This window comes from Burkholderia sp. b14 (assembly GCF_900156195.1).
Taxonomy (GTDB): Bacteria; Pseudomonadota; Gammaproteobacteria; order Burkholderiales; family Burkholderiaceae; genus Mycetohabitans.
Genome location: NZ_FTPJ01000003.1, coordinates 57,672 through 115,062, shown reverse-complemented (window position 1 = coordinate 115,062; position 57,391 = coordinate 57,672). Strand labels below are relative to the sequence as shown.

Below are 57,391 nucleotides of genomic sequence, written 5' to 3'. Positions count from 1 at the left end.
CGAGGCGGCGATCAGCGACTGGGCGCTGCCCTTGCGCTCACGCGGCTTCCTCAAAGGCGTCGCGCTGCAAAACTATATCAACACCACGCTGAACAACCGGCCGATCGAAAAGATGGCCCGTTCACTGGGCATCGTGGCAACCGACCTGAAAAGCGGCCAGCCGATCCTGTTTCAGCGGGGCAATACCGGCATCGCGGTACGTGCTTCGTGCAGCGTGCCGTCGATATTTGAGCCGGTGCGCATCGGCGATCGCGAATATGTTGACGGTGGCCTGGTGAGCCCGGTGCCAGCCGCGTTCGCCCGCAAAATGGGGGCCGATTTCGTGATCGCCATCGACATCTCGCAGCGCCCGGAAAGCGGTCTGACACGCAGTTCGTTCGACGTGCTGATGCAGACCTTCGCGATCATGGGGCAGTCGATCAAAACCTACGAACTCGACAAATATGCCGATATCGTGGTCCATCCCAACCTCGCCGCGATGAGCGGCAGCGATTTCGGCCAGCGGAACGCGGCGATCCTCGCCGGAGAAGAGGCCGTTAATCGGATTTTCCCGCAATTGCAGCAAAGGCTCGCGCTGGCCCGCTCACAGTAAACGCACAGACAGGGGCGATCCGGTCAGCGCGCGGCCGGAAGCGTTCAGTCCGATGTCGATGTGCTGACGCGTTGCCGCAACGCGTCAGCCTTCGCCGGATACGCGGCGTCAAGCCGACGCGCGCCGGTAAACCGCTTTTCCCAGTACCCGCTATCCAGTTCATCGACGCGGATCGTACTGCCGGTCGACGGCGAATGCACGAACTTGTTGTCGCCGATATAGATGCCCACGTGCGAGAACGTGCGACGCATCGTATTGAAGAACACCAAGTCGCCCGGCTTCAATTCGCTCATCTTGACCTTTTCGCCGACGCGGCTCATTTCCTCTGCGCGACGCGGCAGCGTCAGGCCGAGCGTGTCTTGGAACACGTAACGGACGAAGCCGCTGCAGTCCAGACCCGAACTGGGCGAGTTGCCCCCCCACCGATAACGCACCCCGATCATGTTGAGCGCGCCGACGACCACATCGCCAGCCTTAGTGGCCATGCCGGAAAGAAACGCATGGGTATTGGACGAAAAGGTCTGGCTCGCGCTTTGCTGGGAAGCCTGGGCACCGCTCTGCGTCGCGCCGTCTTGTGCCGCCAGTGGCCGGGAACCCCGCCCCAGGTTGGCACTTTTTTGCCAACTTCCTGTTTCGTCGGCGTACGCCCCATTTACTCCAGCCATCAACGCGCCGAGGAACACGCTAGCAACAATTCGAACGCAAGCTTGTTTCAGATTGATATGCTGCATCGGATCGGTAGTATTTTCTGGGAAAACTTGAGAAATCAGGGGGATGCGGAAAAGTTTGGACGATACTAACCAGTGTTTATTACGCTGTCAAAGAAAATAGACAATTCCAATTATTTTCATAAGGTTATTCGTTCCCGCTCGTCCGACTTCGCATCAAATTTGGCAGCTTTCAATAACTGACGCGTGTAAGGATGGGTCGGCGCATGCAGCAGCACCTCGGTGGGTGCGACTTCGACGACCGTACCACCCTGGATGACGACAACCCGATGTGCGATCGCCGCGATGACCTCCAGGTCGTGCGAGATGAACACATAGCCGAGGTTGTACTTTTGTTGCAACCGCGATAGCAAATGCAGCACTTGCTGCTGAATCGACACGTCAAGGGCACTGGTCGGCTCGTCTAGCACCAGAACCTGCGGCTCGACAATGAGGGCACGTGCAATAGCGATCCGCTGACGCTGACCGCCGGAGAATTCGTGCGGATAGCGTAACAATGCGGTGCGATCGATGCCGACCTCACGCAATGTGGTAATTACTTTCGCGCGCCGTGCAGCCTCGTCCAGGCCCGGTACATGCAACACGAGCCCTTCGCCGACGATTTGCTCGACTGTTTGGTGTGGCGAAAGCGAACTGAACGGATCTTGAAAGACGACCTGGATCTGCGCGCGCAACGCTCGGCGCTGGCGTCCACGGAACGAGTCTAGAGGCCGACCGCGAAACTCGATCGTGCCAGTATCGGTGTGCTGCAGGCCGAGCAACGCCATCGCCAACGTCGATTTTCCGGAACCGGATTCGCCCACCACGCCCAACGTCTCGCCCTGGCGCACGGCGACGCTGGCGCCCTCTAGCGCCACGAAGCGGCGCGGCGCGAACCACTCGGCGAGGGTGCGAGGCCGCTTCGGGAACGACACGCGAATGTCGCGCGCCTCCAGCAGCACCGGCGCAATCGGCAACACCGGCAAGATGTTGCGCACTGGCCGACTCGCCAGCAACCGTTGCGTGTACGGATGCTGCGGCGCGGAGAAAATTTGCTCGACAGTGCCCGTCTCCACGAGTCTACCCTGCTCCATTACCGCAACGCGCTGCGCGAAGCGCCGCACCAGGTTCAGGTCATGGGTGATCAGTAGCACCGCCATGCCGTGTGGATGGATATCGCGCGCCTGTTGTAACTCGAGCAGTAACTCCACGATCTGGCCCCGAATGGTTACATCCAGTGCCGTGGTCGGTTCGTCCGCGAGCAGCAACTGCGGCCGGCACGCGAGCGCCATCGCGATCATTGCCCGCTGCCGCTGGCCGCCGGAGAGCTGATGCGGGTAGTCGTCCACCCGCCGAGGCGCGTCGTCGATGCCGGTACGGGCAAGCAACGCGATCGCTCGGCGCCGCGCCTGGCGCTCATCCACGCCGTCATGCCATCGGATCGATTCGATGATTTGCTTGCCGATCGTATACAACGGATTGAGCGCGCTCATCGGCTCCTGAAAAATCATCGCGATCTGGACACCGCGCACACTGCGCATGCGCCTTTCGCTCAACGTAAGCAGATCTTCGCCAGCGAAACGGATCGCGCCGTCCAGTTGCGCGTCGCGCAGCAGACGCAGCACGGACAGCGCGGTCACGGTCTTGCCCGATCCGGATTCGCCGACCAACGCGACCCGCTCCCCCCGGCCAATGGCCAGACTGAGGTCATGAACGGCGATCGACTCGCCGAAACGCACCTGCAAGTGCTCGATCGACAGCAGCGGCTGCGACTGAACCGACGGAACGGCCACCTCACCTGTCGGCGGGAATGCTTGCGTCATTGTCATCGTAGGGTTCATTTCATCAGGCGGCTACCCGAGCAGCACGACGGCGCGGCACCGGCGGACACCACGTCACTGCCCGCCTGCCACGCCCAGCGCATCGGCCAGCCGGGCATCGAGCGCGTTGCGCAACGCATCGCCCATGAACGTGAGCAGCGTCAGCGTCAGCACCAGGACACCGAACGTCGACATGGATATCCACCATGCGTCCAAGTTCGCCTTGCCTTGCGCCAGCAACTCACCGAGGCTGGGCGTGGGTGGCGGCACGCCAAGGCCGAGGAAGTCCAGGCTCGTCAACGCCAAGATCGACGCGCTCATGCGGAACGGCAGAAACGTGATGACCGGCGTCATGCTGTTGGGCATCACGTGTCGGCGGATGATTTGCCAGTGCGACAGCCCCATCGCGCGCGCCGCCTTCACATAGTCGAGCGTGCGATTGCGCAGACACTCTGCGCGCACGTAGGCGGCCAGCCCCATCCATCCGAACAGCGACAGCAGTACCAGCAGCAGCGTGAGGCTGGGTTCGAAAATCGACGCGAAGATGATCAGTAAATACAGCTCCGGCAATGAACCCCAAATTTCCGTCAGCCGCTGCCCCGCCAAATCGATGCATCCGCCGAAGTACCCCTGCAGCGCTCCGATTACGATGCCCAGCAGTGTGCTGATCGCCGTCAGCGCCAGCCCGAACGATACCGACACAGCAAAACCGTACAGCAGGCGTGCGAACACATCGCGCCCCTGGCCGTCGGTCCCGAGCCAGTTCTCGCGCGACGGCGGCGCGGGATTAGGCACTGGCGAAAAATAATTCAGCGTATCGTACGAGTAGGGGTTCGGTGGATAGATCGCGAAATTGCCGGGTTGCTCGAAACGCGCTCGGATATACGGGTCGAGATAATCGGTCGGGGTCGGAAACTGCCCGCCAAATGTGGTTTCTGGATACGTCTGAAACAACGGAAAATACAGTGCATGCTGATAGCGCACGATGAACGGCCGGTCGTTCGACACGAAGAAGCCACACAGGCTGAACGCATACAGTGCGACGAATACCACCAGGCTCCAATAGCCGATACGGTTGCGCTTGAAGCGGCGCCACAGTCGCTGGTACGGCGACGGCGACGCGAGCGCCGGCACGACGCCGCGCGCCATCGCATCCGGGCCGGCCGCATGGCCGGGCTTTACACGCCATCTCACGTCAACGCTCCAAATTGTCAAATTGGATCCTTGGATCGACCAGCACGTAGCACACGTCGGAAATCAGCTGCGTGATAAGCCCGATCAGCGTAAAGAGATACAGCGTGCCGAGCACCACTGGGTAGTCGCGCCGCAGCACCGATTCATAGGACAGCAACCCCAGCCCATCGAGCGAGAACAGCGTCTCGATCAACAAGCTGCCGGTAAAGAATGCGCCGATGAATGCCGCGGGAAAGCCGACGACGAGCGGCAGCATCGCGTTGCGCAGCACGTGCGTGAACAGCACGCGGCGCTCGGGCAGGCCCTTGGCGCGCGCCGTCAGCACGTACTGGCGATGGATCTGGTCAAGAAAAGCATTCTTGGTCAACATCGTGACCACCGCGAAACTGCCGACCACCGACGCGGCCACCGGCAGCGCGATATGCCACAGGTAGTCGGCGATCTTACTCAGCATGCTGAGTTGTGACCAGTTATCCGATGTCAGTCCGCGCAACGGAAACAGTTGCAAGAACGTGCCCCCGCCGAACAGCACCAGCAGCAGCACACCAAGCACGAAGCCAGGAATCGCGTAGCCGACCAACACGACGATGCTGGTCCAAACATCAAAGCGCGATCCGTTACGCACTGCCTTCGCAATACCCAGCGGCACCGATATCAGATAGGTCAACAAAAACGTCCATAACCCGATGCTGATCGACACCGGCAGCTTGGAAACCACCAGCGACCAGACGCTCTGATGCCGGAAGTAGCTGTCACCGAGATCGAATCGCGCATAACGCGACAGCATCAACACGTAGCGCTCCAGAGGCGGCTTGTCGAAACCATACAGTTTCTTCAATTGCGCGATCTGTTGCGCGTCCACGCCGGCGTGCGCCCTCATGCCGAACGGCGCGCCGCCCTGCTCCTGCCCCTTGCGCAACTCGCGCACGGTCTGCTCGACCGGGCCGCCGGGCACGAACTGGATCACGACAAAAGTCAGCGTCAATACGCCGAACAGCGTCGGGATCATCAACAACAGGCGCTTCAGGATGTAGCTCCACATGCCGGTTCAGTGTGCGTCATTCGAGGATGGGCGCTCCTGCGGCGCCTGCCACCATAGCGAGCGTACCCACTCTTCGGCGGTATAGTAAGGTGGCTCGATCCGGGGATACGCCAGCGTGCAACGATAGGCGATCCGGTGCACCGGACTGTACCACTGCGGCACCACGTAATAGCCGTGCAACAGCACGCGGTCCAGCGCGCGACTCGCCGCCAACAGCTCGTCCATCGTGCGCGCGGCCAGCAGCGCGTGCAGGATAGCATCAACCGCAGGCGATTTCAGGCCGAACAAGTTGTCCGAGCCCGGCTCATCAGCCGCATGGCTGCCAAAACGCGCCAGTTGCTCCGAGCCCGGCACTGCGACATCCGGATACCGCAACGCGGTCATGTCAAAATCGAATGCGTCCAGCCGCTTCTGCAACACCGCATAATCCAGCTGCCGGTACGCGACCCGGATGCCAAGCTTTTGCAGGTTGCGGATATACGGCGCCGCGACCTGCGCCATGCCGCCGCCCGAATCGTCGATGATCTCGAACTCGAACGGCGTGCCGTCGCGTGCGCGCAATGCACCGTCGCGGTACGTCCAACCCGCCTGGGCGAGTAGTTCACGCGCCTGAAGCAGATTGGCCCGTAGCGAATGGGGAGGCGGCGCGGTGACCGGCTGCGCCGGCAAAGGCCCAAACACGGCCGGATCGAGTTGCGCGCGCAACGGCGCGAGGATGGCAAGCTCAGCCGCATCCGGCATGGCACGCGCAGCCAGCGCGCCATTGGCAAAATAACTGTTTAACCGGGTGTACTGTCCATAAAACAGTTGCCGGTTCAGCCATTCGAAATCGAGCGCCAAATTGAGCGCGTGTCGCACCCGTACATCGCGGAACAGCGCGCGCCGCGTGTTGACCACGAAACCCTGCATGCCCGCACTATTGTGGTGGCGGAACTCGCGCTTGACTAGCGCACCGCTGCGGAACCGCTTGCCGACATAGCCGCGCACCCATTGGCGGGCAATGTACTCGACGTTCACGTCGAATTCTCCAGCCTTGAAGGCTTCGAGCTTGGCGACGCTATCCGCATAGAGCTTGTATGTGATCCGCTCGAAGTTGTACATGCCGCGCCGCACCGGCAGCCCGGCTGCCCAATAGTGCGGGTCCCGCTTTAACGTGATGGTGCGGCCATTGTCGTAGCGCTCAATCCGATACGGGCCGCTGGCGATCGGCGTCTCGAACGCCAGTTGGTCGAATGGGATACGCGAGCCATCCACGCGCAGCCCCCACTTACGGGAGAACACGGGCACACTGCCGGCCAGCAGCGGCAATTCCCGATTCGGACGCTTGAACTCGAACCGGACCGTCGCGGCATCGATCACCACCGCACGCGTGATATCGCTGAACACCGCAGCAAACTGCGGGGCAGCCAACGGGCTCTTGAGCGTATCGAACGAATATTTGACATCCTCCGCCTGCACCGGGTCGCCATTCGAGAAGCGTGCCTTTGGATTCAGATGAAACGTCGCGCACAGCCGGTCGGGCGCAATCTGCACGTCATCGGCAAGCAGGCCGTAGGCTGACGCCAGTTCGTCCGCGCTGCCGGTCATCAGCGTCTCGAACATCAAGTCGATGCCGGGCGCGACGTTGCCGCGCAGCGTGAACGGATTGAACTTGTCGAAACTTGTGAGCCGGCTCGGGTTAGCCAGCGTCAGCGTGCCACCTTTCGGGGCGTCGGGATTGACGTAGTCAAAGTGCGAAAAACCCTGCGCATACTTCGGCTCGCCGTACTGTGCGATTGCATAGGCGCCATGCGCGGCGCACGCAGCCAATTCGGAGATGACCAGTAAAGCGGCGATGAGACAAGGTTGCAATCGACGACGAAGCCATCGCAGGCCAGGGGTCATGGAAACGGTCCAGGGTTGCACTGTGCGACAATTCTATAGAAAATCGGGCGCCGCACCGGCATCGGGCACCCCGCGCCGTTGCGCGACATGCCGTCGACGGCCCCGACCGGCATACGACTGACATAGGGAGTATTCATGGGTTTTCTGGCTGGCAAACGCATCCTCATCACGGGTCTGCTGTCGAACCGCTCGATCGCGTACGGTATCGCGCAGGCCGCGCATCGCGAAGGCGCCGAACTTGCGTTCACCTACGTGGACGAACGCTTCAAGGAACGCATCACCGAGTTCGCCGCCGGGTTCGGCAGCGAGTTAGTCTTGCCTTGCGATGTGGCCGACGACGCACAGATCAACGCGTTGTTTGCATCGCTGAAGCAGCATTGGGACAGCCTGGACGGGCTTGTGCACTCCATCGGCTTCGCGCCGCGCGAGGCGATCGCGGGCGATTTCCTGGACGGCCTGTCGCGCGAAGGGTTCCGCATCGCGCACGACATTTCCGCCTACAGCTTCCCGGCCATGGTCAAGGCTGCCGCGCCGATGCTGGCGGACACTGCGTCGTTGCTGACGTTGACGTACTTGGGCGCCGAGCGCGTGGTGCCGCACTACAACACGATGGGACTGGCCAAGGCTTCGCTGGAAGCCAGTGTGCGCTACCTGGCGGCCTCGCTCGGGCCGCGCGGCGTGCGCGTCAACGGCATCTCGGCGGGTCCAATCAAAACGCTGGCGGCCAGCGGCATCAAGGACTTCGGCAAGATCCTGCAATTCGTTGAGCATAACGCGCCGCTGCGCCGGAATGTGACCATCGAGGAAGTCGGCAACGTGGCCGCGTTCCTGCTCTCGGAGCTGTCCTCCGGGATTACCGCCGAGATCACTTATGTCGACAGCGGCTTCAACGCGGTGGCCGGTGGGCTGCCCAGCGCAGGCGAATAAGCTGAGTCACGCGAACCGCACGCGTGGCGCCTAGGTGCCCGGCGAAACAAGAACCGCCGGGTTCTTGAACCACGTCCCAAGCCAGCCTTTCATTGCACGCCGAAGCGGGCGATTCATCCAACCTTCGGCACCGGCCGTACGGTTTTTATGCGTTGCCCCATGATATCAGCGTTGCAATGTCAGCCAACATTGTGCATCGTTGCATCGTGCACCATGCATTCCAACCTTAACTGTTCACTAGAGATAGCCGACACGATGGCCACTTACAAGGAACTTCAGGCACAGCTCACCACGCTGATCGAGCAAGCCGAAGCGGCAAAACTTCAAGAACGGGAAGCGGCGCTCGCTCAAGCCCGCGATCTCGTCGCCACCTATGAATTGACCGAAAAAGAAGTATTCGGCCAAGCCAAGCGCGGCGGGCCACGGGCGCACCCGGGCGCGCAACCCAAATACCGGGATCCGCAGACCGGCGCGACATGGAGCGGCCGTGGCCGTGCGCCGGCCTGGATCAACGGCAAAAACCGCAATCGCTTCCTAATCAAAGATTGACGGTGCAGTGCACAGCCGGCACTACATTAGTTATCCATAACGACGATACGACAATGCTGAACGGTCGATCGGCTCATGAAAAAGGCCCTCACAAGGAGGGCCTTGCATTTGACGCCTTCGACAGTGGAGTATGACGTCGCTCGATCGCAAATGCGAGCGTCAATGCCGACGCGCTAACCGTCGGCCGCGTCCCCCCAGCTATGCCGCGTCGAATCCGGGCGCGACGCGTCAACCAGGTCAGCATGCGGCGTCCCCGTGCTCTTCTCAATCATTTCGACCAGAAAATCGATGAACGCGCGCACCGCTGGCAGCAATCCCTGTCGGGACAGGAACACCGCGTAAAGCTGCGGCGGCGGCAATGTCCAGCCGGGCATCACCGGCGACAATTGCCCGGCGTTCATCGCCGCCTGGTAGATATTGTCCGGCAGTACCGCAATACCCACACCAGCCAATACCGCCTGGTGGATCATCAGCAAGTCGGCGGTCACCAGCCGCGGTTCATGCTCGTAGTCATGACGCTTGCCATCCGGCGCAATCAGCTTGAATACGTACCGGCCGTCGGCACTGGGCACCGACAGCGTCGCATAGCGCGCCAAGTCAGCCGGCACCATCGGCGGATGGTTCGTGTCCAATAGGCTCGGCGAGCCGACCAGCATTTGCTCCCTGCGCCATAGCGGCCGCACGACGATATTCGCGTTCGCGTGCGGCTCCGAGCGCACCCGCAACGCGACGTCGATCTCGTCCTCGAACAGATCAATCACACGGTTTGTGACGTGCACCACCACTTTCACGTCTGGGTAGCGACGCAGGAACTCCGGCATCCAATGCGCCAGCATCGTTTGGGAGACGGTCATCGGCACGCTAACACGCACCGTGCCGCGCGGTGTCGAGCCGAGTTGGTGAACGGCATCCAGCGCGGCCCGCGCTTCGCCGAGCATCGCCACACAATGCCGATGGAACAGCGCACCCGCCTCGGTCAGCGCAAGCTTGCGCGTCGAGCGCTGCAACAACCGCACCCCGAGCGCCGCCTCCAGATCAGACAGCCGCCGTGACAAGCGCGATTTGGAAATACCCAGCGCGCGCTCGGCAGCAGAAAAACCACCGTATTCGACCACCTGCGAAAAGTACAGCAGGTCGTTCAGATCATGATGACCGAGGTTCACGTCGCCGTTCCATCAGTAGAACAATTCGTTGCAGCACGGCCCGCTGGCAGCCCACAACACCGCGCCTATAATCATCTCATGTTGCATAAATGATGCAAATACCCCAGTTGAATAACGGAGATTCTGATGATCGATCACTTCAGCCACACTGTCGCGTCAGCACACTTGCGGGACATGGGGGCCCGCGCAGTCCGGCAAGTGGTTCCCGCGCAGCGCACCGTGGAGGGTGCGGGATTTGTCGTATACCGGCCGTTCCCGACGCGGACACTGACGGACTTCGATCCGTTCTTGCTGCTCGATGAGATGGGCCCGGTTGACTACGCGCCGGGCCAGGCCGTCGGTGCACCCGCACACCCCCATCGCGGCTTTGAGACGGTCACGTATATGCTAGAAGGCGAATTCGCTCATCGGGACTCCGCAGGTCACGCCGGTACACTCGGCCCAGGCGACGTCCAGTGGATGACGGCCGGCGTCGGCGTGGTCCATAGCGAAATGCCAGCCGCTTCGCTGCTCGAACACGGCGGACGCTCACACGGCTTCCAGTTGTGGGTCAATCTGCCGCGCCGCGACAAAATGATGGCACCGCGCTATCAGGAACTACCCAGTGCGCACATTCCAGTTGCACGCACGCCGGATGGGCGCATTGACGTCAAGGTCATCGCCGGAGAAGCACTCGGGGTGAACGCCGCGATTCAGACACGTACCCCGATCCTGTTCCAGCATTTCCGGATGCAGCCCGGTGCAACCCTGGTGCATCCGATACCGGATGGCTTTCGTGTATTTGCCTATACGCTCGACAATGGCGGCCGCTATGGCGCCCAGCAGACGGCGGCCGGCGCACGGCAGATGGTGATGTTTGACAACGTCGGCGATACGATCACGATCAGCGCCACCGATCGGCCACTGCAATTTCTGTTGGTCGGCGGCGTGCCGCTCAATGAACCTGTCGTGCGCTACGGTCCATTTGTGATGAACACCGAGGACGAGATCCGCCAAGCCGTCGCGGACTACCGCAGCGGCAAATTTGGACACATCGCTGCCTGAGCAGGGGGCAGCGAGCACCCTGCGGCACAATTCAAGGATGGCAGCCAAGACGTGATGGCAGCGCAATCGTGCACGCATGCGTGCGGCAGTCGTTTCGGTCACAATGATGACTCGCCGACCGTGGCTCAGCCACTTTGGCCAACTTGGAGGACTGACGACAATGAAAGAAGCAAGCGTCACCGCGCACATCGGCCACCACGCGTATCGGGTCCTGCTCGACGATGGCACCCACAACTGGCTAGCGGACGAGCCGGCGTCAGCCGGCGGCGGCGACCGCGGGCCCACGCCCCTGTCGCTGCTGCTGTCCAGCCTGGGTGCGTGCACGTCGATTACATTGAAAATGTATGCGCAGCGCAAGCAATGGCCCCTAGCCGACGTCGATGTTTCACTTGATATCGTGAAGGACGATAAGGGGTCCACTATCCGTCGCACAATCGTGCTGCACGGCGAGCTAGACAACGAGCAGCGGGAACGATTGTTGCACATCGCCAATGCTTGCCCAGTCCATCAGCTGTTGACGCATCCGATCGCCATTCAGAGCGGGCTGGCAGCGGTCGCGTAAACTAACGTCGATCCGCGCTATCATCGCGGCACACGGCGCTTGCCTGTTGAAGGACACTGCTGCTTTGAACTTCGAACACCTGATTCAAGTCAACGACCCGCTGAACCCGTTGACCACTACACTGACTCGTGACGAACTGTGGGCCGGTCTCGTGCTGCGTGCGGAACAGCCACAGTTGTTCGTGCTCGGCCTGGACAGCTGCACGATCCTGTCACGCCACGGCGATACACTAGAACGAGAGTTGCACTACGGAACGGCCACGGTGCGTGATCGCGTGACGCTAAGCCCCGGGCACCAGGTCCGGTATGATATCAAGGCGACCGACGCCCACGTCGGCGGATCGCTAACGATGACGATCGAGCAGCCAGACCCGGTGCAATTGTTCGTGCGCTTCGAGTACCGCACCACGCTACCCAGCGCCGTGCAAGGTTCCGATGACGAGCAAATGACTGAAATCGTCAAGTCGGCCTATCGCGAGGCGGATCTCGATACCGTACGGCTGATCCGCGAATATGCGGGCAACGGTCGGCTGTCTACACACGTGCATTGACCCGCTGCGTGGGCTATCAACTTGCTGCGACGATTAATAGACGCAATTGCAAATAAGAATAATTATCATTTAAACTCGTCGTCAACGATCAACACACCGCATCTTCGATGACGACCGTCAACCGCTTTTCCAGCACTCTGCGTCTGCCTTCGGGGACGACGACCCGCCCGATGTGCAGTTCCGCTGCCCAGCCCGGGGACCGGCGTGCCGCAGCAGCGCTCACCACGTCGGCCCCGCAGCCGGTGGGCACGGCTCATGCCACGCATGCGTTGCAAAGCGGCGACTTACTGCAAGGTCGCACGCACGTGAGCATCCTGCACAACGGTGAAACGTATCAGCTACGCGCAACGCGGCTGGGCAAGCTGATCCTGACCAAATGACCGGCATGCTGCCCGGCAATTACCAGGCGGCATGCTCCAACCGAGTATTGTGGGGACCACCTCAAACCGAGGTGTTTGGCACTAGCCAGCCTTGACGGCATCATCGCGAGACCTAGACCCCTTCGCGCCTGACAAACCTGCCGCCATAGCCAGCGAAGCCGTTTTTTTGCGGGATTCCCCACCCAATCTCCGAATCCTGATCTAAGCGCCGACTCGGGCTTCGTCACAAGAGAAGTTCAGACGTCCCCGGGCCACCACGGTCCGGCCCTCAAGGGGGCAACCTTGCCGTAGGGCAGGCCGTGCCACAGGCAGACGTTGCCGCAACAGCGGACTTTGCCACATGTCGGAACTTGCCACATGCTGTAATTTGTCACAGGTCGAAACTTGTCACAGATCCAACCCTGTCACAGGTCGGACCTCGCCAGGCCTCTGCGCCAGCCGGATTTCGTTATCCATTTGGACTTCGGCGCGATTCAGGTCTTGCGAGGCCCGTGCTCAGGCCCAGCCCCAGAACATCAGCCACCATGCGCTGTCGACAACCGCCAACGCCGCGACAAAGCACAGTAGTGCACCTACGCCCCGTGCGACACCGGCGCTGCTGCCGTGCACATGCTTGACGACGATTTTCACCGCAAGATACAAGCTTGCCGTGTTGGCCATCGCCAGCAACGCGAGCCGCACGTCTGGCACCCAGCCAAGCGGCAAATGCTCGGCACGCAGCAGCGACACGGTGGTGGCCGACAAGCCGAGGAACACGCCCATGCCGGCCAGCGGGATCAATGCCTGCACAAAGTGATGCAGCCGCGACGTACGCCACCGGCCGAGCAGTAGGTTGCCAGTCGCGACGCACGCCAGCAGCGCCGTGCCATACAACAAGCCCGTGGTAACGATATAGCCGATCACCAGGCCGCCGTCGAGCCACGAGAACGCATCATTCTGCTCCGGATAGTGCGTGAAGATGAACCATGGCGCGTTGGTCTGCAGTGGCCACATGATGTCGTGGTCAATCAGCCACGCGGCCAGCGATTGCTTGATCGAGACAAACAGCGGGCTGACGGTCCAGTGGAACGCGCCGATCGCGATGCCGAGCAGCCCGTACAGAATCAACGCGGTGTCCCACCGGTTCGCCCCCTCCTCGCCCAGCTCAACGACTTCCTGCGCCGGCGAGCGCCATGTCAGCTCAATCGCATCGCGATGGCCGCTGCAACGACCACACATATGGCAGGCCGACGCGCCCTTCATGTTTCGCAACGGCACGAGCGGCGCGCAGTTCACCGGGATCACACGGTGCCCATGCTCGCCCTGCGTGTATGAACGGCGCCACGCCCGCTCATCCACCCGATAGCGCAGCGGGGCGAGCCGCGCCAGCAGCGCAAATACGCCATTAACCGGACACAGGTATTTGCACCACACCCGTTTTTCCCGGCCGTACAGCAGGCCAATCACGATGGCAGCAACGGTCGATCCCCCGAGCACCAGCAGCACCGCCTTCGGATACTGGTACACGCTGACCATTTGCCCATAGATCGTCGTGAGTCCGAACGCGACGAACGGCCACCCGCCCCAGCGTATCCAGCGCGGAATCGGACGGCCCAGCCCATGCTTGCTCGCGAACTCGGACAATGTGCCTTCCGGGCACAGCACGCCGCACCATACACGCCCGAGCATCACCATCGACAGCAGCACGAACGGCCACCAGATGCCCCAGAACACGAACTGCGCGAATACCGTGAGGTTCGACCAGATATGCGCGGTATCGTCCGGCAGCGGCATGAAAGCCGGCACCAGGATCAACAGCGCATAAATGAGCACGACAACCCACTGCACGTTGCGGATCACCGTGTGATGGCGCTGCATCCAGTGCCCAGCCTCGGCCAACCAGCCGGAGCGTGGAGCAAGCATCACACTCATGCGGGCTTCCTCTGCGCGCGCGAGGATTGGCGCTGCCGGGTCCGGCGCAGCAATACCCAGACCACCAGCCAGAACAATGCATACGCAATGACGTTAGCCAGTGCCGGATGGGCCCGATAGCCGGTCAGCGTCGCCACTAGCGAGCCGACTGTACTCGAGTCGTCCAGGATGTGCGACGTGTCCCACACCATATCGATGCCGGTCGGCACGATTTCCTTGTCGATCAGCTTGTCGATACCCGCCTCGAATAGCCCCGCGCCGAGGAATAACAGCATGACCTCGGTGACGCGGAAAAACGCGCGCCACGAGAATATCCGGCCACCCAGTTGCAGCAGATAAAACGTGAGCAACGCGAGCGCTAGACCGATCAGCACGGCCAGCCATTGCATCACATCGACGTGGCCCGACCGGCCGAAGCCCAGCCCATACAGGAAGATCACCGTTTCACTGCCTTCGCGCGCGATCGCTAGTGCCGCGAGTACGGCGACACCCCACCAGTTTGCATTACGCCGGCTCTCGGCCAACGACATTTCCATGTCGCGCTTGAGCGTGCGGCCATGCCGCTTCATCCACAGCACCATCTGCACGATCAGCACGCACGCGACCAGCACCATCGCCGCCTGAAAATAATCCTGCGCATCACCGGACAGCACTTCGGTAAAGCCGACTAGCGCGGCACCCAGGCCGACTGCCGCCAGCAATCCCGCACCGACGCCAAGCCACAGCCACGGCAATCCCTTACGCGCGTCGGCATCGCCATTAGTCAACCAGGCATGCAAGATGCCGACCACGAGCAGCGCCTCGACGCTCTCCCGCCATACGATGAACAGAATTTGACCCATTACATCTTCCTTCGCGCGGCTGCACGGCCCATCACTTTGCCACTATCACGCCTTGCGCGCTCTGATGAAAATCATCGAAGAACTTGTACTCACCCGGCGACAGCGGCGCGATCACGACAAACGACTGGGCGCCCGGCGCCAGCACCTTCTCCTTGCGCAGTTGCACGCTCTCGAACTCGACAGCGCCCTTGCCAGTGTTGTAAATCTCGATCTTGATGCGCTGGCCGGCCGGCACTTCGATGCGCGCCGGATTGAGCTTGCCGTCCGCCATCTCGAGCCGGAACGTGGGCAGGTCCGCAGCGCGGGCGACGCCGCCGAACGCGGCGCTCCACGCAAGCAGCCACGCCGCAACCTGTAATTTGAGCGTGCGCTTCATCGATTAGTAACCACCCTTTTTGCCGATGCCGGCGAACGGGAAGTCATAGTTCAACTCGAACGGCTTGAACCACGGACCGACGCCGGTTTCCTTGTCAACGTGGCGGCCGAACGCCATATGCCCGGTCTGCGCGGGCGGCGCGATGAACAGCTTCAGGTGGTACTTGCCCGGTCCCGCGAGCTTTACATTGTCGCCGTAGTGCGGGCCATCGCTCGCTACCATCGCCATCAGATCACCCTTTTGCACATAGTTCGAGCCGGGCTTGGTCAATTCGTAGCGCACCTGCAAGTACGGCATCCAATCGCCTTCGGCAAAGCCGGTCGGGTTGTTCTTGACCGCATGGATGTCCGCCTCCAGATGGATGTCCGAGTCGGACGCCTTGCGCATCATGCCTTCCGGGTCCATCGTGATCGGTTGCAGATACACCGCACCGACTTCCATCCCGCCCTGGATCTGCGGTTTGCCAATCGGATACTCGGCTGCCGACGCTACGCTTGCGGCGCCCATTGCCAGTGCAAATGACACCACCGCGGTGGCGGTACGAACTAGACGAAAAACTGCCATCGACATTCCTCGTTGTAATGTGTGTGAAAACTGGAATAAGAACAATTCTCAATACACTACCAGTGTAGCACTGATCCGTGCGTTACCCCAAGCGGCAATGTGCGCCGCACCGGCACATCTCGTCACCGCGTCGTCACGCGGGCTCGCGCTCCGGGCACTCCGGGCACTCCCGGGCGCCCCGCGCCCCACGCGGCGTCGCGGCCGCGGTCTAGCGCAGGTCCGGCACGTGGTCGCCGACGCTCGCGCCGAACGCGCGCTGCTTGAGCCGCGCCAATTGGTCGCGGGTCTGCGCCGCCTTCTCGAACTCGAGGTTCTTTGCGTAGTCCAGCATCTGCTTTTCGAGCTTTTTGATTTCCTTCGCAAGCTGCTTGTCCGACATATCCTCGATTTTCGCGCGCTCCTGCTGTGCGCGAAGTTCAGCACGCGCGTCGTCCACGTCGTAGACGCCGTCGATGATGTCCTTAATCCGCTTGACGACGCCACGCGGCACGATGCCGTTGCGCTCGTTGTATTGGATCTGCTTACGACGACGCCGCTCGGTCTCGTCGATCGCGCGTCGCATCGAGTCGGTGATCGTGTCGCCATACAGGATCGCGCAGCCGTTGACGTTGCGCGCAGCCCGCCCGATCGTCTGGATCAGCGAGCGCTCGGCGCGCAGGAACCCCTCCTTGTCCGCGTCCAGAATCGCCACGAGCGACACTTCCGGGATGTCAAGCCCTTCGCGCAGCAAATTGATGCCGACCAACACATCAAAGGTGCCCAGACGCAGGTCGCGGATGATCTCCACCCGCTCAACCGTATCGATGTCGCTATGCAGGTAGCGTACCTTCACACCGTGGTCGGCAAGAAACTCGGTCAGTTGCTCGGCCATGCGTTTGGTTAGCACGGTGACCAGCACCCGATCGCCAGCCACCACGCGCTGGTTGATTTCCGACAGCACGTCATCGACTTGCGAGCTAGCGGGACGGACCTCGATCTGCGGATCAACCAGCCCGGTGGGACGTACCACCTGCTCGACGACCTGGCCCGCGTTGCGCTGCTCGTAGGCAGCCGGCGTCGCCGACACGAACACCGCCTGGCGCATCTTGCGCTCGAATTCGTGAAACTTCAGCGGGCGGTTGTCCAGTGCGGACGGCAGCCGGAACCCGTACTCGACCAGGTTTTCTTTGCGCGATCGGTCCCCGTTGTACATAGCGTTGAGCTGGCCGATCAGCACATGCGACTCATCCAAGAACATCAGCGAGTCAGCCGGCAGATAGTCGCACAGCGTTGGCGGGGGCTCGCCAGGCGCGGCGTCCGAGAAATGCCGCGAGTAGTTCTCGATGCCCTTGCAGAAACCGAGTTCCTGAAGCATCTCGAGATCGAACCGGGTGCGCTGCTCAAGCCGCTGCGCCTCGACAAGCTTGCCCTCCTGGTGGAAAAACGCGAGCCGCTCGCGCAACTCCTCCTTGATCGTCTCAACCGCTCGCAACACCGTGTCGCGGGGCGTCACGTAATGTGACGACGGGTAGACGGTGAAACGCGGGATACGTTGCCGCACCCGCCCGGTCAGCGGGTCGAACAAATGCAATGATTCGACCTCGTCGTCGAACAACTCGACGCGCAATGCCATTTCGGCATGCTCGGCTGGGAACACATCAATGGTGTCGCCCCGCACGCGGAATGTGCCACGCTGGAAATCGACATCATTGCGCATGTACTGCATGGCAATTAGCCGGGCGATGATATCGCGCTGGCCGATGCGGTCACCGTCGCGCAGCGTGAGGATCATCTGATGGTATTCCGACGGATTGCCGATCCCGTAGATTGCCGAGACCGTCGCGACGATCACGACATCACGCCGCTCCAACAGACTCTTGGTGGCCGACAGCCGCATCTGCTCGATGTGCTCATTGACCGCCGAGTCCTTTTCGATGAACAGGTCGCGTTGCGGTACGTACGCTTCGGGTTGGTAGTAGTCGTAATACGACACGAAATATTCGATCGCGTTGCGCGGAAAAAACTCACGGAACTCAGAATACAGCTGTGCGGCCAGCGTCTTATTCGGGGCGAATACAATCGCCGGGCGGCCGAGTCGCGCGATCACGTTGGCCATCGTGAACGTTTTGCCCGAGCCGGTCGCGCCGAGCAGCGTTTGGAACGCGAGGCCGTCCTGGATACCCTCGACCAGCTGGCGGATGGCCTCCGGCTGGTCACCTGCCGGTGGAAACGGCTGATACAGCTGGTAGGGCGATCCATCGAAGACAACGAATTTGCTCTCGTCGAGCACGTTATCGTTCTCGGTGTGCGATGCGGACATGGGTCATTCCTTCCGGCCGGGACAAGCAAACGTACATTCTAGCGTTTTGGCACGACATGAGGCCGAGTCTCGGTGAAATCGCCACGCCCGGCCGCGCACCGGCACCCATTCGAGTCCCAGCACTGGCACCGTTACCGGGAAGGCAGCGCAACCATACACAGGCGCAAGCCATACGCCGGAGTAAGCCATACGACGGAGCAGATCAATGAGGCATAGTTCTCTGCTGCCAGCCGACGCGGAACAATGCGGCCGGCATTGGTTACAATGCTGGGATGGGTGGTTGCATGGCGTCGATCCCAAGCATGCCATGGCCGCCGTTCGCCGTCTTTTCGAACTCACTGTCGATACGATCATGTCTCTTTTCTCCGTCGTCGAACTCGCGCCGCGCGACCCGATCCTGGGCTTGAACGAAGCTTTCAATGCCGATATCCGTCCGACAAAGGTCAACCTGGGCGTGGGCGTCTACACGAACGAGGAAGGCAAGATTCCGCTGCTGCACGCGGTACGCGAGGCTGAACGGGCCCGGCTGGAACAAGCGTTGCCGCGCGGCTACCTGCCGATCGATGGGATCGCCGCATACGACACAGCAGTACAAAAGCTGTTGTTGGGTAACGACTCGCCGCTGATCGCCGAGGGCCGCGTTGTTACCGCACAGGCGCTTGGCGGAACCGGTGCGCTGAAAATCGGCGCGGATTTCCTCAAGCGCATCGAGCCGAACGCGAAGGTGGCGATCAGTGACCCGAGCTGGGAAAATCATCGCGCACTGTTTGAAAGCGCCGGCTTCGAAGTTGTGGCATATCCTTACTACGACCCGGCGACCCACGGTGTGAAGTTCGACGCGCTGCTTGCCGCGCTGAACAGCTATCCGGCCGGCACGATCGTGGTGCTGCACGCCTGCTGCCACAACCCGACAGGCGTCGATCTGGACGAGGCGCAGTGGCAGCAAATCGTCGATGTGGTCAAGGCTCGCGAACTGGTGCCGTTCCTGGATATGGCCTACCAGGGCTTCGCGCAAGGCATCGACGAAGATAGCGCGGCGGTACGCCTGTTCGCGTCGGCGGGTATCGACGTATTCGTCTCCTCGTCATTCTCCAAGTCATTCTCGCTGTACGGCGAACGGGTCGGCGCGCTGACGATCATCACGCATGGCGATGAGGAAAGCGCGCGCGTGCTGTCGCAATTGAAACGTGTGATTCGCACCAACTATTCGAATCCGCCGACACATGGCGGCGCGATCGTGGCGGCGGTGCTCGGCAATCCCGAATGGCGCGCGCTTTGGGAACAGGAGCTTGGTCAAATGCGCGAGCGCATCCGCGCGATGCGCGGCGGCCTGGTACAAAAGCTTAAGGACGCCGGCGTGCAACGCGATTTCGAATTCGTCAACCGGCAACGCGGCATGTTCTCGTATTCGGGGCTCAACGCCGCGCAAGTCGAGCGTCTGCGCGAAGAGTTCGGTATCTATGCGGTCAGCACTGGACGGATCTGTGTGGCCGCGCTCAATACGCGCAACCTTGACGTGGTGGCCAACGCCATCGCGCAAGTATTAAAGTGACCGGGGCGAGCGATGGCGCGACGCCCGCCGTGCCATCGCGCCGAGCGCACCGCCGCCTGCAACACCAATGCCACCGTCTCGTACGGCGGCGGTGGCGCAAGCAGGGGCTCATCGCTCGGATGGGTCGGGGTTCATGGCAGGCTACTTCATCGACCAACCGTGCGAGACGAGAAACGACTGGCCAGTGAGTGCTGCACTCGGATACGCGGCCAGAAACAGCGCCAGTTGCGCGACGTCGTCAGCGGTAGTGAACTCGCCGTCCACGGTGGCACCAAGCATCACGCGCTTAACCACCTCTTCCTCGCTGATGCCCAGTTCCTTGGCCTGCTCCGGAATCTGCTTGTCCACCAGCGGCGTGCGCACGAATCCTGGACAGATCACGTGCGAGCGCACGTGATGCGCGGCCCCTTCCTTCGCGAGCACACGCGCCAAGCCAAGCAGTGCGTGCTTGGCGGCCACATACGCCGATTTCAGCGGCGACGCCTCGTGTGAATGCACTGAGCCCATATAGATCACGACGCCCCCGCGATCGCCAGCGTACATGTATTTGAGCGCCGCCTTGGTGGTCAGAAACGCACCATCGACGTGAATCGCCTGCATCTTCTTCCAGTCCGAGTACGCATAGCTTTCGATCGGATTGACAATCTGGATGCCGGCATTGGACACCAGAATGTCCATCGAGCCGAACGCCTCGGCAACCTGGTCGATGCCGGCATTGACCGCATCCTCGTCCGTCACGTCCATCGCAACGCCGAGCGCCCGGCCGCCTTGCTCGGCGATCTCCCGTGCGACCGCCTGCGCACCTTCGAGGTTCAGATCGGCGATGCCGACCGCGGCGCCGGCTTGCGCGTAGACGCGGGCAATCTCGCGGCCGATCCCGCTTGCCGCACCGGTGACGATGGCTGTCTTGCCGCTCAGATTCGTATTCAAAGTCGACATCGATTTTTCTCCTAGCCAGTGGGTAACGTTAACGTGACGCGTCATCGCGACCGGCGACCGATGCCCAGGCCCAGTCTGACACCGCGCGGCGAACGAATTGCGCTATTGTGCCTGGAACCGGGGCTCGTGCTGCAATGCGATAGCCGTCAGGCTCGCGCGCGACGCCGGTGTGAACTTTTTCGATAACGCCGAGGTGTACGCGGGCGGCCACTCCGAGCAGATCATGGGCTAGGCACTGCGTGCGCTTCGCTGGCCGCGTGCCAGCTATATCGTATCGACGAAATGCTTCTAGGGCATCGAGCACATTGTGGTCACCGCGCACCAATGACAGGCGCCGCGCTCGCATCCCGGCGATGCAATGCGCCCGGTTCACAGGCGTAGAATAGCGAGCTTTCCGCGCCCGCCCACCCAGCATCATGCTCAGTTACCGTCACGCCTTTCACGCCGGCAATCATGCCGACGTACTCAAGCATTGCGTCGTCGTGCACCTTCTGCGCTATCTTGCTCAGAAGGACAAGGCGTTCTGGTATATCGACACGCACGCGGGCGCCGGTGCGTACGCGCTGCACGAAGGTTACGCGCAGAAGCGACTCGAATTCGAAACAGGTATTGCGCGGCTGTGGAAACGCACCGATCTACCGGCGCCGCTGGCCGATTACGTGGATGCCGTACGTGCATTGAATCCGGATGGCGAACTGCGTTTCTACCCCGGCTCCCCCTATCTCGCTTGGCAGACGCTGCGCGAGCAGGACCGAATGCGGCTGTTCGAGATGCATACGACAGAGATCGACGTGCTGCGCAGCAATTTTCGCGATGCCGGGCGGCGCGCGATCATCGCCAGCGGCGACGGCTTCGAGGCAATCAAGGCATTGCTGCCGCCTCCGCCGCGGCGTGCCCTGACACTGATCGATCCTTCCTACGAGGACAAGCGCGACTATGCGCGCACACTGGGTTGCGTCCAAGAGTGCCTGAAGCGCTTTGCGACGGGCGTCTATGCGATCTGGTACCCGCAAGTCACACGGCCCGAAGCGCAGCGCTTTCCCGCTCAACTCAAGCGCTTGCGGCAAGACCGTTGGCTGCATGTAGCACTGAGCGTCGGCACGGTGCCCAAAGACGGTCTGGGACTGTACGGCAGCGGCATGTTCGTGCTCAATCCGCCGTATACACTGACTGCGGCGCTGCACGAAACCTTGCCCTGGCTCGTCGACGCACTGGGCGTCGACCGGCAAGCCCGCTTCGTACTGGAGGTAGGCAGCGACTGAAAACGGGAGACTAACGCGGCGCGGTGCGGTGCGGCAAACCACACTGCATTGCGGCACCGGCATAATTAATATGAAGTTGTCCCAGGCCAATGGGACATCGTTTCGCTTGAATGCGGACGGCAACGCGGTCTCCCGTCACCGCAGCGCACGAGAACCCGGCGGTTGACGGCTTCGTCAGTTTCGGCAGACCGGACGCCATCAACGGCCCCATTCGGGAGAGACGAGACGGCAGCAGATGAACGCCGCCGGTCGCGCGCGGCGGCGGAATGTCGCATTGCGCGCCGTTCGACGGCAAGTCGGACAGGGAAGGATTCGTCGGCGACGAGCTTGGGTCGCGTAGAATATCAGGGCCGCGGTATGTGGTCTGTACCGGCTTCGGTGCAGGCGTCCCTACCCGTTTCACCGCCAAGTATCAAGCCAATCCTAACCCGACTCGGTCGGCTCCCCCTACCGCGCAGCGTAGGATTAGAATGAGCGGTAACCGTTGTGTTCCAGCGCGCGAATGCGCCGCTCGAGTTCGAAAATATCAGCCGACTGCGCCAAATAAGCCTCGCGACGGCGACGTTCGGCGTTCTCGAACCAGTTCGATAAGGCCATCATCAGATAGGTCAGCATCACAATTCTCCAGGGAGCCGGGGGACGTCCCGCCGGAATGACGTCAGGGATTTCCCTTAATCGGGTTAACCCGAGTATAGAAATCCGCCTCTAAAAAGTCCAGCGAATTGCACGAATAATGGGCATGCCCGTTTGGGATGCCCATTCAGTGTGAACCGCCGGATCCGTCCGGCATCGTCACCACGCCTATTCCGGGGCATGCAGTGGAGCGGCGCGGCCACGCTGATCGACTCGCCGTACAAAGCGCTGGCAACAGGTGTTCAGCCTCGCGAACGCGAACTTCTGCTTTGGGGTAATGCTGCTGCGTCAGTGAGCGCGGCCTCAACACGTTGTCCGCGTGCCGCACGACGGCTGCGGGCCACGCCTGCCTCGGGCAGTAGCGATGCATAATGCGTACATGGGCCACTGTCGGCCAACGCCAGATGTTCGATGATCGGGCAATCCGGCCGCGCATCGCCATGGCAATGCGCAGCCAGGTGCGCTAGTGTGTCACGCATCGCCGACAGCTCCGCGATGCGCTGCTCGAGTTCGGCGACGTGACCTAGCGCGATTGACTTGACCTGTGCGCTGGCTCGCTCGCGATCGTCCCACAACGCCAGCAATCGCCGGATATCGACGACCGAAAAACCCAGCCGCCTCGCATGGCGCACGAACCGCAGCGCGTGAACCTCCTTGTCGCCATACACGCGATAGCCGACATCGGTGCGGCTGCGCGGCATCACGAGCCCAATGCTCTCATAGTAGCGGATCATCTTTGCGCTGACGCCTGACGCGCGCGCGGCCTGGCCTATGTTCATGATTGTCGATGCACCGCGTGCGATTCAATACACTAAAAATGCTACACCTTGCCACAATGGGAAGGTGTACGCTGATGTGGATTAATTTGATCAATTTGCGCTTTATTGACAGGAGCCCCTCATGATCGAATTCAATGTATCCGGCATGAACTGCCAGCATTGTGTCAAAGCAGTTACCGAGTCGCTCCGCGCGCGCGATGTGCATGCCCGAGTCGATGTCCACCTCGAACGAGGCCACGTGACGGTCGACAGTACCCAACCCCGCGCCGCGCTGAAAGCGGCGATCGAGGATGCCGGCTATACCGTGAATGAATAAGCGAGGCAGAATGAGTCAGCTCGTTGTGCCGCGCGGCGGCGCTAAAGCGGCCATCATCGACGCATCCGGTCTGCTTGCCGGGCGCTTGCCGCCGAATTCGCAGGTCAGCCGGAGTGGAACGGCGAGGATGCCCACGTTCACCTTCTGGTGAACTACCCACCGAAGGTCGCGCTGTCCGCGCCGGTGAACAGCCTGAAAGGTGTATCGAGCCGTTTGGTGCGAAAGAAAAGCTCTCCGAGCATTCGGCGCAAGCCGTGGGGCGGTGCGCGATGGTCCCCATCCTACTTCGCCGGTAGTTGCGGTGGTGCGCCCATCGAATTCGTCCGTCAGTACATCGAACAGCAGCGAACGCCGCACTAGCGCCATAGAAGGATGCTGCCGGCATCCGCGCTATCCTTCCCCGCCATGAATGGCGAGGGTTGTCGCGCAACTGATCAACTCGCTTGTTCGCGTCACTCGGCCTGACGTAAGCGAGCCGGCGGCTTTTTCGGTCACGGTGCACGCAGCGCCGATACGCTCGGCTAGCTTGACAGATTCTCGACGATAATTGTCCTGACAGCGCGTTTAAGCCAAATTAAACTCAATGTCGCACCATGATGGTACGCCCGCATCGGCTACCTCAGCCCTCGACCCACAGACGAGAAAAATCGATGTCCATGCTCGACAAGCAGACCGCGGCCACCGCTGGGACTTCCGGCGGCGCCACACTCAGCGCCGCCGCCACGCGGACCAACGCAATCGTGTTCCCGGTGCTCGGTGCAATCAGCCTCTCGCACCTACTCAACGACATGATTCAGTCATTGATCTTGGCAATTTATCCGATGCTCAAAGCCAACTTCCAATTGAGCTTTGGCCAGATCGGGCTGATCACGCTGACCTACCAGGTCACTGCCTCGCTGCTGCAGCCGCTCGTGGGCCTGTACACCGACAAGCACCCGAAACCGTTCTCGCTGCCTATCGGCATGGGTTTCACATTGTGTGGATTGCTCCTGATGTCCGTGGCCAGCACTTTCCCGATACTGTTGCTGGCCGCATCGCTAGTCGGTTGCGGCTCGTCGGTGTTCCATCCCGAATCCTCGCGTGTCGCGCGCATGGCCTCTGGCGGCCGTCACGGACTCGCACAGTCGCTGTTTCAGGTTGGCGGCAACTTCGGCACCTCGCTCGGACCGTTGCTGGCCGCTTGGATCGTGATCCCGCACGGGCAGCCGAGCATCGCCTGGTTCTCGCTCGCGGCGCTGGTCGGCATCGTGATCCTGTTCAATGTCGGACGCTGGTACCGTAGCCATCCGTCTACAAAGAAGTCCCGCTCCAGCACGGCCCGCGTGGCGTTGGCACGATCGCGCATCGCAACCGCCATCGGTGTGCTGATGCTGTTGATATTCTCGAAATACTTCTACTTGGCCAGCATCAATAGTTACCTTACCTTTTACCTGATCGACAAATTCCACCTGTCGGTGCAATCGGCACAGGTTCATTTGTTCATCTTCCTCGCGTCAGTCGCCGCCGGCACGGTGATCGGCGGGCCCATCGGTGACCGGATCGGTCGCAAGTATGTCATATGGGCATCGATTCTCGGCGTCGCCCCCTTCACATTGGCGCTGCCGTACGCCAACCTGTTCTGGTCCAGCGTGCTGCTGGTCATCATCGGCGTGGTGATCGCGTCGGCCTTCTCCGCGATCCTCGTGTATGCGCAGGAGCTGGTCCCCGGCAAGGTAGGCATGATCGCCGGCCTGTTCTTCGGCTTTGCGTTCGGCATGGGTGGCGTGGGTGCCGCCGTGCTCGGCTGGCTGGCCGATATCACCAGCGTGCGGTTCGTCTACCATGTGTGTGCATTCCTGCCATTGATCGGCATCGTCACCATCCTGCTGCCGAACCTGGAACGCCCGCGCGCAGGTCAGTCGACATGATTCGCGCTTGCCGCGGCCACCATACCGCTGTTGCGCGAACGCTGTCGGCGCCCGGCCGAATGTCGCGGCCAAGGCACGCCATGCACGCGGTTATACTTGTGCCATACCGCAACCCGTCCCTTGTCGATTTCGCGTCATTGTCCCCACCATGCCAGACCTTGCGCCGACCACCTGGGCCCTCATTACCGCGTTCGGCGGAGCAGGCGCCATGCTGCCTGTTGCCGCGGCCATCGCGCTGTGGCTCGCCGTAAGCCATACCTGGCGCAGCGCGCTTGCGTGGTCCAGCTTTCTCGCTGCTGGTATCGCGCTCGTGCTGGTTACCAAGGTGGCCTTCCTCGGCTGGGGCATTAGCATACGCTCACTGGATTTCACTGGCATTAGCGGCCATTCGATGCTGGCGAGCGCGGTACTGCCGGCCGCAGCGTTCCTGAGCACGCGCGGCGCACCGGTCATGCTGCGACTGGCAGTGCTAGCCGCGGGACTCATCGCGGGTGCCGCGATCGGCGTATCGCGGGTCGCGCTAGATGCACATTCGGTGTCCGAAGTGGTTGCCGGCTGCGCGCTTGGCGCAGCTGTGTCGCTGGGCTGGATCGCATGGGCAGCGACGCGCGAGCCCAACCCGGCCGCACGTGTATCGCGCTGGGTCGTAGCCGCGAGCCTGCTCGGGCTCGCCGTATCACTGCACAGCTATCATGCACCGACTCACCGGTGGGTCACACGGATTGCCCTGTACCTGTCCGGCCACGAGCGACCATTCGTGCGAGTACGCTGGAAAGCCTACCGGCCGCCGATACTGAGCCAGGCGCTCGACGTGCAGCCGATCGACAGGCGGCCGCGCTCATAGCAATGCTTTCGCACCGCGAGCCGCCTTAGCCGGCTTCGGCCATTCCAATGGGGACAATTGCGGGTCCGGGGCAGCATTGATCGACTGTCTCGCCGCCGCATAGTCGCGGATGAACCCGCGTTGCATGTCACCGAGCAGCAGCCGTGCAGCCAGCTGCAACGCGATCACCGCGTCATTGCCGGCGCCGAGCGCGCTCTGAATGGCGGAGGCCACGCTCAGCTGGCGCCATTGCGCGGCGCGCGGACATCGGTGCAACAATCCAAGCGCGTACCGGAACCGCTTGACTCGGATACGCTGTACATGCCGCTCGCGGACGGACTGACACGCCGCCGGGACCATCCCCTCTTGGATGGATGAAGGAATATCCCGATGCTAAGCGTTCAGCATGCGGGTACACATGCCTCATCGATGCATGCGCGCCGAGCCAAAAGACGTCAACGATGTTGCACTTAAGAGAACGTAGCTAGCGATAAGCGCATCAGCCAACGTAGAATAAGCCACTCGTCGGATGAACGTGTAACGCGCGGCTCCGGCGAGGGTTCTCAACTACTGGGCATTTCAATACGATGGCCACGAAAAAACCAACGACGAAAACCTCTGCAAAACCTGTAGCGAAAAAAGCCGCTGCGACCAAGGCCCCTACTAAGAAGGCCCTTGCAAAGAAAGCCCCGGCGAAAAAGGCGGCTGTCGCCAACGGCGTCGCTGCACCGATCAAGGAGACTTTCACGAAGGCCAGCCTCAGCGCCCATATCGCCGAACGCGCACAAGTCGAGCCCAAAGCCGCCAAGGCCGTGCTCGCCGCGCTGGAGCAGACGGTCCTCGGCGCCGTGCACAAGAAGGGGGTGGGCGAATTCACGCTGCCCGGTCTACTGAAAATCACGGTGCAAGCCGTGCCGGCCAAGAAGCGCCGTTTCGGCAAGGATCCGTTTACCGGCGAGGAACGCTGGTTCGATGCAAAGCCGGCCACGGTTCGCATCAAGGCACGCGCGCTGAAGAAGCTCAAGGACGCTGCAGCGTAAGCACGCAACGCACATGCCGCGCCCGTCGCGCGGCGCGTACATAGAGCGGGTGCCGCAACCGGGGAATGTGCCCCGAGTTGCGGCATTTTTTTGTGGCGTGACACCCCACCGGATTCTCATGCCGGCGACGCATACGCTACGATTGAACGCATAACGACACGCACGGTATCGTGCCGGTCAGCGCGCCAAGCCGGCCGGGCAAACTTCCGCTACGATGCCCCCTGACGACCTCCTTTCACTTTCAACAAGGGGAGCATTCGCGATGAAAATCGATCTGTCAGGAAAAACCGCCGCCGTCAGCGGCTCGACCGCTGGCATTGGACTCGCGATCGCAACAGGATTGGCCGCAGCCGGCGCGCTCACGATCGTCAACGGCCGCAAGCAGGATTGCGTGGACAACGCATTGCGCACGATCCGCGCGGCCGTGCCGGAAGCCGCGCTGCGCGGCTTCGCCGCGGATCTGTCGCATGCGCACGGTTGCGATGCGTTCAGCGCCGCGTTCCCCGACGTCGACATCCTAGTGAACAATCTCGGCGTGTTCGGGTCCGGTGACATCTTCTCAACGCCCGACGAGGATTGGCACCGCTATTTCGAAGCGAACGTCATGTCTGGCGTGCGGCTGACACGCAGCTACTTGAAAGGCATGATGGAGCGCCGCTGGGGACGCGTGGTGTTCATCTCATCGGAATCGGCGCTCAACATCCCACCAGACATGCTTGCGTACGGCTTATCCAAGACCGCGCAGTTGTCGATCGCGCGCGGCATCGCGAAATACGCAGCCGGCAGCGGCGTCACGGTCAATGCCGTACTACCGGGGCCCACGCTGTCGGCGGGCTTTCGTGCAATGGTCGAACAACCGGCGCTTGAACAAGGTAAAAGCGTCGAGCAAGTCGCTGACGAATTCGTCATGGCCCATCGCGGCAGCTCGATCCTGCGTCGTGCAGCCACGCCCGAGGAAGTCGCAAACATGGTCGTGTACGTGTGCTCGCTACAAGCCAGCGCCACAACCGGTGCCGCATTGCGTGTGGACGGTGGTGTGGTCGATACGATCGCATAATCGCGACCGGCGCGCGGTACAGCGGCCGCAACGCATGTTAATGGCCGCGCGCCCCGTTTGCCGCCACGATGACCGGCACGCGCACTCACCCGCTCGAAGACCGCCTGTCGCGGCGCTGTGCACGGCAGCCAACGCACCACGCGGTGTGCACGCCCACGCGACCCCGTCTCGCGCTTTCGTTGATCGCAGTGTGAGTGGCAGATCACTTGCTGTTCGCACGCCAAAACCGAGCGCGGAGCGCTAAAGAAGCGAATTAGCCGTTTGGCCGACTTGTAAAAATCTTTATCTGGACTATATTAGATTCATAGTTCATATATAGATAGGGTACCCGATGAGCCGTCCGATCCGAATCGCTGAAGGCGCCGCCGCACCGATACCGCCTGCCCGTCAGCCAACACTGGCCGAAATGTCCGCCGCTGGACTGCGCGCATTCTTCAATATTGCCCACGACTGGCAACTGTCGGTTGATGAACAACTCGTGCTGCTAGGCTCCCCGGGGCGTTCGACGTTCTTCAAGTGGAAAGCCGCGCCCGATGCGGCACGACTGTCACGCGATACACTCGAGCGACTCTCGCATTTGCTCGGCATTTACAAGGCGCTGCAGATCCTGCTACCGCAGCCGGATGCCGCCGACGGCTGGGTGAAGCGACCCAACAGTGCACCACCGTTCAACGGCAAACGCGCGCTGGACCGGATGCTAGCAGGCAATCTCAGCGACCTGGTCGCCGTGCGGCAATATCTTGACGCGATGCGCGGAGGTTGGGCTTGAACGACAAGCACAGCACTGCCCAGCCTTCCGGCAACATCCAAGACAGGGCCCGCGAGCCGTCACTTGCGGCACTGCGCGACCCGGGCTGCTGGCCCATCGCCAGGATCCAATGGCAGCCTGCCTACCGTGTCGTGCCGACACGCTTGCCGGCGATCAACCTATTCGATCGCGTCGCATCGGCCAGCGACTTCGACACGCTGTACGCGCTCGAGGCGATCACCAACGATCGCCTGCGCACCGAAGTCGGCGAAATCGACTTGGTGCCGCCCGAAGAGCGCCGCTTCGGTCCAGGCTACGGTCCAATCATGGCGGCGCTCACCCATCTGAATCCCGCTGGCAGTCGCTTCTCGCCGGGTACATTCGGCGTGTTCTATTGCGCACGCGACGCACGGACCGCAATCGCCGAAACCCGCTATCACACCGCGTTGTTCCTGTCTGCGACGCATGAGCCGCCGATGCGTCAGCCCATGCGGCTCTACACCGTTATCGCGCAAGGCAGCGTGCTGGATCTGCGTGACCAACGAGATGCCCTCGCGCCGACCATCCTGCATCCACACGATTACACGTTCGGCCAGGCGCTCGGTACAGCCGCTCGCCATGCAGGCCACGCGGGCATCGCATATCCTTCCGTGCGCGACCCGCATGGCGAGTGCCTGGCGGCGTTCCGGACCACGCTGCTACGGCAATGCCACCATGCCGCCTACCTGGAATACAACTGGAACGGCAACCGCATCGACGTCGTGTTCGAATTGACCCAGGTCGGCTAACCGTGCGTTGGCCAGTCCAACGACGCGGCGCCCCGCCGCAGCGCCTCGCGAGTCGAGATCGCATGGATGCGGCCGCTATGCACGTCCACTATCGACAGTGCACCATGCGGCGAGAACGCGCCCGTATCGACGAACGTCTGCGCGCCGACCGTGCGGACCTCGGGCACCGGCGTATGCCCGCAGTAAGTATGCGACAGTCCCCGCTGCACGCGTGGGTCGCCTGCGCCCGCGATCAACTGCCGTCCCCACAGCAAGTGCGCGCGCGTGCGCTCGTCGAATTGCGCGGCATCCAGCGTGAGGTCGTCGCCAAAGAATTCGGCATGCAGCACGTTGAAGCGCCGCGCACCGGTGCCTACGACACGCGCCAGTGGCAAGCGCCTAACGCGCGCCGCGTAGTGGCTCAGCATCCCGGCCGGCAGGGCGCGCGCCCACGCACCGCCTATCGAGTCCCAGGCTGTCTGTGGCAACACGCCGTCGGCCACGTCGCACATCACCTCCTCGTGATTGCCCTTGACCGCGAAGAACCATGGCATCTCCAACAACGCAAGCGCCTCGACGGGATGATCGCCGCGATCGACCAGGTCTCCGACCGAAAACAGACGGTCGTGCGCCGCATGGAACCTCACTTGCGCTAGCAAATAGCGCAGCGCATCAGTGCAGCCGTGCAGGTCACCGACGACGAAATCGCGTCCTGTGTCATTCCACGGATGGCACGCGACAAAACGGTAAGCAGCATCGTTCATGATGTCGATGATAGCCCCGTCGCACCGTCTCCGTATGCGCCTCGTGAAACGTATCGGACGCCGGACAGCCCGGCTGCACGGCATCGCGCGCCGCCTCAACTGTTGGAACGACATCGCGATGAGTCGAAGACCGCTGAACACCGCCACCCACGACCACAAGCGCGGCGAGGACGTGCGCGCCAGGCTGGCCGTGCTGTCCGAGTTAACCGACGGATGGCTGGCCGCGTGGCGCAGTTGGTCCAAGCTCAATACGTCGCAGCGTCGCGCCGTTGCCAGCGGACAAGCCGACGGCTGGACGCCGGGTGCCGCGGCCGAAGCGATGCTGTACCAGACGCTGGTCGACTGCTGGCCGACGCGCACCGCAGCGCGCAAGCCGGCGCCACGGCCAACGAGACGCGCACGCCGCACGCGCTATGATCACAGCGGGCCAGCGGTTGACAGGTCGGCGCCCGGCGGCTGGCTCATCCGCGCTCGGGCAACGTCAGCGCGATCGAGGTGAAACCATCGGTCCCGCTCGCCGCGCTCGATTTGCCGCCGTGCGCCAGCACGACGCGCTGCGTGACGGACAGCGCGAGCGGCATCCCGTCGGCGCCCTGCACCGGTGTCGTCCCGCGCAAGAATGGTTCGAACGCATGGGGCAAGTCCGGATTAGTCAGCGCATCAGACGGTTGAAACCGGATGACCGACCGCCATACACCGTCGTCAAAGACGTTTTCCATGCTAACCGTCCCACCAGGGCGCGACGCGTCCACGGCATACGCCAACGCCGCCCACAGCGCCTGCGCAATGCGCACGCCGTCCGCCACAATCGAGATACGCGACGGCGGCCAGCGCACCTCGATCGCCGTGGCACGTTCGCGCGCGAAAGTCGCATCCAGGCACTGCACAATGTGCGCGACGACACGTTCGACGTCGAGCATCGTCTTGTTTAGCGGCAGCGCCTTGCTTTGCTCGCGAGTAGCATCAATGACATCTTCGATGATGCGTACCTGCTGCTCCACGCCCGTGCGCAAGCCGGTCAATGCCCGTGCAATGGTGGGCTCGGCCTGCCCCAACTTGCTCTCCAGGACGTAGATCCAACTGTGAATGCCGTTGAGCGGACTGCGCAAGTCATGCGACACCGCCGACAACACGCGATCGCGCGCAAATAAAGCGGCAACGGTCTGCAGGTAGGCCGCGCGAGCGACCAACGCATCGTCGGGCTCACCGTCGAAGTTGCCCGATGCAGGAATAGAGCGACTCAATACAATTTCTCCGTTTGGCAAAGCACGGACCGGAACGCCAAGCCGTGACAGGTATTATAGGCATCGCGCCGGCGCTGTCACGATCCGCGCCGGCGAAGGATCCAGCTCGCGCTGCTGGGCAGGCTGAAGCCGAACCTCAGCAAAGCTCACCCTTCTAGCAAAGCTCGATCCCGCCGGTGCCCGACCGTTTGCGCTACGATGTCGGTTTTTGACTCAAGGAATCTCGCCATGGCCACTGTAACGACCGTCTCCGGGCTGCAATACGATGATTTGATTGAAGGCACTGGCACGCAGGTTCAAGCAGGCCAGACGGTCAACGTGCACTATACCGGCTGGCTTACCGACGGACAGAAGTTCGATTCCAGCAAGGATCGCAACCAGCCGTTTTCGTTCGCGTTGGGCGCCGGCATGGTCATCCAAGGTTGGGACGAAGGCGTGCAGGGAATGCGTGTGGGCGGCGTGCGCCGGCTCACGATCCCGCCGCAATTGGGCTATGGCGCACGCGGCGCAGGCGGTGTCATCCCGCCGAATGCAACGCTCGTATTTGAGGTGGAATTGCTCAGCGTCTGAGCCCCCTGCGCTTCCGCCGGCTAAGCCGTCCCCTGGATAGTACATGCCATGGCCGCCGTCGCGCCGGCGTCCTCGTCCACCGTGTCGTAGCGCGCACGACATTGCGTGCGGCCAGATTGACATCGGCAATGCGGGCGACCAAGATGACCGAGCGCAGGGCCGCCAGCCAGCGTCCTTTAGCTAAGCGGCCAGGCAGTCGCTGAACCGACGACAGACGTGTCGCACGTCGCCAGCGCAGTGCTCTACATGGCTGGCTTGCCGCTGGGCGCGAACGTGCAGTTCATGACCGTGATGGCGATCGAGGTGCGATACATCGGCCGCGGCTGACAACCTGGCGGCCCAGGTGCCATCATCGACCGCGGCTCACGGCCCCTTGGCGCCCGACGGCTAGTGCAATTGCCAGTTCGTGACCTTGACAATCGCCGCGTCGGCATTCTTCAAGTTCATCTCGCCCTGGTCCATTAGCTTGCTCCATTGCTTGACCCGGTTCTTCCCGTTGGGCGACGTATTGTAGTCGTGCGTGTCGACGACCTTAGCCCGTTCGGCATAGAACCGCGTCATGAAGGTCTTCTCGTTCGGGCTATCGCCGGAGCGCGCGAGCAGCGCCTTCAGCGAGTCCCCGCCGCCGTCCGCCCCCTGGTTCAACGCCGTGTCGACGAACGAGCCGATCGTCAGCGCGCTGTTAAAGCCGCGCTGACGAGCCTGTTGCACACTGTATTGGATGTCCACGTTGTAGAATGTACGCCACATCGCCTCGCGCCACGTCGGGTTGTTCTGTTGCGCACCCACCTTGCTGCAAAAGGTCTTACTGCTGTCCGAGATCTTCAAGATTGAGCCGGACATCTTGCCATGCGCGCCAATGCGGGCAAGTCCGCCTTCCGCAGACGGAATCTTGGCACCGCTGAGCGCATCGAACGTCTTGAACAGCTCGGGACCGTCAGGCCCGGTATCGTTCGAACCGCCCGTGGTCGCGCCAAAAATCCCGATCGTATAGCCACGATTATCGTGGATGTTCTGACAGTACCCATAGTACTTTGTCCATTGCAGCGAGTCCTGCTCCGGCTTGTTGATCAACTTCATAATGTTGTTCCACTGCTCACCGTCCAAACCCGTGTTCTTCTTCAAGAACTGCAGGGTCGCAGGAGAGAAATTGGCGTCCGGATTACCGCTGGCCACGTTGGCAACCACGTTACAAGTTTGCCCGACACGCCACGGCTGGCCAGTATTGCCGTCGCCACTATTCAGGTCCGGCGCGTTGCCCTGCGTCCAATAGGCCGCAGTGTAGTTTCGCCCAGCGTAACTGACCACCTCACCGCCCTGGTAGATCGTCTTGGCGTCCCAAGGCGCGTCGCAAGGTTCGCTGTTCGGCTTCGCATCGTCGGCGCGTGCCACGCCGGAGACGGTCAACAGGCCAAGGCTCGTCGCAACAGCCCAAGACATGCGTGTCAGCGTCTTCGAAATCGAATGGTTCAAGACAGACTCCATATTATTTATGCGTTGAAAATTGCAAGCGCGCCGGCGACGAATAGCCGATACCGTAAAGCAAAGCGGGACCCGCGGCGCGCCAGGGCCGAAGCGCGCGGCCACTTGCACGAACCAGGTCAGCCATTTTCGCGATCTCGTCCTCCACGACGGATACCGGCGCACGGGCAAGCCTAGGGGTAGCCCATCGGAGTCACGACAAACCGATAATAGGCACACCTGTCTATCTAATCTACGCGAAAAAACCTTCAAATGGATCGAACAAACATTCCAATACTGAGGACGGCGTTTATGCGATCATCGCGGCAATCCATTCCAGCGGGAACGCGGCATTGGCGTCCCGGATATGTGCCGGCCCGGATGCCCACGCTACACGCTACGCTTGCAACACGCTCGCGAGAATTGCATCGTTGCGTTTGCGGGAAATCAATGCGGCCTTGCGAAACAACGAGGCGCCTTTTGCCGTGAGCGCGATGCGCACGCCACGGCCGTCTTCCTCGTCCGCTTCTTTGGTCAGCAAACCCTTCTTGCCCAGCACGTCAGTGGCGCGGCTCGCCTGGCTGCGATCCAGGTTCGACGCGCGTCCGAGATCCGATACCGACAACGGACCGAACGAGCCAACGCTGAGCAGCACGCGCGCCTCGGTCAGGGGCAACCCCAAGCGGGCAACGAATGCGTCGTTCATTGCCTTGTCGGTCAGCTTTTTGAGCCAATGCAGCCGGTAGGTGAAAAGCTGGTCGATCGGGCTCGGAGCAGGACGTCGGGTACGCATGGACGATCGGGATATTGACAATCGATGATGAAACGAGCATCCAGCATACCATTGCTACCCCGACGCTCTGTTTAAGCTGCCTAATTAAACTTTTCGGCAATACCCTCTGCCAATTCGCTCCACCCATTTGCTCCATCAAATCCCTCTGCCAGCACTCTGCGTTAGCTTCTCCATTAGTCCGCCCACCTATAATATGTGTGCGCACACATCATATTGGTTGCACGTACATCGATAAGCCGTTACGATAGTCACCGATGCCTGATCCGGCACCCCGGTGTGATCGTGCGCAACAAGGGGAATCTGCTGATCGCTCGGGCACCGCACGGCACCGGCGACGCGGTTCAGCATGACATTGTCCGGCTGCTGCAAGACGCCCGTTTCGACGTGTCGCTCGCCTCTTCGATCCAACATGAGATTTGGGCGAAGCTGTGGGGCAACATGACGATGAACCCGATCAGCGTGCTCACCGGTTCAACCGCCGACGTAATCTTGGACGATCCACTCACAGCACACCTGGTTGCCGAAGTGATGCGGGAAGCGCAAACCATCGGTGCGAAGCTGGGGTTGGACATGGGCATGAGTGTCGAGCAACGCAATGCTCAGACGCGCCAACTCGGCGCATTCAAGACATCGATGCTGCAGGATGCCGAAGCCGGCAGGCCGATGGAAATCGATGGAATCGTCAGTGCACCGTATGAGCTTGCTCGGATGAGCGGCGTGCCGACGCCATACCTGGACATGCTGCTTGGCCTGCTACGATTGAAGGGCCGCAGCACGGGGCCCTACGCTGGCGGCGCTGTCGGTTAGTGGCAGGTTCCGACAAGCCTGTCCCTATTAATAATACTTGAGCACCGCCCTCTCGACGCGGCGTTTCTAGACTGCTACTCTGCGCGGCGCAGAAGCAGCACGCGCGGCTCACCGGTTCGTGCGTGATGCATCCGCCGAAACGTTCCTCTCACAGAAGGGATGCATGAGAATCCACAACCCACCAAGACTCAAAGGGAACTAAAAGTGAAAAAGCTATTTGCCGCTGTGTCTGTCGCGGTTGTCGCCTTCAGCGTATCCGCCAGCGCTTACGCCAAGGACTGGTCCACTATCCGCTTCGGCGTCGACGCGAGCTATCCGCCTTTCGAATCGAAGGCCGCGAACGGCAAGCTGGTCGGCTTCGACATCGATCTAGGCAACGAGATCTGCCGTCGCTTACATGCCAAGTGCGTGTGGGTCGAAAACGATTTCGACGGCATGATTCCCGCACTCAGGGCGCGTAAGTTCGACGGCGTGCTGTCCTCAATGACGATGACGCCGCAGCGCGCCAAGCGGGTTGCGTTTTCGGCCAAGCTGTTCAACACGCCGACGCGACTGGTAGCCAAGGTCGGTTCGAGCATCCAGCCGACGCCAGAATCGCTCAGGGGTAAGCGCGTGGGCGTCGAACAAGGCACCATTCAAGAAACATATGCAAAGACGCACTGGACGCCCAAGGGCGTCCAGGTCGTTCCTTACCAGAATCAGGATCAAGTCTATGCCGACTTGCTCGCCGGCCGCTTGGACGCGGCGCTGCAAGACACAGTTCAAGCTGACGTCGGCTTTCTGAAGACGCCGCGCGGCAAAGGATACGCATTCGTCGGCCCTGGCCTGCAAGACGAAAAAACCCTGGGTATCGGTGCGGGCATTGGCCTGCGCAAGGAAGACACCGACCTGAAGGTGAAAATCAACAAGGTCATCGCCGACATGCTCATCGATGGTACATACAAAAAGCTTGAGCAGAAGTACTTCGATTTCGATATATACGGGGGCTGAGCAACGCGGTGCGCGGCCACGTTGATGCGAGGCCACGCCCGCTCCAAGCGCCGCGCTGCCAAAGCGCCAACGACGACTTTACATCTGCCGGCGCAACTCTGCCGGCGGCAACTTCATTTGCTGCCGGTACTTAGTCACGGTACGCCGGGCCACCTGGATGCCCTGCTGCGTTAGCATCCGCGCAAGCGTAACGTCGGACAAGGGATCGTGCGCATCCTCGGCATCGATCATTTCCTTAAGCAATGCCCGCACGGCCGCCGCGGAACACGTTCCGCCGCTCTGGGTGCACAGTTCACGAGGGAAAAAGTGCTTGAACTCGAATATGCCGCGCGGCGTCGCCATGTATTTGTTGCCCGTGGCGCGCGAGATCGTCGACTCGTGCAGGCCCAGCTCGTCCGCGACGTCGCGCAGCACGAGCGGCTTTAGTGCGATTTCACCGTACAGGAAGAACGCTTTTTGGTGGGCCACAATGCATTCGGCGACCCGCTGGATCGTATCGAAGCGCTGTTGCGCGTTACGCAACAGCCAGCGCGCTTCTTGTAATTGCTGCCCCAGCGGCGAACGGTTAGTGCCCGATGCTTGCGCAAACAAATCCGCGTACATCCGGTTGATCCGAGCGCGCGGTAGCACTGCGGGATTCACGGTGACGACGAACTTGTCCCGAACCTGCCGCACGATCACGTCCGGCACGACATAGTTGTCCTCGGCCCGTCCATATGCATTACCGGGCTTCGGATCAAGCCTGCGGATGAGCGCACAGGCCTCATGCAACGCACGCACGCTGCAACCAATATGCTTCTGCAATTCACCGAGTTCGCGCCGTGCCAGCCGCTCCAAGTGATGCACAATGATCTCACGCGCAATGTCGCGCCGTGGCGTGTCATCCGGCATCGCGTTCAACTGCAGCAGCAGACACTCGGACAATGAGCGGGCACCGATACCAGGCTTATCCAACGATTGCACAAAGCGTAACGCAACCAATAGCTCCTCGTCGGTGGGTGGCGTGCCAAGCTCGGCAAGCGCGGCCAATTCCGACAGCGATTGTCGCAGGTAACCATCGTCATCCAGCGCCTCGATCACCAATTGAGCCAGTTCCCGGTCACGCTCATCGAGGCGATACAGACACAACGTACCCTGCAATTGCTCGCGCAGCGACGGCTGAGTGCGTACCCAGGCGATCGGATCACTGTTGTCCGCGCCACTGTGTTCGCGAATTGGGCCGTGATCATACGGATCGCCAGCGAAATCCGTGGTGACCGTATCCGAATAGGGCGTCTCCGCCACCACACCGGCGGCCTCCGCGCCGCTGGTGATGGGTTCAGCGCAGGACGGCAACGCACCGTCCCCACTCTCACAGTCGGCGCCGGCCAGCGTATCCGGTGCGGCGTCTTCGGCTCCGCTCAACGAGTCGTCTTCGAGAAAAGGATTGGAGTCCAGCGCCGCGCGCAGTTCTTGCTGGAACTCGACGGAAGACAGCTGCAAAAGGCGTACCGACTGCTGCAGTCGCGGCGTCAATGCCAGCGACTGACGCATGCGTTGTTCCAGTAGTTGGGGCATTTTCGGTAATCCTTCAATTTGAGTAACAAGCGCGACCGCGCACGCGCAATGCGGCGTGGAGCGCTGTTTCATTAGCAAGCAACACTCGTACCAACTGCATGATGGGCCACTATGCGGCGAGCACATGCCGATCCCGGCGCGCTGTGGCTACGCCTGCCCGTGCCCTTTTTACAACGCTTCGGGAAGACATTCACCGTCGGATACCGGGCCAGGTCAGCAGTGTGCTCAGGCCTCCTCGCCGCCCGGCTCCAAGCGTTCAAGCATTGCCGCTGTGACGCGCTGGCGCGTGTTCCAATAGTCGGCCCAAGGGTCTGCGCCTAATTGGTCGAGCCGTTCGGCGACGTTGCGCAATGTCCATTGCGTCGCGCTGCTCGTACGGGGCACCTCGTCCCACGTGAGCGGCATCGACACAGCAACCCCTGGGCGGGCGCGCGGCGCGTAGGCGGCGATCGTGGTCGCACCGCGGCTATTGCGCAGGTAATCAATGAAGATCTTGCCACGGCGGTTCTGCTCGCCCATTTTCGCGCCAAACTGCTCTGGCCAGACGGTAGCCATATGGCAGGAAACGCGCTGCGAGAACGCCTTGGCGTCGCCCCAACCGACGTGTGAGCCCAACGGGACGACTACGTGCAATCCCTTTCCGCCGCTGGTCTTGCACCAGCACCGCAAGCCAAGGTCCGCCAACACAGTACGCAGACGTTCGGCGGCCTCGAGCATAGCGCGCCACGGCAACGCTGGGTCGGGATCGAGATCAAAGACGACTCGGTCGGGATGTTCAATGGCAGGGATCTGTGCGTTCCATGTATGGAGTTCGATCACGTCCATCTGGGCGGCCCCCACCAGCGCCGCCGTATCGTCGATGGTAATCAGTGGCTTGTGTTCGGGGTCCAGACCTTCGTGCTGCGTGACATGCGGTATCGCAAGCCGGTCGCTATGCCTTTGGAAGAACAACTCTGCATCGATCCCGCCCGGCGCGCGCAATAACCCGACGGGCCGTGCGCGCAGATGAGGCAGCAACACCGGGGCCACCCATTCGAAATAGCGAACCAGGTCAATTTTGCGGGTGCCGGTGTGCGGATCCATCACCCGATTGGGATGCGAAATCCGAACACCCGCCACCGTCTCATATAGGTTACGTTGCTCCGAGTCTTTCACTTTCATACAGTAGGGGTTATCGTCTAATCAGGCCAAGCAACAACGTCGCCAAAAAAATCACGAGGAAGATGAAAAACAGTATTTTCGCGATTTCAGCTGCGCCCGTAGCGATCCCGCCAAAGCCGAACACGGCGGCGATGATGGCAATGATGAAAAAAATAACAGCGTAACGAAGCATGGCTTTCTCCCCCAGATCAAAGACCGACAATGGCCATCGGCACATGACTCAACCCCTTGCGCGCGTGCCAATCATGCATGCAGATGGAACCCGTCAGATAATGGGACGCATAGCTTTTCGTGCATGACCAACGCCGCTTCCATGGCACGCCGGGATGTCGCCATGCCAATGTACTCGACGATCTCACGGTAGCTTTCGACCGCCACTAGGTTCTGCTCAAACGCGTCGTTGAACAACTCAGCGACCGTTTGCCGGTTGGCGCCGTAACCGACAGTCACCATACCTTGCACGAGCCGTTCGGCGGCAAGCTTGTGGATCGCCCGTATGTCCCTCAGCGTCGACATCCGTGACATGGCGTACCTCGAGTTTGGACAGTGTGAGTCATACCGCCGGACGTGGCGGACCCGGCGTCTCAGCTTCCTTCAGCACAGCATCAATCATGCCTGGTTGCTCTGCCGCCTCCATCCCGGACAGCCAAGTCGGTGACGCATGGGCATGAACCTTGCAATAGCGCGTTGTCGCATACCGGGAGACCACCATGACAAGCAGCACCCGTTCCCACCCGTCTATCCGGCACCGTAATGGCCGTCCGCCGCGCCAGCGTCACGCGGCAGCGCGCGCCGCCCATCGCAGCAACCGTGCAAAGCACTGGTCACGCGACGTGACTCAGCACAGCCATGCACTGGACCTGGAGTCGAACGTTTTCACGCAGGGCACGGCGCAGCAAATCGCTGAATCGCTTAAGCGCTCGTCGATGCGCAGCACGCGGCGTCGCGGCACACCGTTTCAATCGGCCATGTCGATGCTGAATTTCTACATCAACCGCGCTGGAAAGCACTTACCTGCGTCGCGCCGCCAGGTCCTGGAACGGTCCAAACAGGCATTGCGGCACGCATTCGGCCGGCGCCGCGGATCATGACGATGCGCGCCCAAGCGTCTATCCGACAGAGCGCGCTTATGTATCATGCGTGAAACAACCTGGTTCTTCATCGTGGGCGGCGTCTTCGTCGTGATGGGCATCACCGGCTCGATGCTCAAGCGCCTGCCTTGCAGCAGCGCGATGCTGTATCTGGCAATAGGCGCTGCGCTCGGCACGCCCGGGGCCGGAATGCTCGCACTCGATATTTTTCGCGACGCGCATTTGCTGCGAATGTTGACCGAAGTGGCCCTGCTCGTGTCACTGTTCGCCATTGGCTTACGGTTGCGGGTGCCGCTGGCCGATCCGCTTTGGGGCTTGCCGCTAAGGCTCGGCGTGCTGGCAATGCTAGTCACGATACCGTTACTGACAGCGTTCGGCATGGTAGTACTCGGTCTGCCAGTCGGTCCCGCACTGTTGATAGCCGCCATTCTGGCTCCGACCGATCCCGTGCTGGCCCACGACGTTCAAGTACAAGACTCGCGCGATCAAGACCGGATGCGTTTTGCGCTGTCCGGCGAAGGCGGATTGAACGACGGAGCAACCATGCCGTTCGTGCTCCTAGGCATTGCGTTATGCACCCAACCGGATAGGTCAGCCGCCGCGGCGCTGTCCCCGGTCTTCGTTGCTCATGCGCTCTGGGGCTGCATTGGTGCAATCGGCATCGGCGGCGCCCTCGGATGGGCAACGACCCACGTAGTGACATGGCTGCGTACACGGCATGCACAGGCACTGGACCTGGAGGGCTTTTTCGCCCTCGGGCTGATCGGGTTGTCGTACGGCGCTGCAGAGCTTGCCCATACCTACGGATTCCTTGCAGTATTTGCCGCCGGTGTCGCGATGCGCCGCGTTGAGCATCGCGCCAGTGGCGAGCGCACGGCGCAAGCGGCGATCGGCACACTCAACCCACAGGACGTTCAAGCTACCGCAGCACATCCAGACAAGGCTCATGCCTACATGGCCGAGTCCATTCTCGGCTTCACGATCGAACTGGAAAGGATCGCGGAAATGGCCACCATGATCGTCATCGGCAATGTACTGACCACCTTGCCGATGCCGTTGTTCAGCCCGCGCAATGCGATGGTGGCGGCTGCGCTGTTCCTGCTTGTTCGCCCACTCGCGGTGGGTATTTCGCTGGCCGGCTCCCGCACATCACCGGCGCAGCGTCGCCTGATGAGCTGGTTTGGCATCCGTGGAATCGGTTCGTTTTACTACACCGCCTGCGCGGTTGAGCATGGTGTACAGGCCAGCACGACAATTGTATCCATTGTATTGTTCACCGTCACCGCATCGGTTGTGGTCCACGGCATTTCCGCTACGCCGTTGATGAACTGGTATCAGCAATGGCGACAGGCTTATTAATAAAGCGCCAAATTGGGAATTCATACCGCTATGCAAGACAGACCTCCAGTGCCACTAGCCAACCTGTGGAAACAAAGGTGACCACGATGCCAGGGCGAGCCGTGCTGCATGATCCCGCCACTTTCGAAATGATGGTCCAGAATATCAAGGACTACGCGATTTTCATGCTTGACCCACAAGGCCATGTCGCGAGTTGGAATACCGGTGCTCAGTACATTAAGGGATACCGTGCCGATGAAATCATTGGGCGCCACTTTTCGGTGTTCTACAATCCGGCGGACATCGCGGACGGCAAGCCCGAGTATGAATTGCAGCATGCCGCTGAATTCGGCCGCGTTGAGGATGAGGGTTGGCGCGTCCGTCAGGATGGGTCGAGATTCTGGGCCAATGTCGTGATCACAGCGCTGCGCGCGCCATCGGGCGAACTGTGCGGCTTCGCGAAAGTCACCCGAGACTTGACCGAGCAACGTGCGGAGGAGGATAAGCTTCGCCAGAGCGAAGAACGGTTCAGACTGATGGTCGAATCAGTCAAGGACTACGCGATCGTCACGCTGGATCCGCAAGGCCGCGTGGTGAGCTGGAATGCCGGCGCCATGCAGATCAACGGGTATCGTTCAGAAGAGGTGATGGGTCGCCATATGTCTATCTTCTATCGCGACGACGATGACACCAACGGCATGCCCGAGCAGCAGTTGCAAGCCGCGGCGAACACGGAACGTGTCGAAGACAATGCATGGCGCGTACGCAAGGACGGCACATTGTTTTGGGCTAATGTCGTGATCACGGCGGTACGCGACGCCGCCGGCACACTGCTCGGCTTCACCATGGTGACGCGCGATATGACCGAGCACAAACGTCTAGAGGAACTAGAGCTGTCCAGCCACCGCATGAGCGAGTTTCTCGCGATGCTTGCTCATGAATTGCGCAATCCGCTCGCTCCCGTGCGTAATGCAGTCAGCGTCATGCAGTTGGTCCCGAACGTCGATGCGACGATGCGTCATTGCCGTGACGTGATCGATCGGCAGGTCAGCCATTTGACGCGACTTGTCGACGATCTGTTGGACATCGGGCGGATCACCACCGGCAAGTTGGAGCTGCGCCTGGCCTGCGTCGACATAGCGGAAGTCGTCGCCCGTAGCGTAGAAGCGGCCCGCCCCTTCATCGACGAGCGTTGGCAGACCTTGCATGTACAATTGCCGCACAGGCCGGCCTGGGTCCGTGGCGACATGACGCGATTGGTCCAGGTGGTGCAGAACTTGCTGGACAATGCCTCCAAGTTCTCGCCCAGCGGCGCCGGGATCAGCATCGAAGTCACCGTCGAAAAGCGCATGCTCTTACTGCGTGTGATCGACCAGGGCCGGGGCATCTCGCAGCAGGGACTGAAGTCGATCTTCAACCTGTTCGTGCAAGAAAACCACGCACAGAATCCAACCGATACTGGCCTGGGGATTGGTCTCACGCTGTGCCGTTCGCTGATCGAACTTCACGGCGGAATGATCGACGCGTCCAGTGATGGGCTCGGCTGCGGCAGCACGTTCACGATACGTTTGCCGATCGCCCGACATCAGGCACTCGCGGATCCGCCGGCATCGTCCAGCGTCATCATGTCTACGCCGTCAATACCCCTACGGGTGCTCGTCGTGGACGACAATCGCGATTCCGCCGACAGCCTCGCCATCCTGCTCGAACTCAAGGGCCACATGGCCCGCGTGGCCTACGACGGCGCGCACGCAATCGAGATCGCACGCGTGTTCCTGCCGGATCTCGTGCTGACTGACCTGGCCATGCCCAATGTCGACGGGTTCGGCGTGGCGGGCGTACTGCGTTCGAACGTGGACCTGTCCGGCTCGACACTTGTTGCGATGTCTGGCTTCGGCCAGCCGGGAGACCGGGCTCGATCGTTGGCCAGCGGTTTCGACGCGCACTTGGTCAAGCCGATCGAACCGACCCAGTTGGACAAGCTGCTCGAGCACAGCATGCGGCAAGCCGGCAAGGACTCCGTGCAACGCTGACGCCTCGCGTCTCGATGTACCGTGCACCGTGCTTCGGTGGTCGGTGGTCGGTGGTCGGTGGTCGGTGGTCGGTGGTCGGTGGTCGGTGGTCGGTGGTCGGTGGTCAGCGCATCTGTCATCGGCGCATCAGTTCAACTGGGCGACTGACGAGTGATGCTGGTAAATTAAAAACGGTGGCGAACGCCTGCGGCGATCAATAGCTGGCTCCCACCAGATGCGGGATCGGCGGTATTGATCATGGCTGGCATGCCGGCTGATGCTCGCTGATAAATTGCCTCCACGTAGGTGTCGGTACGCTTGGAAAGTGCATAATCGAGTTGCGCGGCACCCTGGTGCCAGTGAGCATCGGACGCTTTCGTATACGTGTATAGGCCGGCCAGCGTCAACGTGGGCATGAGTTGATATACGCCATTGACCTCGTAGTTACTCAATCCGATCGAACGGGCACTAGCGCCCGTGTCGGCATCCACGACACCCGTATAGGTCGCACGGGACCACGCGGCACCCAGCGTCAGGTCTCCCAGCGAATAGTTCGCGCCGACGCCGTAGGTATTCTGCACGCCGACGGCGGCGTTGAGCACGTCGCGGTTTGAGCCGGGCAGCGCCGCAATATCGTAGGCGCCGGCTGCCGTCCTGCCACGGCCGCCCACGTGAAGGTATGCGGCGCCCGCATTAAACGGGCCGTTTTGGTAGTTCGCCCCAACGCTGTACGCACGGTTATTTGCGAATTGTCCCGCCGCGTTCGAGAACGCATACATGCCGCCCGCGCTGAAACCCGCGAACTGGGCACTGGTGTACTTGATCGAATTGCGCGCGAGGTACGAGTTGTTCGCGTTATCGTTGTCAAACGGATGGGCAAACGCAGTGCCTCCCGCCCCGCCCGTCAGCGTGAAGGGGGAAAAATAGTCATGAACCGCATCGTACTGGTGACCCAACGTGATCGTGCCGTATCGCTCGTTGCCTAAACCGACGTAATACGGATGGTCATTCAGTGATTGCCCGTTGGTCACCGCGAAGCCGTGTTCGAGCCGGAACACCGCTTTGTTTCCGCCACCGAGGTCTTCCGAGCCTTGCACTCCCCAATAGCTGCCGTCGATCAAGCCACTGGTCGCCTTGTACTGCGCATGGTCGGCGACATTGCTCAACCATGCGACGCCAGTGTCCAATTCACCGTACAGCGTTACACTGCTCTGTGCGTACGCTTGATTTACGCAGGCAGCTAACATGATTAAATAAAGGCGCCTGTCGACCAGGCGCCGATTTTGTTTGCCAGACATGGGTAGGGGTCACTTGAAAAGAGGAAAGCTGCGATAGTCGACTTGTCGGGACAGCCGCAGTTGTGACTATAGCCCCGCCGTTCGGGCCGCCATGATCGCAAGTGCGCCACGCGCTCTACTGCTTCGCATCTGTTGCCGTGACCGAAATCGCTACTACCTGCTCCCGCCATGCTGGCTGCAAATCCCCCACACTCGCTGCGCCGGCCGCCCACCGGTCCAACAGTCCCATTACGCCACCAGTCCACTATTACGCCAGCCCACTGGCGCGCCAACCAACCGGCCATGCAAGCCACACTGCCCACAAGCCACGCCTGACGCTACAGACCGTCATTAATCGAGCTGAAGGCTCTGGAGGTACCGCTCGGCAGGCGCTGTTCGTGCGCAAGCCCCGCGGCGGCGTGCCGTCCCAGGACGGCGCAGGGCTGTTCGCCTTCGCCCGGTGATGCTGACTTTGCGCAACGAAATCCGGTATCCCGACCGCCCAATGCGCGTAGCGGATCAATGCATCCGACGACACCGCGCATCAGTCAGCTGGATGCGGTTCGCAATCGTGCACATCTCTGCTATACTTCATCGCTTTCGGGGCGTAGCGCAGCCTGGTAGCGTACCTGCATGGGGTGCAGGTGGTCGGAGGTTCAAATCCTCTCGCCCCGACCAGCCTCAAACCCGCGTCAGCTAAGGCTTTCGCGGGTTTTCTCGTTAGTGCCTGTTTTTTATGCAATGGGGAGGCAATTAGAAAATTTCTAATACGTCTCATGCCTTCAGTACCGCTCGGCCCTTTCGACGTCCGCTAGTGCGACGCGCACTGGCCTACCGCCCGGCACCACGTCGAGCTAACGAGCGGCGCGTCATTGGCAGGATCTCCGACCCACCACACACGCGCGCGAAGCTTGTCTATTCGCACTGGTCGTCGGCCGCGACGGCAAAACGCGTGGCCCAACCGTTAAGTTGGAGTTTGCATAGATAGCGATTCTTTTACACGAAGAACCGATAATTAAGATCGATTCGCATTCTGAAAACCCTTGTCCAGCTTGGGTGCTTTTGACATTGCGGAATAGAAGCCGGGCACTGGAGAGACCCTCGGGTCAGCATCTCCGGCAGGACGCCGTCCGGAAATTAGCTTAACAATAGGTGTCAATATTACCACCATGATCTTGGCATCTTTGCAAAGCAATCCGTGAATGGGCATATTCAATGCCGACTGTTTTCAGGTACAAAGGCATCCGGTTTTTCTTCTATTTGGACGAAGGCACGCCGCGTGAGCCGCTGCACATCCATGCGCGGAGCAATGGCAATGATGCGAAATTCTGATTGTATCGTGATGTGCGAATTGCCTACAGCGACGGCTTCAACCGTCAGGAGCAGTTGGATTTAATCCGCGTCGTTCAGGCGCGTCGAGACGAAATCGAGAGGACTTGGGATGAGCACCTCGGCTAAAGAGCTTCGCTTTGATGATTGCACAATGTGGGTTGAATTGTCAGACGGCCGCACACTCGGCGTGCCGCTGGCATGGTTTCCGCGTTTGTTAAACGCCGCGCCCGAACAGCGGGCCTCATATGAAATTGGCCGATACGGCCTACACTGGAAAGCGATTGATGAGGACATTTCCATCGATGGTCTATTGGCCGGACGCGGAGATATGACTCATCGCCCCTCTCACGCGGCTTAATATGCAGACCGACCACTACACTTACCGCATCACATGATCATCTGAAGATGGCGAACACGTGGGACTGTGCGTAAAATTCCCTTCGCTTTCGTGGCTTGCCGCCCGCTACCTCTGAAGAGGCACTCACCGGGATTCGTCAAACGGGTCGCTTCTACTGTAGCTGATATGCAGGCCAGCGGCGAACGTATCCCCGGGCCTATTGCCGATTGGCATTATAGTGGAGAAGTTTCGAGTCCGTATTCCGCCGCAGCTACATCGTATGCTGGCGTTGCAAGCCGCTGAAGAAGTCGTAAGCCTGAACCAACTCGCTAGTGCGAAGCTGGCAACGCCAGGATAACCTATATTATCGGCATTGTAAGCGTCCTGGGCGCAGTTTCTGCGCCCAGGACACGCGCGATCCCATTTCCCGAAGACATTGATACGCTCAAGACCATGCTGCTCGAGCAGGCAGCGGCGGCTTCGCGAGCATGACGCCCAAGTCGCCAACCCCCAAGAGAGGGTGGATTCGCAAAAAGCGGCGCTGGCTTCGCGCGCTGCCGAACTCGAACAACTGCAGCTACTCATTACCAAGCTTCATCGTATGAAGTTTGGCCGCAAATCGGAGAAGCTGGATCATCAAATCGTACAGAATCCACGTCAACAAGTCCAAATAAGCCCGTCTTGAGCGTTGCCGCAGTCATCAAGACGGTATGCGATCAACGCTTACGATGCGCTTGTCAGGCTAATTGACGCTGCTGTAATTCATCCAGCCTTTGCGCCAAAATACGGCCTATTTCAATGGCCGGCCCTGGCCCTCCCATGTCCCTATGTTTGCAATGAATATGATATGTTTCAATATTTTTAAGAACATAAGGCCTCCATAAATTAGGAGAAGCGAGAGGAGTAGCTTCGTCTTCCGCCATCGTTGCGTAAAAAAACAGCACGTCACCGCAATAAATAGGCGGAGCATCCTCCTTTAAAAGACGATGATTGTTCTTTATAACATCTCGGGTTTTTTCCCATAAATATTCCCCCACGTTTGGAATGCTTTCATCTCCATAGCGAGCAAGCAGCTTGATATAAAATTCCTTTTGAATCATCTCCGGATCATCGGCTCGCTGAGCATAGTCTGGATAGCTATCCAGCAAAGCCAACAGTGCCACCTTTTCGCCTTGTTGCTCAAGCTGTGCCGCCATGCTATGAGCTACATTGCCGCCAAAAGACCACCCCAATAGATGGTAAGGCCCGTCTGGCTGAATGCGGCGGATTTGCTTGATGTAGTCCGAAGCCATTGCGTCAATTGTGTCCGCAAGTGGCGGCACGCCGTTCAATCCTCGGGCTTGTAAGCCATAGACGGGTTGATCAGTATCTAAATGATTGACCAAATTCCTATAAAGCCAGCTTAAACCACTGACAGGATGAACACAAAAAAGAGGCGGCCGGGTGCCGTTGGGCTGAATAGGAAGCAAAATGGCAAATGCATCGTCTTGGGTGCACTCCTGCGGCAGTAGGCGTTGGGCCAGCGCGGCGACAGTAGGCGCTTCAAATAGTGAGAGAATAGTGATCTCGGCACCCAACGTGGCGCGAATGCGCTCAATCATTTGCACAGCGAGCAGCGAATGCCCCCCGAGCGCAAAGAAGCTGTCGTGACGACTAATATGCTTGACGCCGAGCAACTCGGCCCAGATTGTCGCGAGCGCGTCTTCAATCTCGCCTTGTGGTGCTTCATACATTTGCCGTGCGAAGGCATCGCCTTCCGGCGCAGGCAATGCACGCCGGTCCAGTTTGCCATTGGGCGTAACCGGGAATGCGTCCAGCCGCACGAATGCAGCCGGCACCATGTACTCAGGCAGCGCAGCTGCCACATGAGCGCGCAGCATGCTAGCGAGTTGTTCGTCGGGCTCAGCAGCTATCACATAGGCAATAAGCCGCTTGTCGTTGTCCTCACCGAGTGCGAGCACCAAAGCGTCGCGCACTTGTGGGTGCTTAATCAGGTGCGCTTCGATTTCACCAGGTTCAATTCGAAAACCACGAATTTTGACCTGATAATCGTTGCGTCCCAGGTACTCTATATTGCCGTCGGGCCGGTAGCGAGCCAGATCGCCACTCTTGTACATCCGCGCGTCAGATGCGTCTGAGAACGGATCGGGCACAAAACGCTCGGCCGTGAGTTCGGGGCGATTGAGATAGCCGCGTGTCACCCCTGTCCCGCCAATATACAATTCGCCAACCGCACCCTGAGGTACCGGCTGGCCATGTACATCGAGTAGGTAAAGCCGCGTGTTCGCAATCGGCCGACCAATCGAAACATTTTCCTCTGTGCATTCTGCTGGACAAGTCCAGACTGTCGTACCAATAGAAGTTTCTGTGGGCCCATATAAGTTATGCAGTTGCACTTGGGGAAGCAGCGTCTGGCAAAGTCGGACGCTCGCACCCGACAACGCTTCGCCACTGCAAATTAAATGTTTTAAGGACGTACAGTGCTGGATGCTTCCGCTGTGTAAAAAAGTACGAAGCATAGACGGCACGAAGTGAACGGTAGTGATACGCTGCCGGATAATTAAATCCATAAGCGCAAAGGGATCTTTGTGCGCGTCCGGAGCCGCTACCACAAGGGTGGCGCCGTTCATCAATGTCCAAAATATTTCCCACAGTGAAACGTCAAAACTAAAAGACGTTTTTTGCAAGACGCGATCGTCAGGCGTCAAGCTATAGGCTCGTTGCGAGCGGTTCGGTACCTGGTCTCCTTTTTGCAGGCTGGTTAATGGCGTGGTTTCAAACAGGCGAACAATTTGAGCATGCTCGACCATCACACCCTTTGGGGTGCCGGTTGAGCCGGACGTATAAATGACATACGCGAGATGGTGAGCAATAAGCTCAGGCACATTGGGATTGGTGCTGGTGGTTTCTGGTAACACAGCTGGATCGAGCACGGTCAGCGAATCGAGGACTGTCCCGCCCAGCGCAGCACGACCGGCCGCATCGGCCAGTAGAATCGCTGGCGCAGCATCGGTGAGGCAATAGGCGAGGCGCTCAAACGGATACACTGGGTCGAGCGGCACATAGGCGCCGCCCGCCTTTAAAATCGCGAGCAGTCCTACGACCATCGCGGGGCTGCGCTCCATGCAGATTGCAACACGCGTGTCCGGTCGAACACCGAGCTCGATCAGACGATGTGCAAGATGGTTGGCCTGCGCATTCAATTGCGCGTAGCTGAGTGTCTGCTGTTCGTACACCAGTGCGGTAGCTTGTGGCGTGCGTTCAGCCTGGGCTTCGAACACCTGGTGAATACAAGTGTGTTGCGGATACGGCTCCGTAGTCGCGTTCCACGTTTCGAGTAAACGTTCGCGCTCTTCACTGGATAATATCTCTAGTTGCCAAACTGGCATGTCGGGCGTGTGCTCGAGCGCTTCGGCCAATCCCTCCAACGCCTGTTGCATATAACCGCACACGCGAGCCGGATCAAACGGTTGCGCAATTTGAGTTGTCAATCCCAGCGCGGTGCCGAAGTCGTCCACCGACAGTATAAGAGGGTAGTTCGTGCGTTCCTCAAAACTAAGGGACTCAATGCCGGATACCGTTTCGCTTTCAACTGTCTGTATTGCATTGTGTCGGTAATTCAACAGTGCACTAAAGAGCGGTGTGCCAGCCGGTACACTACTGCAGCGTTGCGCAAGCGCCAGCGACGCATGCTCATGTTCGAGCAGCGCAGCTAGCCGCGCATGCGTGGCACGCACACTCGCCTGCACACTGCCGTCCAGGTCCACGCGCAACGGTAAAGTATTGACAAATAGCCCCATTGCACTGTCCGCGCCGTCGCCCGCGTGCATTCGTCCGAACAACACGGTGCCGAATACCACACGCTGCTGCCCGCTCGCGCGTGCGAGCACCTGCGCCCAGGCCAAATGACACAAACTGGCTAAGCTTACGTTTAACCGTTTGGCTTGGGCGCGCAGCCGATCGTTTAAAGCCTGCGGCAGCCTCTGGCGTACCTCGGTAATTCGAGTGCCGTCATGATGCACGTCGGCCAGCCCGAACGGCAGCGTCGGTTCTTCCACGTCGGCGAGCATTTCGGTAAAAAAGCGCTCGTGCTCGACTTGTGACACGCCCAGGTACGCTTGCGCAACCAAGTTACGAAACGGCTGTGCAGGTGGCAACGTCTTGCCTCGACCTTCGATAAAAGCTTGGACCTCTGCCTGCATCACTTCTAACGTCGAGTGATCGTGGATTAAATGGTGCAGCAACTGAACAAGCAACCAGCGACCATCACCATTCTGCGTAATCACAAAGCGCAACAACGGAGCTTGTGTCAGATTAAGACAGTGATGTCGGGGATCGAACCGTTGGGCCAATTGTTCAGTGACCTGTCCGGCGGCCGGATCGACCGCGATTTCGGTGATCGACAGCAGCGCGTGACGCCAAACAACCTGCACGGGTTTGGATAGGCCCTCCCAGAAAAACGCGGTACGCAGAATATCATGTCGATTGACAACTTGTTGAACCGCATTCAGGTAACGGTCGAGCAGCGCCCGGTCATCAAAAGCCATTTGGACGATCAGCAGATATGGATCGCCTTTGGTCGACAGTAGATGGTGAAATAAAATACCGTCCTGCATCGGCGACAATGCATAAATGTCCTGGATGTTCGCGACGCCCCCCGGGACCTGTTCGACAATCCGATCAATGTCGGCCTGGTTAAGGTTGGCCAGTGGCAGTAACTGGGGGGTCAGCGTTGTAGTGTCGGAGGTAATGAGATTGGGTGGCACAGCCACTTCACGGTGTTGGCCTAGCGATCTGGCTAACTCGCTGAGTATCGGCGTTTCAAATAACGCACGCACCGACAGACTCAAGTCCTGGCGCCGCAAACGCTCGATCAGTTGCACCGCGAGCAGTGAATGACCGCCAAGTGCGAAAAAGCTGTCGTGCCGGCCCACGCGCGCTACACCCAGCAATTCGGCCCAGATCGTCGCGAGCGTCGTCTCAAGCTTGCCTTGCGGCGCCTCATAGGCTTGATGCGCAAGCGCCTCGTCATCCGGTGCGGGCAACGCACGCCGATCTAACTTGCCGTTTGGGGTCAATGGGAACGCGTCAAGCCTCATGAACGCGGCCGGCACCATATACTCGGGCAGTGCCGCGGCCACGTGCGCGCGCAGCGTGCTGGCAAGCTGTTCATCGGGCTCAGCGACCACATACGCGACCAGGCGCTTATCCGCGCCGGTGCCTGTTGCCAGCACGACCGCTTCACGCACCTGCGAGTGGCCAGCCAGGCGTGCCGCGATCTCGCCCGGCTCGATGCGGAAGCCGCGAATTTTGACCTGCTCATCGTTGCGCCTTAAATACTCTAAATTGCCATCGGGCAAATAACGCGCCAAATCGCCCGTCTTATACATGCGTGCATCGGCACAATCGGAGAATGGATCGGGCATAAAGCGTTCGGCGCTTAGCTCTGGTCGGTTCCAATAGCCGCGTGCGACCCCGGCGCCGCCAATGTATAGCTCGCCGACTGCACCGAGTGGCACAGGCTGGCCGTGCGCATCGAGCAAATAAACGCGCGTATTCGCAATCGGCCGGCCGATCGGTAAACGTTCAGACCGATCGCTAAGCTCAGTCACCTCATAGGTCGTTGAAAAAGTTGTACTCTCGGTTGGCCCGTAGCAGTGAATCAAATGCGTCGGCCCGGACTGCCTTAGCAGCTGCTTGAAAGAATCCAGGTTTTCTTGCTCTCCGCCACAGAGCAGATATTTTAAGCGTGACAAAGCTGGAGCCATGACCGGAACCAGCTGATTAAACAACGCGGTCGTTAGAAAAAGCGTAGTCACCTGATATCGTGTAAGCGCTTCTTCGAAACGGGAGGGATTAAGCACGGTGTCCGAATCGAATATCGCAACACCGCCACCATTGAGCAACGGCGCCCACACTTCAAAGGTACTCGCGTCGAAAGCAGGATTGGCGGCAAACGCGACGCGATCAGCGCCCCCGATGTCAACATAGCCATTGTTGATGGTTAGACGGGCAATAGCATGGTGCGGCACAAGCACACCCTTAGGAGTACCAGTCGAGCCTGAGGTGTACATCATATAGGCCGTATCGAGACTAGTGCGGACTGATTGTTGCAAATCGCTCGCCGGTATATCTGCTATTCCATTGACATCCGTCTGAGATAAATACAACACGGCTGTAGGCAACGTGTCGGGTACCTCGATATGCGTATCGGTCAGTACTAACCGGGCCATGCAATCGGTAACGACCCAAACTTGCCGTTCTGCCGGAGCTCGAGGATCGATTGGGACATAAACTGCGCCCGCTTTGAGAATCGCCAATTGCGCGACGACTAGCTCGATCGAACGTTCAAGTAATGTAGCGACATAGTCGCCTGGCTGGACGCCCCACTCAACGAGTCGATGCGCAAGACCATTAGCCTGCGCATTGAGCTGGGCATAACTCAGTGTCTGCGCTTTATCCACCAGCGCAATCGCGTCTGGCGTGCGTGCCACCTGCGCCTCGAACAGCTGGTGGATACACAAATGTGCTGGGTAGTCTCGTTCCGTCGCGTTCCAGGTGCTCAACAGCAATTCTCGCTCGGCTGCCGGCAATAAGTTTAATTTTCCAGCTGGCACTTCAGCGCCCTCTGCCATCAGCGACGCATGACCCAACTCACGTAAATGCTCGCTGATGCGCTGAACCTGATCGGCATCTAAGCGCTTGGCATCATACAACCAGCGAAATGCGCCGCGCGTATCGATTTGAAGTGTTAGCAGAGCACCGACCGCCTCACCATACGCAACAAGATCTGGCTGCGTTTGATCAGGTAATACCGACACTGCCACTGACCAAGGGTGTGTGGTACGTAAGTCGGGCAGACTACGCAGCGCTGGGCAACGCGCGATTAGATCGCGCACGAATGTGTGGTGGTGTTGGACGCGGGCGTACTCTGCGTCGATATGGGCTAAGTTCCTCGCAAAGGGCTGGTCCAATTCTACCGTGATGTCTATCGGCACCACTGGCGCCAAGCAAGCGAGCGCTTTCAATGGGTCGTCAGCGCCGTTCACGCGCCAGCCGATTTGAAACTGACTCTGCTCTGTCAGACGAGCCAGATAAATCGCCAATACCGTTAGTAATGTCATTACGGGCTGATTTGCCTCGCTTTTCTCCTGCAATGGTGGACACCATGCACTGGTGGCCCAATTAGGTTCAGTGTCACGCTCGCCATGCTCGAAGGGCAGTGTCCAAAACTGCCAACGCGCCAAGCGCTGCTGCCAAAACAATTCATGAGGGGCCAGCGTTTTATGAATCTTTGTGACGGCATCGGACTGTTGCTGGGTAAGCTCAGGCAGTTTCGTGCCTTGAGCAAGACCTGACTGCACTGCCAACGTTTGAGCTGACAGCGGCTCGCCTTCCAGTGTCGCAAAACCACTGATCAACACATCTTCGCTGCCTGTGGCGATTTGCCATGCATGGGGCGTAATGCGAATCACCGTGCCAGCCGCAGCGCCCGAGCGCTGATCTAGTCGTTCAACCCGAGCCACTTGCACCGTTCCCTGCTGAAGCCAAAGCTTGAGACAACCCAACGGATTTGGATAAAGTTCACCGAACGTCAACGCGCGAGCCAATGCGGATAAATCCCGAGCCGAACTCGTCCAACGCAAATAGGCGCCAGCTGGAGGGCGACGATGCTTGGCATAAAAGCTGCGATGGGTTAGGTCTTGCGGACGCACTGTCAATGAGCATTGCCCTAGGTGCGACAATAATTCATTAAACCCTTCCCGCGCTGCCTGATAACACTTTAAATTTAAGGTTAGCGCGGTCTCGTTGGCATCAATGACAACAGGATGTTGGACGGCAATATGTCCGGCATCCACCGCAGCGGCAAGGCGGTGCCAAGTGATCGCATAATCTGATTCATGAGCCAGCAATGCCCATGATGTGGCGTAATGACCCGCGTAACGAGGCAGGGGCGCGTCATGGTAATTGAACGCGCCTTCGCGGATTTTTTCAATCAGCGACGAGGGCAGGATCAGTGGATTGACAACTGAGAACAGCCAATCAACTGGATGCTGTTCAACATAGGTATTCAATCTCTCAATCGTGTCGACACAATGAACCCCTTCGTCAAGTGCCCATGTCTGCAACACTGCATCGGTGTACAGTACCACCTGAATAATATGCCCTGCGGCCATCAGCTGCCGCGCACAGTAGACGGCTAATGTGCCGCTGCCCACGATTGCGCAGGAACGGGATGGAACCGGTTGGTGTGGAGCGGGCTGTGCACCGATGGCCGTACTGGATGAAAGCGAGTGAATTGCGTTTTTTTCGATCGAAAATTCAAGCCCCACTATTTTATTCTTCATAGCCGCTCCACGTTTATTAATGAGAATGTTGCATTACCGTGCACAACTCTGTCAGCCACTTCTATTTACACAGCGTGCACTGTACGTTGTTACATCGTTCTGCTTCCAGGCTCTTCAAAGTGTGTTATCCACCATTGCTTTAATAAGAGATTCAGCAAAAGTATGCAATGCCCCAATTGTCTAAAAGGCAAGCGGTTTGTCTATTTATGACAATAATTTCGTTTTTGTACTTTTTGTCCGTTAGCAAATCGTCTTATCAACCATGACCGTAATGACGGCACCAACGGTTGACCGGTCCTGGAAACAATGCGATGCTGTAATTAGAGAGATAGTTACGTTATAGGAATAGTCATCAAACTACGCTCCCCTTCCAACGTCGCCAGTTTGTCAGATTCATGTGTTTCTTCCGCGCAACGCGCCGATGAAACAGCCCAGTTTTGTATAGGCTATCGCGAACACTGACGCATTGGGGGAGACGTGAGTATCTGGGCATGGCGACTCCCTCAAAAATAAGACGGCAGGAAGAAAGTACTGCAAATTATGGAAGGTTGCTGCGCTGGCTATACATTTAGAAGGCCGTGCAAACAGATGCCGTCGCCGTCACTTCAGAACTAACTTACGATAATGACAAAGTCACAGCAGCTGCTGGACGACGCGCGGGACGTGCCTGATCATTCTCATACGAAGCGATTGAAGCTCTCCCCCCGTTTCCCAACGTCCGAAGGTTGATAGCTGGCCAAACTGCGTCATGAACGGCTCACGCGCTTTCTAGACGGATAACCGAATGGGTCACACATACCAGGTGAATCATCAGGGAAGCACGCACCCGTCGATACGTCACGATCGCTTGCCGTCCGTCAGTAAAACGATCACCTGTCGGATTTCGTCACGCAGTGCATCCACATCGACGGCAACAAGCCGAGGATCCGCTGGCGACACGCCCGCGTCGCCCGGCGGCGGGACTGCACCGCCCGGCTCGTCCGGCAACAGCGCACCGCGTGAATCGAGCCGGTTGCGCGCACCGTTGATCGTGAATCCTTGCTCATACAACAGCTCACGGATCCGCCTAATCAACAGTACTTCATGATGCTGATAATAGCGCCGGTTTCCGCGGCGCTTGACCGGCCTTAACTGCGTGAATTCCTGCTCCCAATATCTGAGCACGTGCGGCTTGACGCCGCACAGTTCGCTGACTTCACCGATCGTGAAATACCGCTTCGCGGGTATCGGGGGCAACGTGACTTTGTCCATCGTCACACGCTCGTCATGTCGGTCTTGGATGCGTCGCGGGGGGCTAAGCACAAGCGGACCCTGACGTGGCTACGTTCAGCGTGACTGCAGGTTCGCAGCGCCGGACTCGACCTGCGCCTTCAGCTTTTGGCTCGCATGGAAAGTCACCACGCGCCGTGCCGCGATTGGGATAGCCTCGCCGGTCTTCGGATTGCGTCCCGGACGTTGCGGCTTGTCGCGCAACTGGAAGTTGCCGAACCCCGATAGCTTGACGCTCTCACCGTTTTCGAGCGCATCGCGGATTGCCTCAAAGAACGCTTCGACCATGTCCTTTGCCTCGCGCTTGTTCAAACCGACCTGATCGAACAGCAACTCGGCCAACTCGGCTTTTGTCAACGTCGGCGTCTCGGAGGGAACCGGATTGCTGTAAGCCGGATTATCGCGACTCATCGCACTGCGTTGCGCAGACAGAAGTGCTTCGAATTCACTCGAGTTCATTGGATGCTTATCATATAACAGTAGCCTCTGGTTTTTTTGGGCAAATCGGATTTGATTTAGCCGCGCAACCTCGCACCAAAGACTCGAGCCAAGCGTTCCACCAGGGTTTTGACGGCGAGATCAACCGTCTCGTCCTGAAGGGTCCCGCCAGTATCTTGCAAGGTTACCCGGAACGCAAGGCTTTTCTCGTCAGCCGAGAGCCCTCCCGAAACAGCACCAGAACCGGTTTGCTTCGCGTCGAATTTCGGCCGAAATTCGTCAAACAGCATCATTTTTTGCACGAACCGGAGTGCATCGTTGCCGACCCGAGCCTGCGCGAACTCATCGAGTATCGCTTGGACTTCGACATGCT

General features: G+C 60.1%; 51 protein-coding genes, 1 tRNA gene and 7 pseudogenes (2 of these 59 only partly in view). 31 read left to right on the top strand and 28 right to left on the bottom strand.

Translation table 11 applies throughout. The annotated features are described in order from the left end of the window. Positions 1–592, top strand: partial view of a patatin-like phospholipase family protein gene (locus tag B0B13_RS05095; protein ID WP_076797155.1) — the 3' portion only. 332 nt of this gene lie to the left of the window's left edge; the window shows 592 of its 924 coding nt (coding positions 333–924); its start codon lies off the left edge, out of view; it ends in the stop codon at positions 590–592. Positions 593–636: 44 nt separating this feature from the next. Here the strand turns inward: B0B13_RS05095 and B0B13_RS05090 are convergent, their stop codons facing one another. The 5 genes from B0B13_RS05090 to B0B13_RS05070 form a co-directional block, all read right to left on the bottom strand. Beyond that, a complete protein-coding gene (locus tag B0B13_RS05090) occupies positions 637–1,323 on the bottom strand; it encodes a C40 family peptidase (protein WP_076785078.1) in 687 nt (228 codons plus the stop codon). Between the two features lie 116 nt (positions 1,324–1,439). Continuing rightward, a complete protein-coding gene (locus B0B13_RS05085) occupies positions 1,440–3,122 on the bottom strand; it encodes an ABC transporter ATP-binding protein (protein WP_076794794.1) in 1,683 nt (560 codons plus the stop codon). A 72-nt stretch (positions 3,123–3,194) separates the two neighbouring features. Further along, a complete protein-coding gene (locus B0B13_RS05080; protein ID WP_076797154.1) occupies positions 3,195–4,268 on the bottom strand; it encodes an ABC transporter permease in 1,074 nt (357 codons plus the stop codon). 46 nt (positions 4,269–4,314) lie between these two features. Further along, positions 4,315–5,355 (bottom strand): microcin C ABC transporter permease YejB, encoded by a 1,041-nt coding sequence (locus B0B13_RS05075; RefSeq protein ID WP_076794791.1) that lies wholly within the window; start codon positions 5,353–5,355, stop codon positions 4,315–4,317. Between the two features lie 6 nt (positions 5,356–5,361). Beyond that, the gene (locus B0B13_RS05070; RefSeq protein ID WP_076794789.1) at positions 5,362–7,239 is read right to left on the bottom strand and encodes an extracellular solute-binding protein; all 1,878 of its coding nucleotides are present in this window, start codon (positions 7,237–7,239) and stop codon (positions 5,362–5,364) included. Between the two features lie 135 nt (positions 7,240–7,374). On the opposite strand from B0B13_RS05070, the gene fabI reads away from it, so the two are divergent. Together fabI and B0B13_RS05060 are read left to right on the top strand one after the other, a co-directional pair. Further along, entirely contained in the window at positions 7,375–8,166 is a 792-nt protein-coding gene (gene fabI, locus B0B13_RS05065) for an enoyl-ACP reductase FabI (protein ID WP_076785082.1), read from the top strand. Between the two features lie 255 nt (positions 8,167–8,421). Continuing rightward, complete coding sequence (locus B0B13_RS05060; protein ID WP_076797153.1) at positions 8,422–8,715, top strand: H-NS histone family protein; 294 nt, start codon at positions 8,422–8,424, stop codon at positions 8,713–8,715. A gap of 173 nt (positions 8,716–8,888) precedes the next feature. On the opposite strand, the gene B0B13_RS05055 is transcribed toward B0B13_RS05060, so the two are convergent. Beyond that, positions 8,889–9,878 (bottom strand): LysR family transcriptional regulator, encoded by a 990-nt coding sequence (locus B0B13_RS05055; protein WP_076785084.1) that lies wholly within the window; start codon positions 9,876–9,878, stop codon positions 8,889–8,891. A gap of 126 nt (positions 9,879–10,004) precedes the next feature. On the opposite strand from B0B13_RS05055, the gene B0B13_RS05050 reads away from it, so the two are divergent. The 4 genes from B0B13_RS05050 to hemP all read left to right on the top strand — a co-directional run bounded on the left by B0B13_RS05050 (position 10,005) and on the right by hemP (position 12,414). Then, a complete protein-coding gene (locus B0B13_RS05050; protein WP_370643195.1) occupies positions 10,005–10,922 on the top strand; it encodes a pirin family protein in 918 nt (305 codons plus the stop codon). A 160-nt stretch (positions 10,923–11,082) separates the two neighbouring features. Then, positions 11,083–11,484: an OsmC family protein gene (locus B0B13_RS05045; RefSeq protein ID WP_076785085.1), complete on the top strand. Its 402-nt coding sequence runs from the start codon at positions 11,083–11,085 to the stop codon at positions 11,482–11,484. A 64-nt stretch (positions 11,485–11,548) separates the two neighbouring features. Further along, positions 11,549–12,034, top strand: a complete 486-nt coding sequence (locus tag B0B13_RS05040) for an SRPBCC family protein (RefSeq protein ID WP_076787240.1) — start codon at positions 11,549–11,551, stop codon at positions 12,032–12,034. 107 nt (positions 12,035–12,141) lie between these two features. After that, the gene (hemP, locus tag B0B13_RS05035) at positions 12,142–12,414 is read left to right on the top strand and encodes a hemin uptake protein HemP (protein WP_076785086.1); all 273 of its coding nucleotides are present in this window, start codon (positions 12,142–12,144) and stop codon (positions 12,412–12,414) included. Between the two features lie 495 nt (positions 12,415–12,909). Here hemP and B0B13_RS05030 read toward each other — a convergent pair whose 3' ends face one another. The 5 genes from B0B13_RS05030 to uvrB form a co-directional block, all read right to left on the bottom strand. After that, positions 12,910–14,325: a 4Fe-4S binding protein gene (locus tag B0B13_RS05030; RefSeq protein WP_076794786.1), complete on the bottom strand. Its 1,416-nt coding sequence runs from the start codon at positions 14,323–14,325 to the stop codon at positions 12,910–12,912. After that, the gene (locus B0B13_RS05025; RefSeq protein ID WP_076794783.1) at positions 14,322–15,167 is read right to left on the bottom strand and encodes an FTR1 family iron permease; all 846 of its coding nucleotides are present in this window, start codon (positions 15,165–15,167) and stop codon (positions 14,322–14,324) included. The genes B0B13_RS05030 and B0B13_RS05025 overlap by 4 nt, the downstream gene beginning before the upstream one ends. 31 nt (positions 15,168–15,198) lie before the next feature. Next, complete coding sequence (locus B0B13_RS05020; RefSeq protein WP_076785089.1) at positions 15,199–15,543, bottom strand: cupredoxin domain-containing protein; 345 nt, start codon at positions 15,541–15,543, stop codon at positions 15,199–15,201. Between the two features lie 3 nt (positions 15,544–15,546). Then, positions 15,547–16,107 carry an iron transporter gene (locus tag B0B13_RS05015; protein WP_076787242.1) on the bottom strand — a complete coding sequence of 187 codons (561 nt, stop codon included), beginning with the start codon at positions 16,105–16,107 and terminating at the stop codon, positions 15,547–15,549. A gap of 208 nt (positions 16,108–16,315) precedes the next feature. Beyond that, positions 16,316–18,406, bottom strand: coding sequence for an excinuclease ABC subunit UvrB (gene uvrB, locus B0B13_RS05010; protein WP_076785091.1), 2,091 nt, complete (start codon positions 18,404–18,406; stop codon positions 16,316–16,318). A 352-nt stretch (positions 18,407–18,758) separates the two neighbouring features. Between uvrB and B0B13_RS05005 the strand changes: the two genes are divergently transcribed. Continuing rightward, entirely contained in the window at positions 18,759–19,958 is a 1,200-nt protein-coding gene (locus tag B0B13_RS05005; RefSeq protein WP_076797151.1) for an amino acid aminotransferase, read from the top strand. A 141-nt stretch (positions 19,959–20,099) separates the two neighbouring features. Here B0B13_RS05005 and B0B13_RS05000 read toward each other — a convergent pair whose 3' ends face one another. Next, entirely contained in the window at positions 20,100–20,897 is a 798-nt protein-coding gene (locus B0B13_RS05000) for a 3-hydroxybutyrate dehydrogenase (RefSeq protein WP_076785092.1), read from the bottom strand. Between the two features lie 416 nt (positions 20,898–21,313). On the opposite strand from B0B13_RS05000, the gene B0B13_RS04990 reads away from it, so the two are divergent. Beyond that, on the top strand, positions 21,314–22,159 hold the full coding sequence (locus tag B0B13_RS04990; protein WP_076794780.1) for a 23S rRNA (adenine(2030)-N(6))-methyltransferase RlmJ: 846 nt from the start codon (positions 21,314–21,316) through the stop codon (positions 22,157–22,159). A gap of 465 nt (positions 22,160–22,624) precedes the next feature. Here B0B13_RS04990 and B0B13_RS04980 read toward each other — a convergent pair whose 3' ends face one another. Together B0B13_RS04980 and cueR are read right to left on the bottom strand one after the other, a co-directional pair. After that, complete coding sequence (locus B0B13_RS04980; protein WP_076785094.1) at positions 22,625–22,774, bottom strand: DUF3563 family protein; 150 nt, start codon at positions 22,772–22,774, stop codon at positions 22,625–22,627. A 407-nt stretch (positions 22,775–23,181) separates the two neighbouring features. Then, positions 23,182–23,571: pseudogene (gene cueR / locus B0B13_RS04975) on the bottom strand (Cu(I)-responsive transcriptional regulator); the annotation flags it as partial. A 121-nt stretch (positions 23,572–23,692) separates the two neighbouring features. On the opposite strand from cueR, the gene B0B13_RS04970 reads away from it, so the two are divergent. The 5 genes and pseudogenes from B0B13_RS04970 (at position 23,693) to B0B13_RS04955 (ending at position 26,638) form a co-directional block, all read left to right on the top strand. Continuing rightward, entirely contained in the window at positions 23,693–23,887 is a 195-nt protein-coding gene (locus tag B0B13_RS04970) for a heavy-metal-associated domain-containing protein (protein WP_076794775.1), read from the top strand. A 10-nt stretch (positions 23,888–23,897) separates the two neighbouring features. After that, on the top strand, positions 23,898–24,038 hold the full coding sequence (locus B0B13_RS18315; RefSeq protein ID WP_170872377.1) for a hypothetical protein: 141 nt from the start codon (positions 23,898–23,900) through the stop codon (positions 24,036–24,038). Next, positions 23,999–24,247: pseudogene (tnpA, locus tag B0B13_RS04965) on the top strand (IS200/IS605 family transposase); the annotation flags it as partial. The gene B0B13_RS18315 and the pseudogene tnpA, both read left to right, overlap by 40 nt. Before the next feature lie 290 nt (positions 24,248–24,537). Next, on the top strand, positions 24,538–25,794 hold the full coding sequence (locus tag B0B13_RS04960; RefSeq protein ID WP_076794769.1) for an MFS transporter: 1,257 nt from the start codon (positions 24,538–24,540) through the stop codon (positions 25,792–25,794). A 148-nt stretch (positions 25,795–25,942) separates the two neighbouring features. Further along, positions 25,943–26,638, top strand: a complete 696-nt coding sequence (locus tag B0B13_RS04955; protein WP_076794766.1) for a phosphatase PAP2 family protein — start codon at positions 25,943–25,945, stop codon at positions 26,636–26,638. Here the strand turns inward: B0B13_RS04955 and B0B13_RS04950 are convergent. Continuing rightward, on the bottom strand, positions 26,633–26,977 hold the full coding sequence (locus B0B13_RS04950; protein ID WP_076785098.1) for a CHAD domain-containing protein: 345 nt from the start codon (positions 26,975–26,977) through the stop codon (positions 26,633–26,635). The two genes, B0B13_RS04955 and B0B13_RS04950, sit on opposite strands and share 6 nt — an antisense overlap. Positions 26,978–27,204: 227 nt before the next feature. On the opposite strand from B0B13_RS04950, the gene B0B13_RS04945 reads away from it, so the two are divergent. From B0B13_RS04945 to B0B13_RS04930, 4 genes are all read left to right on the top strand, one after another. After that, on the top strand, positions 27,205–27,657 hold the full coding sequence (locus B0B13_RS04945; protein WP_076785099.1) for an HU family DNA-binding protein: 453 nt from the start codon (positions 27,205–27,207) through the stop codon (positions 27,655–27,657). A 262-nt stretch (positions 27,658–27,919) separates the two neighbouring features. Then, complete coding sequence (locus B0B13_RS04940; protein WP_076794764.1) at positions 27,920–28,714, top strand: SDR family NAD(P)-dependent oxidoreductase; 795 nt, start codon at positions 27,920–27,922, stop codon at positions 28,712–28,714. 331 nt (positions 28,715–29,045) lie between these two features. After that, positions 29,046–29,483, top strand: a complete 438-nt coding sequence (locus B0B13_RS04935) for an MbcA/ParS/Xre antitoxin family protein (RefSeq protein WP_076785101.1) — start codon at positions 29,046–29,048, stop codon at positions 29,481–29,483. A gap of 71 nt (positions 29,484–29,554) precedes the next feature. Continuing rightward, positions 29,555–30,250, top strand: coding sequence for an RES family NAD+ phosphorylase (locus B0B13_RS04930; protein ID WP_076797150.1), 696 nt, complete (start codon positions 29,555–29,557; stop codon positions 30,248–30,250). On the opposite strand, the gene B0B13_RS04925 is transcribed toward B0B13_RS04930, so the two are convergent. After that, on the bottom strand, positions 30,247–30,993 hold the full coding sequence (locus B0B13_RS04925; RefSeq protein WP_076785102.1) for a metallophosphoesterase: 747 nt from the start codon (positions 30,991–30,993) through the stop codon (positions 30,247–30,249). The two genes, B0B13_RS04930 and B0B13_RS04925, sit on opposite strands and share 4 nt — an antisense overlap. A 133-nt stretch (positions 30,994–31,126) precedes the next feature. On the opposite strand from B0B13_RS04925, the pseudogene B0B13_RS17115 reads away from it, so the two are divergent. After that, positions 31,127–31,351 (top strand): annotated as a pseudogene (locus B0B13_RS17115) (hypothetical protein); the annotation flags it as partial. A gap of 103 nt (positions 31,352–31,454) precedes the next feature. On the opposite strand, the gene B0B13_RS04915 reads toward B0B13_RS17115, so the two are convergent. After that, positions 31,455–32,237: a sensor histidine kinase gene (locus tag B0B13_RS04915; RefSeq protein WP_083703640.1), complete on the bottom strand. Its 783-nt coding sequence runs from the start codon at positions 32,235–32,237 to the stop codon at positions 31,455–31,457. 228 nt (positions 32,238–32,465) lie between these two features. Here B0B13_RS04915 and B0B13_RS04910 point away from each other — a divergent pair, with 228 nt between their 5' ends. Then, on the top strand, positions 32,466–32,807 hold the full coding sequence (locus tag B0B13_RS04910; protein WP_076794759.1) for an FKBP-type peptidyl-prolyl cis-trans isomerase: 342 nt from the start codon (positions 32,466–32,468) through the stop codon (positions 32,805–32,807). 94 nt (positions 32,808–32,901) lie between these two features. Then, positions 32,902–33,134, top strand: a pseudogene (locus B0B13_RS19955) (3-oxoacyl-ACP reductase); the annotation flags it as partial. Positions 33,135–33,194: 60 nt separating this feature from the next. Here B0B13_RS19955 and B0B13_RS04905 read toward each other — a convergent pair. After that, on the bottom strand, positions 33,195–34,280 hold the full coding sequence (locus B0B13_RS04905; protein ID WP_237573849.1) for a chitosanase: 1,086 nt from the start codon (positions 34,278–34,280) through the stop codon (positions 33,195–33,197). 385 nt (positions 34,281–34,665) lie between these two features. Continuing rightward, positions 34,666–35,061 carry a MarR family winged helix-turn-helix transcriptional regulator gene (locus tag B0B13_RS04900; protein ID WP_237573848.1) on the bottom strand — a complete coding sequence of 132 codons (396 nt, stop codon included), beginning with the start codon at positions 35,059–35,061 and terminating at the stop codon, positions 34,666–34,668. Between the two features lie 282 nt (positions 35,062–35,343). Between B0B13_RS04900 and B0B13_RS04895 the strand changes: the two genes are divergently transcribed. Both B0B13_RS04895 and B0B13_RS04890 read left to right on the top strand, forming a co-directional pair. Then, a complete protein-coding gene (locus B0B13_RS04895) occupies positions 35,344–35,868 on the top strand; it encodes a ketopantoate reductase C-terminal domain-containing protein (RefSeq protein WP_286137239.1) in 525 nt (174 codons plus the stop codon). A 204-nt stretch (positions 35,869–36,072) separates the two neighbouring features. Next, a complete protein-coding gene (locus tag B0B13_RS04890) occupies positions 36,073–36,858 on the top strand; it encodes an ABC transporter substrate-binding protein (protein WP_076797148.1) in 786 nt (261 codons plus the stop codon). Between the two features lie 78 nt (positions 36,859–36,936). Here the strand turns inward: B0B13_RS04890 and B0B13_RS04885 are convergent, their stop codons facing one another. The 4 genes and pseudogenes from B0B13_RS04885 to B0B13_RS04870 all read right to left on the bottom strand — a co-directional run bounded on the left by B0B13_RS04885 (position 36,937) and on the right by B0B13_RS04870 (position 40,101). Beyond that, a complete protein-coding gene (locus B0B13_RS04885) occupies positions 36,937–38,415 on the bottom strand; it encodes an RNA polymerase factor sigma-54 (protein WP_076794751.1) in 1,479 nt (492 codons plus the stop codon). Positions 38,416–38,640: 225 nt separating this feature from the next. Beyond that, positions 38,641–39,534 (bottom strand): annotated as a pseudogene (gene ligD, locus B0B13_RS04880) (non-homologous end-joining DNA ligase); the annotation flags it as partial. Between the two features lie 52 nt (positions 39,535–39,586). Further along, positions 39,587–39,748, bottom strand: coding sequence for a DUF1328 domain-containing protein (locus tag B0B13_RS04875; protein WP_076785108.1), 162 nt, complete (start codon positions 39,746–39,748; stop codon positions 39,587–39,589). Positions 39,749–39,819: 71 nt separating this feature from the next. Beyond that, positions 39,820–40,101, bottom strand: a complete 282-nt coding sequence (locus B0B13_RS04870; RefSeq protein WP_139337324.1) for a hypothetical protein — start codon at positions 40,099–40,101, stop codon at positions 39,820–39,822. Positions 40,102–40,286: 185 nt separating this feature from the next. Here B0B13_RS04870 and B0B13_RS04865 point away from each other — a divergent pair, with 185 nt between their 5' ends. From B0B13_RS04865 to B0B13_RS04855, 3 genes are all read left to right on the top strand, one after another. Continuing rightward, positions 40,287–40,667 (top strand): DUF3175 domain-containing protein, encoded by a 381-nt coding sequence (locus B0B13_RS04865; protein ID WP_076794745.1) that lies wholly within the window; start codon positions 40,287–40,289, stop codon positions 40,665–40,667. 45 nt (positions 40,668–40,712) lie between these two features. Further along, positions 40,713–42,026, top strand: a complete 1,314-nt coding sequence (locus B0B13_RS04860; RefSeq protein ID WP_076794742.1) for a cation:proton antiporter — start codon at positions 40,713–40,715, stop codon at positions 42,024–42,026. Between the two features lie 86 nt (positions 42,027–42,112). Next, entirely contained in the window at positions 42,113–44,038 is a 1,926-nt protein-coding gene (locus B0B13_RS04855) for a PAS domain-containing hybrid sensor histidine kinase/response regulator (RefSeq protein ID WP_076797146.1), read from the top strand. A 164-nt stretch (positions 44,039–44,202) separates the two neighbouring features. Here the strand turns inward: B0B13_RS04855 and B0B13_RS04850 are convergent, their stop codons facing one another. Beyond that, positions 44,203–45,264 carry a porin gene (locus B0B13_RS04850; protein ID WP_076797145.1) on the bottom strand — a complete coding sequence of 354 codons (1,062 nt, stop codon included), beginning with the start codon at positions 45,262–45,264 and terminating at the stop codon, positions 44,203–44,205. A 631-nt stretch (positions 45,265–45,895) separates the two neighbouring features. Between B0B13_RS04850 and B0B13_RS04845 the strand changes: the two genes are divergently transcribed. From B0B13_RS04845 to B0B13_RS19105, 5 genes and pseudogenes are all read left to right on the top strand, one after another. Then, positions 45,896–45,972 (top strand) — tRNA-Pro (locus B0B13_RS04845). Between the two features lie 537 nt (positions 45,973–46,509). Then, the gene (locus B0B13_RS19110; RefSeq protein ID WP_139337322.1) at positions 46,510–46,626 is read left to right on the top strand and encodes a DUF4160 domain-containing protein; all 117 of its coding nucleotides are present in this window, start codon (positions 46,510–46,512) and stop codon (positions 46,624–46,626) included. A 109-nt stretch (positions 46,627–46,735) separates the two neighbouring features. After that, the gene (locus B0B13_RS04835) at positions 46,736–46,984 is read left to right on the top strand and encodes a DUF2442 domain-containing protein (protein ID WP_076794740.1); all 249 of its coding nucleotides are present in this window, start codon (positions 46,736–46,738) and stop codon (positions 46,982–46,984) included. A gap of 58 nt (positions 46,985–47,042) precedes the next feature. Further along, positions 47,043–47,321: pseudogene (locus tag B0B13_RS04830) on the top strand (toxin-antitoxin system HicB family antitoxin). Positions 47,322–47,399: 78 nt separating this feature from the next. Next, positions 47,400–47,612, top strand: a pseudogene (locus B0B13_RS19105) (hypothetical protein); the annotation flags it as partial. A gap of 88 nt (positions 47,613–47,700) precedes the next feature. On the opposite strand, the gene B0B13_RS04820 reads toward B0B13_RS19105, so the two are convergent. The 4 genes from B0B13_RS04820 to pheT all read right to left on the bottom strand — a co-directional run. Continuing rightward, on the bottom strand, positions 47,701–55,311 hold the full coding sequence (locus B0B13_RS04820; RefSeq protein WP_139337321.1) for a non-ribosomal peptide synthetase: 7,611 nt from the start codon (positions 55,309–55,311) through the stop codon (positions 47,701–47,703). Between the two features lie 837 nt (positions 55,312–56,148). After that, positions 56,149–56,562: a MerR family transcriptional regulator gene (locus tag B0B13_RS04815; RefSeq protein WP_076785113.1), complete on the bottom strand. Its 414-nt coding sequence runs from the start codon at positions 56,560–56,562 to the stop codon at positions 56,149–56,151. A gap of 75 nt (positions 56,563–56,637) precedes the next feature. Continuing rightward, positions 56,638–57,039 (bottom strand): integration host factor subunit alpha, encoded by a 402-nt coding sequence (locus B0B13_RS04810; protein WP_076794736.1) that lies wholly within the window; start codon positions 57,037–57,039, stop codon positions 56,638–56,640. A 56-nt stretch (positions 57,040–57,095) separates the two neighbouring features. Next, positions 57,096–57,391 carry the 3' end of a phenylalanine--tRNA ligase subunit beta gene (gene pheT, locus B0B13_RS04805; protein ID WP_076794734.1) on the bottom strand. 2,173 nt of this gene lie beyond the right edge of the window, so 296 of the gene's 2,469 nt are visible here — the last part of the coding sequence; its start codon lies beyond the right edge, outside the window; its stop codon occupies positions 57,096–57,098.

Excerpts from the sequence above, each read along its gene's own strand:
- B0B13_RS04940 (WP_076794764.1), top strand. The coding sequence starts at position 27,920 with ATGAAAATCGATCTGTCAGGAAAAACCGCCGCCGTCAGCGGCTCGACC.
- B0B13_RS05000 (WP_076785092.1), bottom strand. The coding sequence starts at position 20,897 with ATGTCGACTTTGAATACGAATCTGAGCGGCAAGACAGCCATCGTCACC.
- B0B13_RS04955 (WP_076794766.1), top strand. The coding sequence starts at position 25,943 with ATGCCAGACCTTGCGCCGACCACCTGGGCCCTCATTACCGCGTTCGGC.
- B0B13_RS05030 (WP_076794786.1), bottom strand. The coding sequence starts at position 14,325 with ATGAGTGTGATGCTTGCTCCACGCTCCGGCTGGTTGGCCGAGGCTGGG.
- B0B13_RS04875 (WP_076785108.1), bottom strand. The coding sequence starts at position 39,748 with ATGCTTCGTTACGCTGTTATTTTTTTCATCATTGCCATCATCGCCGCC.
- B0B13_RS04945 (WP_076785099.1), top strand. The coding sequence starts at position 27,205 with ATGGCCACGAAAAAACCAACGACGAAAACCTCTGCAAAACCTGTAGCG.
- B0B13_RS04935 (WP_076785101.1), top strand. The coding sequence starts at position 29,046 with ATGAGCCGTCCGATCCGAATCGCTGAAGGCGCCGCCGCACCGATACCG.
- B0B13_RS05070 (WP_076794789.1), bottom strand. The coding sequence starts at position 7,239 with ATGACCCCTGGCCTGCGATGGCTTCGTCGTCGATTGCAACCTTGTCTC.
- B0B13_RS04860 (WP_076794742.1), top strand. The coding sequence starts at position 40,713 with ATGCGTGAAACAACCTGGTTCTTCATCGTGGGCGGCGTCTTCGTCGTG.
- B0B13_RS05025 (WP_076794783.1), bottom strand. The coding sequence starts at position 15,167 with ATGGGTCAAATTCTGTTCATCGTATGGCGGGAGAGCGTCGAGGCGCTG.
- B0B13_RS05050 (WP_370643195.1), top strand. The coding sequence starts at position 10,005 with ATGATCGATCACTTCAGCCACACTGTCGCGTCAGCACACTTGCGGGAC.
- B0B13_RS05005 (WP_076797151.1), top strand. The coding sequence starts at position 18,759 with ATGTCTCTTTTCTCCGTCGTCGAACTCGCGCCGCGCGACCCGATCCTG.
- fabI (WP_076785082.1), top strand. The coding sequence starts at position 7,375 with ATGGGTTTTCTGGCTGGCAAACGCATCCTCATCACGGGTCTGCTGTCG.
- B0B13_RS04925 (WP_076785102.1), bottom strand. The coding sequence starts at position 30,993 with ATGAACGATGCTGCTTACCGTTTTGTCGCGTGCCATCCGTGGAATGAC.
- B0B13_RS04990 (WP_076794780.1), top strand. The coding sequence starts at position 21,314 with ATGCTCAGTTACCGTCACGCCTTTCACGCCGGCAATCATGCCGACGTA.
- B0B13_RS04885 (WP_076794751.1), bottom strand. The coding sequence starts at position 38,415 with ATGCCCCAACTACTGGAACAACGCATGCGTCAGTCGCTGGCATTGACG.
- B0B13_RS04810 (WP_076794736.1), bottom strand. The coding sequence starts at position 57,039 with ATGAACTCGAGTGAATTCGAAGCACTTCTGTCTGCGCAACGCAGTGCG.
- B0B13_RS05045 (WP_076785085.1), top strand. The coding sequence starts at position 11,083 with ATGAAAGAAGCAAGCGTCACCGCGCACATCGGCCACCACGCGTATCGG.
- B0B13_RS05085 (WP_076794794.1), bottom strand. The coding sequence starts at position 3,122 with ATGACGCAAGCATTCCCGCCGACAGGTGAGGTGGCCGTTCCGTCGGTT.
- B0B13_RS19110 (WP_139337322.1), top strand. The coding sequence starts at position 46,510 with ATGCCGACTGTTTTCAGGTACAAAGGCATCCGGTTTTTCTTCTATTTG.
- B0B13_RS05090 (WP_076785078.1), bottom strand. The coding sequence starts at position 1,323 with ATGCAGCATATCAATCTGAAACAAGCTTGCGTTCGAATTGTTGCTAGC.
- B0B13_RS04835 (WP_076794740.1), top strand. The coding sequence starts at position 46,736 with ATGAGCACCTCGGCTAAAGAGCTTCGCTTTGATGATTGCACAATGTGG.
- B0B13_RS04870 (WP_139337324.1), bottom strand. The coding sequence starts at position 40,101 with ATGTCACGGATGTCGACGCTGAGGGACATACGGGCGATCCACAAGCTT.
- B0B13_RS04900 (WP_237573848.1), bottom strand. The coding sequence starts at position 35,061 with ATGCGTACCCGACGTCCTGCTCCGAGCCCGATCGACCAGCTTTTCACC.
- B0B13_RS05060 (WP_076797153.1), top strand. The coding sequence starts at position 8,422 with ATGGCCACTTACAAGGAACTTCAGGCACAGCTCACCACGCTGATCGAG.
- B0B13_RS05015 (WP_076787242.1), bottom strand. The coding sequence starts at position 16,107 with ATGGCAGTTTTTCGTCTAGTTCGTACCGCCACCGCGGTGGTGTCATTT.
- B0B13_RS04855 (WP_076797146.1), top strand. The coding sequence starts at position 42,113 with ATGCCAGGGCGAGCCGTGCTGCATGATCCCGCCACTTTCGAAATGATG.
- B0B13_RS05020 (WP_076785089.1), bottom strand. The coding sequence starts at position 15,543 with ATGAAGCGCACGCTCAAATTACAGGTTGCGGCGTGGCTGCTTGCGTGG.
- B0B13_RS04815 (WP_076785113.1), bottom strand. The coding sequence starts at position 56,562 with ATGGACAAAGTCACGTTGCCCCCGATACCCGCGAAGCGGTATTTCACG.
- B0B13_RS04865 (WP_076794745.1), top strand. The coding sequence starts at position 40,287 with ATGACAAGCAGCACCCGTTCCCACCCGTCTATCCGGCACCGTAATGGC.
- B0B13_RS04850 (WP_076797145.1), bottom strand. The coding sequence starts at position 45,264 with ATGTTAGCTGCCTGCGTAAATCAAGCGTACGCACAGAGCAGTGTAACG.
- B0B13_RS05080 (WP_076797154.1), bottom strand. The coding sequence starts at position 4,268 with ATGGCGCGCGGCGTCGTGCCGGCGCTCGCGTCGCCGTCGCCGTACCAG.
- B0B13_RS18315 (WP_170872377.1), top strand. The coding sequence starts at position 23,898 with ATGAGTCAGCTCGTTGTGCCGCGCGGCGGCGCTAAAGCGGCCATCATC.
- B0B13_RS04980 (WP_076785094.1), bottom strand. The coding sequence starts at position 22,774 with ATGCTGACCTATCTGATGATGGCCTTATCGAACTGGTTCGAGAACGCC.
- B0B13_RS05075 (WP_076794791.1), bottom strand. The coding sequence starts at position 5,355 with ATGTGGAGCTACATCCTGAAGCGCCTGTTGTTGATGATCCCGACGCTG.
- B0B13_RS04820 (WP_139337321.1), bottom strand. The coding sequence starts at position 55,311 with ATGAAGAATAAAATAGTGGGGCTTGAATTTTCGATCGAAAAAAACGCA.
- uvrB (WP_076785091.1), bottom strand. The coding sequence starts at position 18,406 with ATGTCCGCATCGCACACCGAGAACGATAACGTGCTCGACGAGAGCAAA.
- hemP (WP_076785086.1), top strand. The coding sequence starts at position 12,142 with ATGACGACCGTCAACCGCTTTTCCAGCACTCTGCGTCTGCCTTCGGGG.
- B0B13_RS04910 (WP_076794759.1), top strand. The coding sequence starts at position 32,466 with ATGGCCACTGTAACGACCGTCTCCGGGCTGCAATACGATGATTTGATT.
- B0B13_RS04970 (WP_076794775.1), top strand. The coding sequence starts at position 23,693 with ATGATCGAATTCAATGTATCCGGCATGAACTGCCAGCATTGTGTCAAA.
- B0B13_RS04960 (WP_076794769.1), top strand. The coding sequence starts at position 24,538 with ATGTCCATGCTCGACAAGCAGACCGCGGCCACCGCTGGGACTTCCGGC.
- B0B13_RS04950 (WP_076785098.1), bottom strand. The coding sequence starts at position 26,977 with ATGGTCCCGGCGGCGTGTCAGTCCGTCCGCGAGCGGCATGTACAGCGT.